Here is a 55778-nt window from a genome sequence, read left to right as displayed (position 1 = left end):
CCACCGGTGGGGTCCAGGGTGGCAGCCGGCGCCGAGCTACCGCTACGACGCCGCCGACCACGCGATGCTGCCGGCCGCGGGATCGGTCGTGGACGCGGACCGGGAGCTGCGGCCGCGGGTGATGCCCGTCCTCGACGAGGTGCTCGCCCTGGTACCCGACGAGTGGCTGGTCGCCGAACCGACGCCCGGCTCCGCGGCGGACACCCGTGCCGCGTACACGGCCTACTTCGCCAGCCGGATCGAACGCGCCGACCAGTGGGTGCCCGCGTTGGAGGAGACCCGTGCCGCACGTGTTTGAGTACGCGCTGGTCCGGGCGGTGCCCCGGCAGGAGCGCGCGGAGTTCATGAACGTCGGCGTGATCGTCCACTGCGCGCCGCTGCGCTTCCTGCGCTGCCGTACCCACCTCGACCCGGAGCGCCTCCGGGCGTTGGACCCGGCCCTGGACCTCGAGGTGCTCGCCGACGCGCTGCACTCGTGGTGCCAGGCCGGCGACGGTGCCGGGCCGATGGCGGTGAGCACGCCGAGCCAGCGGTTCCGCTGGCTCACCGCGCCGCGCAGCACGATCCTGCAGGCCTCTCCGGCCCACACCGGTCTCACCGACGACCCGGCGGGTGAGCTGGAGCGGCTGATGCGCACCCACGTCCTGGTCGAGCGGCCCTGAATGGCGGCCTCTAGTCTGCTCCGGGTGGCGAAGTACTTCGACGTGCATCCGGAGAACCCGCAGCGGCGGGCCATCGCGCAGGTGGTCTCGATCCTCCGCGACGGTGGACTGATCGCCTACCCGACCGACTCGTGCTTCGCCCTGGGCTGCCTGACCGGCAACAGGGAGGGCGTCGACCGGATCAGGGCGATCCGCCAGCTCGACGACCGACACCACTTCACGCTCGTCTGCCACGACTTCGCCCAGCTCGGCCAGCTGGTCTACCTGTCCAACGCGGTGTTCCGCCAGATCAAGGCGGCGACCCCGGGCAGCTACACCTTCATCCTCCCGGGTACCAAGGAGGTGCCCCGCCGGCTGCTGAACGCGCGGAAGAAGACGGTCGGCGTGCGGATTCCGGACCACGTGGTCACCCAGGCGCTGCTCGCCGAGCTGGGCGAGCCGCTGCTGTCGAGCAGCCTGCTGCTGCCGGGCGAGGAGGAGCCGATGACCCAGGGCTGGGAGATCAAGGAGCGGCTGGACCACGTGGTGGACGCGGTCATCGACTCCGGCGACTGCGGCGTCGAGCCGACGACCGTGATCGACTTCTCCAACGACGAGCTGGAGGTCGTCCGCGTCGGCGCGGGCGACCTCGCTCGCTTCGAGTAGCCGTTTCGGGTGGGAGGGCGCCGGGTGGGAGGACTCAGTCGGGGAGCACGCGCACGATCACGCGCTGCTCCTCGGCCTTGCGGAAGGGGTAGCTGTCGGCGTCGAGGTACTTCTTCGCGAGCTTGTCGATGTGCGCGTCGGCGCCCTCGTCGATGAACTCGGCGGTGCCGCGCACCACGACCAGCCGGTAGGGGTCGTTCTTGTCGACGACCGAGACCGCGACCCTCGGGTCGCGGAGCAGGTTGCGGTGCTTGACCCGCCCCTTGGCGGTGTTGAACAGCACGGCCTCGCCGTCGGTGTCCACCCAGACCGGGGTCACCTGCGGGGAGCCGTCGTCCATGACCGTCGCCACGTTCGCGATCTGGGGCTCGTTCAACAGGGCAATGTCCTGCTCGCTCAGCTTCTTCGCCATGCCGAGATCAACTGCGCACCCGCGGTGACTATTCCCTCGGGTGGAACAACTCGCTCGCGCCGGTCGTTAGGCTCGGTGACGCGATGACTGTGCCTTCCACCCCTCTGGTGACTCCCCGTGACCTCCGCGCGCGCCTCTCGGAGGTGACGCTGCGCGATGAGCGCCGCCTGCGCAGGCGGCTGGACGGCCTCGGCAAGCTCCGCGACGACGCCCGGCAGGCCAGGCTGGACGAGATCGCGACCGAGGTCGACCGGGCCGTCCGGCGTGTCGAGCGGCGGCGCGCCGCCCTGCCCACGGTCACCTACCCCGACGAGCTGCCGATCAGCCAGCGACGCGAGGACATCAAGAAGGCGATCGCCGGGAACCAGGTCGTGATCGTGGCCGGGGAGACCGGGTCGGGCAAGACGACCCAGCTGCCCAAGATCTGCCTGGAGCTCGGCCGAGGCGTACGGGGGCTGATCGGCCACACCCAGCCCCGCCGGATCGCGGCCAGGACGGTCGCCGAGCGCATCAGCGAGGAGCTCGGCGTCCGGCTCGGCGACGCGGTCGGGTGGAAGATCCGGTTCACCGACCAGGTGGGCGAGGACACCCTGGTCAAGCTGATGACCGACGGCATCCTGCTCGCCGAGCTGCAGTCCGACCGGCAGCTCCGCCAGTACGACACGCTGATCATCGACGAGGCGCACGAGCGCAGCCTCAACGTCGACTTCATCCTCGGCTACCTCAGGCAGCTGCTGCCGCGCCGGCCCGACCTGAAGGTGATCATCACCTCGGCGACGATCGACCCGGAGCGGTTCTCCCGGCACTTCGACGACGCGCCGATCATCGAGGTGTCCGGCCGCACCTACCCGGTCGAGGTCCGGTACCGGCCGCTCGTCGACCCGGACGACCCCGACGCCGACCCGGACCGCGACCAGACCCAGGCCATCCTGGACGCGGTCGACGAGCTGTCCGCCGAGGGCCCCGGCGACGTCCTCGTGTTCCTGTCCGGCGAGCGGGAGATCCGCGACACCGCCGACGCGCTCACCGCCCTGAACCGGCCGGGCACCGAGATCCTGCCGCTCTACGCCCGGCTCTCGGCCGGCGAGCAGCGGCGGGTGTTCCAGCCGCACCGCGGGCGGCGCGTGGTGCTGGCGACCAACGTCGCCGAGACCTCGCTGACCGTGCCCGGAATCAAGTACGTCGTGGACCCGGGCTTCGCCCGCATCTCCCGCTACAGCAACCGGCTCAAGGTCCAGCGCCTGCCGATCGAGCCGATCTCGCAGGCCTCGGCGAACCAGCGCAAGGGCCGCTGTGGACGTACCTCCGAGGGAATCTGCATCCGGCTCTACTCCGAGGAGGACTTCGCGGCCCGGCCGGAGTTCACCGACCCGGAGATCCTGCGTACCAACCTCGCGTCGGTCATCCTGCAGATGGCCGCCGCGGACCTGGGTGACATCGCGGCCTTCCCGTTCGTCGAGCCGCCCGACCGGCGGCACATCACCGACGGCATGAACCTGCTCAACGAGCTGGGCGCGCTGGAGAGCTCGACCAGTGACTCCGAACCGCGGCTGACCCCGCTCGGGCGCAAGCTCGCCCGGCTCCCGGTGGACCCCCGGCTGGCCAGGATGGTGTTGGCGGCGGACCGCAACGGGTGCGTCAGCGAGGTCGTGGTGATCGCCGCCGCGCTGTCCATCCAGGACCCGCGGGAGCGGCCGGCGGACAAGCAGACCCAGGCCGACCAGCAGCACGCGCGCTTCGCCGACCCCGACTCCGACTTCCTGTCCTACCTGAACCTGTGGCGGTACCTGACCGAGCAGAAGCGGGAGCTGTCGGCGAACCGGTTCCGCAGGCTGTGCCGGGCCGAGTTCCTGAACTACCTGCGGGTGCGGGAGTGGCAGGACGTCGCCGGTCAGCTGCGGCAGATGGTGAAGAGCCTCGACGTCACGCCCAACGAGACGCCGGCCGAGCCGGGGCCGATCCACATGTCGCTGCTCACCGGCCTGCTCTCGCACATCGGGCTCAAGGACCCCGCCGGCAAGGAGTACCTCGGCGCCCGCAACGCGAAGTTCGCGATCTTCCCGGGCTCGACGCTGTTCCGCAAGCAGCCCCGCTGGGTGATGGCCGCCGAGCTGGTGGAGACCTCTCGCCTGTGGGGCCGGATCGTCGCCCGGATCGACCCGGACTGGATCGAGCCGCTGGCCCAGCACCTGGTTCGGCGCACCTACAGCGAGCCGCGCTGGGAGAAGAAGCGCGCCGCCGTGATGGCCTCGGAGCGCGTGACGCTGCTCGGCCTGCCGATCGTGGTGGACCGGGCGGTGAACTACGGGCGGATCGACCCGGGCCTGGCCAGGGAGTTGTTCATCCGGCACGCGCTCGTCCAGGGGGAGTGGCACACCAACCACGCGTTCCTGCGCCGCAACGCCGAGCTGCTCGCGGAGGCCGAGGAGCTCGAGCACAAGGCGCGCCGCCGCGACATCGTCGTGGACGAGGAGACGCTGTTCGACTTCTACGACCGGCGGATCGGCCAGGAGGTCGTGTCCGGCCGGCACTTCGACACCTGGTGGAAGAAGACCCGCCGTGACCAGCCCGAGCTGCTCACGTTCGACCCGGCGATGCTGGTCAACCCGGACGCCGGCGACGTCAGCCCGGACGCCTACCCCGACGCGATGTCGCACAACGACCTGCGCCTGGGGCTGCGCTACCGGTTCGAGCCGGGCGAGACGAGCGACGGCGTGACCGTGCAGGTGCCGCTCGCGCTGCTGAACCGGGTCAGCGCCGACGGCCTGCCCTGGCAGGTTCCCGGGCTGCGCGAGGAGCTGCTCACCGCGTTGATCCGCTCGCTGCCCAAGCCGTTGCGCCGCAACTTCGTCCCGGTCCCCGACTTCGCCGCCGCCCTGCGCGAGCGGCTGGCCGGCGTGCCCGAGCCGTCGCTTGCCCAGGTGGCCGCCGAGCTGCGCGAGCTGACCGGCATGGTCGTCCCGCCCGACGCCTGGCAGCTCGACCAGGTGCCCCAGCACCTCAGGACGACCTTCCAGGTGGTTGACGAGGGTCGCCCGGTCCTCGAGGGGAAGGATCTCGGCGGGCTGAAGCGGGAGCTGGCCTCCCGCGTGCGCGAGTCGCTGGAGCAGGGCGCGGAGGGCCTCACCCGGGAGGGGCTGACGTCCTGGTCGTTCGGCACGCTGGAGCGCGCGGTGTCGCTGCGGCGTGCCGGGCAGCAGGTGACCGCCTACCCGGCGTTGGTCGACACCGGCACGTCGGTGGCCATCCGGCTGTTCGACAGCGAGGACGAGCGGACCAGGGCGATGTGGCGGGGGACCCGGCGGCTGGTGCTGCTGACCGTGGCCTCCCCGGTCAAGCAGGTCGTGCGGCGGCTGCCCAACCAGGCCAAGCTCGCCCTGTCGGCCAACCCCCACGGCAGCGTGCCCGGCCTGCTCGAGGACTGCCTCAACGCCGCGACCGACGCGGTGGTGAGCGATCTGGGCGGTCCGGTGTGGACGACGGAGGAGTTCCAGGCGCTGTGCGCGGGCGTGCGGGCCCGGCTCGCCGACACCCTGTACTCGGTTCTGGAGCGCGTGCGCGGCGTGCTCGCCGTGCACGCGGAGGTGGACGCCGCGTTGGCCAGGATGACCGGGCGGGTGTTCGCCGAGTCGGTCGCCGACATGCGCACGCAGGTCGCCGCCCTCGTGTTCGACGGGTTCGTGACCGCGACCGGGCCGGCCCGGCTCCCGGACGTCGAGCGCTACCTGCGCGGGGTGCTGCGCCGCCTCGAGAAGCTGCCGGAGCGCCCGGACCGCGATCTCGAGTGGACCCACGTCGTGCAGGACGCGCAACGGGCGTATGCCGAGGTTCGCGGCCGTCCCGGCGACGACGGCCGGGTGCGGTGGATGATCGAGGAGCTGCGGATCAGCTTCTTCGCCCAGACCCTCGGCACGGCGTACCCGATCTCGGAGAAGCGCGTGTATCGTGCGATCGACGAGCTGGGATAGCTCTCGAGAATTCCCTCACCCAGCGGCAGAGGCCGTGCGCATCACGCGAATGCGCTATTTCTTGCTTTTCCCTTGTTTCCCGTTCGATGGGGTGAACTGCTGGGACAGCTGTTCTGTCACCGGCGTCGTCGCAGCATGATGCAGTGGGGGATACCTTCTGCGGGGAGAGGGACGTTCTTCCGACGAGTCATTTATCGACAACCTGGAAACGTCGGGATGTGAATCCAATGCGAATGCGAAGAGTGGCCACTGTTCTTGCCCTTGCGGCGACCCTGCTCAGCCTCGTCACGGTTCCCGCCAGCGCGGCGGAGGGCGAGTCGAGGGCTGTGGGTTTCCCGATCCGCAGCGTGATGAACGGCAAGTGCGTGGACGTGCTGGGGTTCAACAACGCCAACGGCGCCCTGGTCGGGATGTGGGACTGTTGGGGTGGCGCCAACCAGCGCTGGTACTACACCAACGGCCAACTCCGCAGCGCGATGAACGGCAAGTGCCTGGACGTGCTGGGGTTCAACAACGCCAACGGAGCCCGAGTGGGGATGTGGGACTGCTGGGGCGGCCCCAACCAACGGTGGTACTGATCACCGTGGTTTAGCCGAACGCGACCGTGCCCGGGGTGACCCGGGCGCGGCCGCCCGTCCCGGGGAAAAAAGGCTGGACCTGGAGCGCGCTCCAGGTACCACGATACGAGGGCATGACCAACACATGGACTGGCCGGCGCGCGCTGGGCGCGGGCACCGTCAGCGCGCTGGGTTTCGGCTGCTGGGCGATCGGCGGCCCGTACACCGACAACCGGGGCAACCCGGTCGGCTGGGGACAGGTGGACGACGACGAGACGGTCCGGGCCGTCCACGCAGGACTCGACCTCGGCGTCACGTTCTTCGACACCGCCGACTCCTACGGCGCCGGCCACAGCGAGACCGTGCTCGGCCGGGCGCTGCGCGGTCGCCGGGACCGCGTGGCGATCGCCAGCAAGTGGGGCAACACGTTCGACCCGGCCACCAGGACGATGACCGGCACCGACAGCTCACCGGAGTACGTGCGCCGCGCGCTGCGCGCCACGCTCGACCGGCTGGGCACCGACTACCTCGACCTCTACCAGCTGCACCTCCAGCCGTCGGCCGCCGAGGCCGAGCCGCTGTTCGCGGTGTGCGAGGAGCTCGTGGACGAGGGGTTGGTCCGGGGGTACGCCTGGAGCATCGACGACCCCGAGCGCGTGGCCGCGGTGGCCGGCGCGCCGCACTGCACCGCGGTGCAGCACGAGCTGAGCGTGCTGCACGACGCGCCCGAGATGCTCGAGCTGTGCGACCGGTTCGAGCTCGCCTCGGTCAACCGCACGCCGCTGGCGATGGGCCTGCTCGGCCGGCGCACCGCGCAGCGGCCGACCTCGGCGACCGACATCCGCTCGGTGCCCCCCGACTGGCTGCGGTTCTTCCGCGACGGCGTACCCACGCCCGAGTGGCAGGCGCGGGTCGCCGCGGTCCGCGACATCCTCACCAGCGACGGCCGCACCCTCGCCCAGGGCGCGTTGGCCTGGGTCTGGGCGCGCGGCGATCGCACGATCCCCATCCCGGGCTTCCGCACGGTCGCCCAGGCCGAGGAGAACGCGGCGGCCCTGGCGCTGGGCCCGCTGCGCTCCGAGCAGCTCGCCGAGATCAGGGCGGTACTCAGCGCCGTGTAGCTAGGACGCCTAGGGCGCCCTACTGCACCGGGGCGTCCGGCGGCGGCAGCTGGATCTCGTACTGGCGCTCCACGTCGGACACCCCGGGCACCGCGGACAGCGACGCGAGTGCGTCGCGCTCCACGGTGCCGGTGACCACACCCAGGGTCTCCAGCGGCTCGGCCACCGTGAAACCCGCCCGGCGCAGCGCCTCGACCACCGTCGAGAAGTCCGCGCCGTCCTCGATCGTGACCGTCACCCGTTCCACTGGCACGTCGTCAGGGTGCCTGAACCAGTCCCGCCCCGACGTCGGTCGAGGGCAGGGGGAGCCGGCGTGCGGTCTGGGACAGCCGGGCCCACAGCTCGTAGCCGCTCGCCCCGCTGGCGTGGTGGATCAGCGCCGCGACCCCCGACACGTGCGGGGTGGCCATGCTGGTGCCGCTGATCCGCTTGTAGCGCAGGGGCATCGGCCAGCTCGAGTGGACGTCGACGCCCGGTCCGGCGATGTCGACCGAGCCGACCGAGTCGACGGTCCCGCAGGAGAAGTCGGCGATCCTGCCGTTCACGTCCAGCGCTCCGACGGCCATGATCGACGGGCAGTTCGCCGGGTGACCGACGGGTGCGACATGTCCGTTATCCCGGTCACTGGAGTTGCCGGCGGCGGCGATGATCAACGTGCCGCGGGCGAGCGCCCGCCGGGCCACCCGCTCGTAGGTCCTGGAGTAGGCCTGGCCAGGCTGGGTGGGGGCGCCGAGCGACATCGAGACCACAGCGCAGCCGTTGCCGACCGCCCACGCGATGCCGGACAGGATGCCGCCGTCGGCGCCCGAGCCCTGGTCGCTGAGCACCTTGCCGACGTGGATGTCCGCCTCGTGGGCCACGCCGTAGCCTGGCCGCTTGGCCGGCTCACGCGGGCCGCAGGCGGTGCCGACGCAGTGCGTGCCGTGCCCGTGGCCGTCCTGCACCTGCTGTCCCTCTACGAAGGACTTCGACTCGATCGTCCGGCCGGCGAGGTCGGGGTGGGTGAGGTCGAGACCGGTGTCCAGGACCGCGACCCGCACGCCCTTGCCGGTCGCCGTGCTGTTCGGCGCCGCGACGGCCTGCAGTCCCCAGGTGAACGTCGTCTCGTCGAGCTGGGTCCCGGCCCCGGCGGCGACCGGGGCGCTCAGCGCGTGCACGACGCGCTCGGGCTCGACGAGGGCGATCGGACCGGGCGCGGCGGCGGCCTCGGTGAGCGCGGTCAGCTGGTCGGGGTCCGCCGACACCAGCGCGACACCGAGGTCGCGCATCACCAGCCCGTCAGCCGCCCAGAGCGGATCCGCCAGGCCCGCCTCGGCCGAGTCGACCGCGTCGATGCCGGCCACCCTGCTCAGCTCGTGCGTCGCCTGGGTCCAGTCGTCCTCGAGCAGGACCAGGTACCTACCGGTGGTTCCTTCCGCAGCCGAAGTCATGGCCGCCCCTCTTCCTCTCTCGCTGGTTGCCTCGCTCGCGCGAGTTGCTCCGCAGGAGGTGAATCGCATTCGGGGTGTGCAATGTAAGGCCCGTCACAGGTCGTCCCAGGGTTCGGTGGCGTTCGGCCCGATTTTCGGGCGCCGTCTAGTGTCGAAGGCATGCAGACCTGGTCATCTCCCCCGGTGCCCCGCGTTCCCGGCCCGCCGCGCCCCCTGCGGCTGTACGACACCGCGACCGGCGAGGTGCGTCCGACCGCACCCGGCCCGACGGCGACCATGTACGTCTGCGGCATCACCCCCTACGACGCGACCCACCTCGGCCACGCCGCCACCTACCTCGCCTTCGACCTGGTGCACCGGGTGTGGCTGGACAACGGGCACGAGGTCCACTACGTCCAGAACGTCACCGACGTCGACGACCCCCTGCTGGAACGGGCGCAGCGCGACCAGGACGACTGGGTGGTCCTCGGGATGCGGGAGACCGCGCTGTTCCGCGAGGACATGGTGGCCCTGCGGGTGCTGCCACCCCGGGAGTACCTCGGCGCCGTCGAGTCCATCCCCGAGATCGCCGAGGCGGTGGCCAAGCTGCTGGCCGACGGCGTGGCCTACCGCGCCGCCGACGACGACTACCCGGACGTCTACTTCGACCACGGCAGCACCGGCCACTTCGGCTCGGTGTCCAACTACGACACCTCGACGATGACCGCGTACTTCGCCGAACGCGGGGGCGACCCGGACCGCCCCGGCAAGCGCCACCCGCTCGACGCGCTGCTGTGGCGGACCGCCCGGCCGGGGGAGCCGAGCTGGGACAGCGAGCTGGGGCCGGGCCGGCCCGGGTGGCACGTCGAGTGCAGCGTGATCGCGCTGAACCAGCTCGGCATGGGCTTCGACCTCCAGGGCGGGGGGTCGGACCTGATCTTCCCGCACCACGAGTTCAGCGCCGCGCACGCGGAGGCCCTGACCGGTCAGCGACCCTTCGCACGTCACTACGCGCACGCCGGCATGATCGGCCTCGACGGCGAGAAGATGTCCAAGTCGCGCGGCAACCTCGTGTTCGTCTCCCGGCTGCGGGCCGACCGGGTCGACATGATGGCGGTCCGGCTCGGGCTGCTCTCCGGTCACTACCGGTCCGACCGCCCGTGGACCGACGACGTGCTCACGACGGCCGAGGACCGGCTGGCGCGCTGGCGCGCCGCGGTCGACGGCCCGGGCGGTCCCGACGCGACCGCCGCCGTCGCCCGCCTGCGCGACCACCTCTCCGACGACCTGGACACGCCCAAGGCCCTGCTCGCCGTGGACGCCTGGGCCGACCAGGCCCTCGCCGGCGACACCCGCGACCAGGCCGCGCCGGAGCTGGTCCGCTCAGCCGTGGACGCCCTGCTCGGGGTCGCCCTCTGACCCCGGCCGGAGCCGGGTCACCGCGAGCGGCGTGACCAGGGCCAGCAGGAGTCCGGGGACGAGAAAGCCGAGCACCGCGGAGGCGTGGTAGACGGGCGTGAGCGCGATCGGGGAGAGCGAGGCCCCGACGAAGCGGAACGCCTGCACCACCGACACCGCTCCGGCCGGGTTCGCCTCGTCCCCGGTCAGCACCAGAGTGTTCACGCCGACCTGCACGAACTGCGCGAGCACCCCGGCCAGCGCCCACAGCGCGACCAGCACCGGCAGCCACGGCACGACCCCCATCAACGCCACCGGCACCGCCGCGCCCACCGTCCCCACCAGGACCGCGGCCCGCCCGCCGATCCGCTCGATCAGCCGTCCCACCGAGCGCGCGCTCAGGATCCCCAGCACACCGAACACGGTCAGCAGCAACCCCCGGGCCCCCGCGCCAAGGCCGAACGCGTCACCCGCCCGGAAGGCGACGAGGAACGTCAGCCCCCCGAGGCACCCCCAGCCCACGAGCGCCACCGCGGAGGCCCGCAGGGCCGGCCCCGACCACGCCGCCCGCAGCCGCGGCGGCTCGACCGGAGCTCCTGGCCCGGAGGGCAGCCCGACCGCCGCGAGCCCGACCGCGACAGCCGCCACCCCGACGAACGCCCACCGCCAGTTCGCCTCCGCGGCCAGCCCGCCGATGAGCGGTGCGCTGGTCTGCCCGGCCGCCTGCATCGAGGCGAACAGCCCCAGCGTCCGGCCCAGCCGCTCCCGTGGCGTGCTGTCGGCGATGCTCGCCAGCAGCAGCGGCGTGGTGAACGCGTTGGCCACGCCCTGCACCCCGCGCCCGACGAGCAGCAGCGGGAACCCCGACGCCAGCACGCAGACGACCGACCCGGCGACCGAGACGCCGTAGGCCCCGAGCACGCTGCGCCGCAGCCCCCACCGCGCGCCGAGCGTCCCGGAGAACAACATCAGCGCCGCGAACGGCACCAGGTAGGCGGTGATCGTGGCCGAGGCCGTCGCCGCCGAGACACCGAAGTCGGCGCCGAGCTCGGGCAGCATCGCCGCGGTGACCCCGCCCCCGAACGGGCCGAGGAAGCCGCCGGCGTGCACACCCGCCACGGCGAGCCGGCGGCGGTCCACGCCGGTCCCGGGTCAGGACGGGCCGGCGCCGCCCCGGCCGGGTCGCCGCCGGCGCAGGTAACGCTCGAACTCGGCGGCGATCGCGTCGCCGCTGGTCTCGTTGAGCGCGGTCTCCGAGTCGCCCCGCTCCTCGAGGGCACGTACGTAGTTGCGCACGTCCTCGTCCTCGGCGGCCATCTCGGTGACCGTGCGCTCCCACTCCTCGGCCTGCTCGGGCAGCTCGCCGAGCGGCACCTCCATGTCGAGGACCTCCTCGAGGCGGTGCAGCAGGGCCAGGGTCGCCTTCGGGGACGGGGGCTGGGACACGTAGTGCGGCACCGCGGCCCAGATCGAGATCGCCGGCACGCCGGCCTGCACACACGCGTCCTGCAGCACCCCGACGATCCCCGTCGGGCCCTCGTAGCGGGATCGCTCGAGGCCGAAGCGGGCGGCGGAGGCCGCGTCGTAGGCGGTGCCGGTCACCGGGACCGGCCGGGTGTGCGGGGTGTCGGCGAGCAGCGCCCCGAGGGTCACCACCGTGGTCACGCCCAGCTCGTCGATGTGCTCGAGCAGCTCGGCGCAGAACCGGCGCCACCGCATGTTCGGCTCGATGCCGTGCATGAGCACCACGTCCCGGGTCGCCCCGGGCGGCCGGCACACCGACAGCCGCGTCGTCGGCCACTCGACCCGACGGGTCACCCCGTCGAGCAGGCGCACGGTCGGCCGCGTGACCTGGAAGTCGTAGTAGTCGTCCGGGTCGATCTCCGCCAGCTCGGTCGCCTCCCAGGTGAGCTGGAGGTGCTCGATCGCCGCACTCGCCGCGTCACCGGCGTCGTTCCAGCCCTCGAAGGCCGCGACGAGGACGGGGTCGACGAGAGGACCCGCCCGCTCGGCCGGGGACGGGTCGGGAGTGTGCTGGTCGGGAACGGTCACCGGGCAAGCCTACGACCCACCCCCAGGGCCCGGGGATCGTAGGCTGCTCGCATGGGACGGGTGAGTCGATGACCGAGCTCCGCACGGCATGCCACGGGTGTCGCCAGGTGACCCAGTACCGGGACGACGACGGGCGCATCCATCCCATGATCCTGCCCGGCAACGGGACGTCCTGGGCCGAGCGGCTGCCCGGAGGGATGGTCGAGCAGCCGTGCCTCTCCTGCGGGGAGTGCCTGGACCCCGGCTGGCTGCCGGGTCTCGTTCCCCCGGCGTAGCGCCTCACCGCTGCTCAGGGAGAAGATCGTCACACCGCTCGCCCCGGAACGGGTGGTTGTGAAACGCTCGGAGGAGCTCCAGCCGCACCCGGAAGCCACTACTCCAACACATGACTGATGCGATACACGCGGGTCCCGCCGCGGTCCTGTGGGACCTGGACGGCACCCTGCTCGACTCAGAGAAGCTGTGGGACATCCCGCTCTACGAGCTCACCGAGAAGTTGGGCGGCCGGCTCTCGACGGCCACCCGACAGGCCATGGTCGGCACGAACGTGATGGTGACCGTGCGTCTGCTCTACGCCGAGGCCGGCGTGAACGACCCCAGCCCGGAGCAGTTGGCCGACGGTGCGGCGTGGATCGACCGCCGGATGGTCGAGGTGTTCCGCCAGGGGCTGCCGTGGCGGCCCGGCGCGGAGCGCGCCCTGCGGACCGTGCGCGCCGCCGGTCTGCCGATGGCGCTGGTCACCTCGACCGAGCGGGACCTCGCCGAGATCGCCCTGGACACGGTCGGTCGGGACCTGTTCGACGTGACCGTGTGCGGTGACGAGGTCGGCGGGCTCAACAAGCCGCACCCGGAGCCGTACCTGATGGCCTGCCGCCTGCTGGGGGTCGACCCCGCCGCCTGCGTGGCCATCGAGGACTCGCCGACCGGGACCGCGTCCGCTGTCGCCGCGGGCTGCCAGGTCCTCGTCGTGCCGTGCGAGGTCGAGGTGGAGCCGGGGGAGCGGCGCACGTTCCGCGCGTCGTTGGCCGGCCTCACCGTCTCCGACCTGGCCGCCCTGTTCTCCTGATCGCCCTGGTCACTCGCCCCGACGGCCGGGATGGAAGGATCCTCGCTCGTGAAGACGTTCGACGAGCTGTTCGCCGAACTCCGCGACCGGGCCGCCAACCGGCCCGAGGGCTCCGGCACCGTCGCCGCGCTCGACGCGGGGGTGCACGCGCAGGGGAAGAAGGTCCTCGAGGAGGCCGGCGAGGTGTGGATCGCCGCCGAGCACGAGTCGGACGAGCGGCTCGCCGAGGAGGTATCCCAGTTGCTGTACCGGGTGCAGGTGCTCATGATCGGGCGCGGCATCACCCTCGACGACGTGTACCGCCACCTCTGAGCCACCGGGAGTTCCTGACCATGCTGCGGGTTGCCGTGCCCAACAAGGGCGCGCTGGCCGGACCGGCCGCCGAGATGCTCGGCGAGGCCGGGTACCGCCGCCGGTACGAGACGCGTGACCTCACCGTGCTCGACCCCACCAACGACGTGGAGTTCTTCTTCCTGCGTCCGAAGGACATCCCGATCTACGTCGGCTCCGGCGAGCTCGACCTCGGCATCACCGGCCGCGACCTGGCCCTGGACTCCGGCGCGCCGGTGGCCGAGCGGCTGGCGCTGGGGTTCGGCACGTCGACGTTCCGCTACGCCGCGCCGGCCGGCCGGCCCTGGCAGGTCGAGGACCTCGCGGGCCGGCGGCTGGCCACCTCCTACCCGCGGCTGGTCACCAGCGACCTCGCCAAGCGCGGCATCACCGCCGAGGTCATCCAGCTCGACGGCGCGGTGGAGATCTCGGTGGCGCTGGGCGTGGCCGACGCCGTCGCCGACGTGGTCGGGTCGGGGCGGACGCTGCGCCAGCACAACCTGGTGGCCTTCGGCGAACCGATCTGTGAGTCGGAGGCGGTGCTGCTACAGGGCACCAACGCCGACACCTCGCCCGGCAAGGACCAGCTCGCCGCGCGACTGCAGGGCGTCGTGTTCGCCCAGCAGTACATGATGCTCGACTACGACTGCCCGAAGGCCCTGCTCGACGAGGCGGTCACGGTGACCCCCGGCCTCGAGTCGCCGACGGTGGCGCCGCTGGCGGACCCGGCGTGGGTGGCCGTGCGGGCGATGGTGCCCCGCAAGGAGGCGAACCTGGTGATGGACCGCCTGGCCGCGCTGGGCGCCAAGGCCGTACTCGCCTCCGACATCCGCTCCTGCCGTCTCTGAGCTGCCGCGCTTGCTCGCGGTGGTGGGCGGCTCGGTGCGGCTTGCTTGCCGCGACAAGCGGCTCGGCGAGGAGAGCAGCTCGTAGGGCGGTACCCCAGTCGCGTCAGGTCTGGGGGCGGACCAGCAGGGCCTGGGCGCCGCGTCCTACCGGGCCCTGCTCGTCGTGCAGGACGGTGTGGGCGGTGCCGGTGCCGGTGGGGCCGATGGCCGTCGTGGCGTCGAGGGCCAGCCAGTCGCCGGTGGGTTCGCGGTGGAGGTGGACGGTGAGCTCGGAGTTGATGAACAGCCACTCGCGGGGGTCCATGCGGCTCGACACCCCGTTGCCCGAGTCGGCCACCACCAGCAGGCGTTGCAGGCCGCTCGGGCGCTCGCCGGCGACCAGGTCGACGCCCTGTCGTACCCAGACCGTCGCCGGGCCAGGGGTGGCCAGGTCGCCCGCCAGCGCCCGCCACTCCATCGCGTCCAGGTAGCCGGCACCCCATCCCTCGGGGCGGTGGGTCTGCCTGCCCTCGGCGGGCGGGGGCAGGTGGCGGTCGTCCGCGACCGCCACCGCCGCGGTGTCGCCGCGGACGTGGCGCCAGGCGCGGCACCGCGCCACCACCCGGCCGTCCGCGTGCAGCTCGGCGCCCAGCAGCTCGACCGACCGGCCGGGCCGCTCCACACCGGCGGACACCTCGAGCTCGGCAACCGGCACCGGGCCGAGGATCTCCACGGTGACCCGGGCGACCTGCATGGGCGCCGCCGCGGGCAGTGCCTCCGTCGCCCGGACCATCAGCGCGCTGGGCGGCCCCAGGTGCTGGGTGTGCGCCGACCACGGGCCCGCGGTGTGCCTGGTCGCGGCGAACCGCCCGTCGCCGAGCGGGTGGTAGAAGGCATCGCTCACCCCTCAGTCCGCCCGGTCCAGCGGGGTCTCCTCGCCGGCGTCGGGCTCGGGCCAGCCCGGGTACTCCGGCGGCGTGCCCCCGAAGGCGGGGCACAGCGCCTGGTGGGCGCACCAGTCGCACAGGCGGCTGCGGTTGGGCCGGAAGTCGCCCGTCCGGCCGGCGCGCAGGATGGCCTGCCAGACCGCGTCCAGCGTGCGCTCGAACCTGGTCAGCTCGGCCTCGTCCGGGGTGTAGGTGAGCGACTGCCGGTCGGCCAGGTACATCAGCCTCAGCTGTCGCGGTACGACACCCCGCAGCCGCCACAACACCAGCGCGTAGAACTTCATCTGGAACAGCGCCTTCGCCTCGCCGATCTCCCTCGGCGCGGTGCCGGTCTTGTAGTCGACAACGCGGATCTCACCGGTCGGCGCGACGTCGATCCGGTCGACGTAGCCCCGCAGCAGCACACCCGAGCTCAGCTCGGTCTCCACGAGCAGCTCCCGCGCCTCCGGGTCCAGCCGGCGCGGGTCCTCGAGAGTGAAGTAGCCGTCGATCAGCCGGGCGGCCGTCGCGAGCCACGCGTCCTCGGCGTCCGCGCCCGCGGGAAACAGCGAGGCCAGCTCCTCGCGCTCGGCCCGCAGCCGCGCCCAGACCGGCGCCAGCAGCGCGTGCGCCCGCGCCGGCACCCGCTCGGCCGAGGGCAGGCCGAACAGCTCCTCCAGCACGGCATGCACGACGATCCCCCGCACCTGCGCCGTGCTCGGCTGCTCGGGCAGGCGGTCGACCGCGCGGAACCGGTACAGCAGCGGGCACTGCTTGAAGTCGCCGGCACGGGAGGGCGACAGCGCCGGACGCCGGGGCGCCGGCACGACGGGACCCTGGTCGGCGCCCGCTTCCTCGGACAGGGCGGCGGTGTCGGTCATGAGGAAACCCTAGGCGAGGCCACCGACAGTTCCGCCGGGCGTGCCCAGCGTGGCGCCCCGGCTGGTCCGGGCGGGTGCTCATCACGGCGTTCCAACACCCGGACCCCTACGCTCGCAGGCGTGACGGACGGCACCACCTGGACCCGGGACCGCGACGGCGGCCTGCTGCTGTTCCGGTTCCGCGGCGTGCCGGTCCTGCTCTCCCCGTCCTGGTGGCTGGGTTCGGTCGCGGTGATCGTGCTCTATGCCCCGCTGGTCGTACGGTTCCTCCCGGACGCGTCGGCGCTGGTGTCGATCCTGCTGGCCGCGGCGTTCGCGGTGCTGCTCGGCGCCTCGGTGCTGGCCCACGAGCTCGGGCACTGCGTGGTGGCGCTGCGCCTGGGAATCCCCGTGCGGCGGCTGCGGCTGTTCCTGCTCGGCGGCCTCGCCGAGATCAGCCGCACCCCCCGTCGCCCCGGCCACGAGGGGTTGATCGCCGTCGCCGGGCCGGCGGTGTCGGCGCTGCTGGCCGCCGGCTGCGGGATCGTCCTGCTGTTCATGCCGGCCGAGGGCCCGGTCTGGCTGCTCGTGCTCGAGTGCGCGGTCGCCAACGTGGCCGTCGCGGTGTTCAACCTGCTGCCCGGGCTGCCGCTGGACGGCGGGCGGATGCTGCGGGCGGGGGTCTGGGCCCTCGTCGGCGACCGCGGCGTCGCCACCAAGGCCGCGGTGGTCGGCGGCTGGCTGGTCGCCGGGCTGCTGATGCTGTGGGCGATGTGGGGTGTGGCGACCGCCAGCCCCGACCGCTGGCTGCGGCTCGGCGTGTGTGCCCTCACGGCCTGGTTCGTGGCCTCGGGCGCGCGGAGCGAGCTGTCCGCCGGGCAGCGCCGCGCCTGGCCGGAAGGGCTGACGCTGGCCGACCTGACCAGGCCCGTCCTTCAGCTGCCCGCCGAGAGCCCGGTGGCGAACGCCCTGGGTGCCGCCGCCGGCCGCGGGGTCGTGCTGGTGCGGGCCGACGGGGTGGCGGCCGGACTGCTCGACCCGTACGCGGCCGAGCAGCTCGCCGTCCGGTCGCCGATGGCGCCCGCCGAGCAGGCAGCCGAGCCCATCCGGCCGGAGTCCGTGCTGCTGGACACCGAGTCGGGGGAGGACATCGTCGAACGCGTGCAGGAGACCCCGGCCTGGCAGTTCCTGGTCGTGGACCAGGAGGGCCGACCGGCCGGCGTGCTGCGCCGCGAGGACCTTCGGGCCGGCCTGGCCCGGCACGCGACCTGACGCCGCGCGGTCAGCGGGTCGGGATCGGGTTCGGCACCGCGCCGCTCGACGGGGCGCCGTCGGGGTTCTCCACCACCTGCGTGGCCGTGACGGTGATGGTCTCGTCCGTGTCGGGGTCCGCGGGGTCGGCGGGCTCCGCGGGCGGGCTGGACGGCGAGGACGGCCGGTCGAACAGCCCGCAGACCGTCCACCTGCCGTTCTCCTTGGCCATGGTCATCTTGTGGTTCTGCCCCTTCACGTCCAGGTCCGAGGACTGGGTGAGGGTGAACGACGCGGTGTCCCCGGTGGTCTGGAAGTCCTTCATGCCGATCTCGACCCGCGGCTGGGACGGTTCGCTCTCGCCCTGGGGGGCGTCTTCCTTGAGGTCGGCGATCTCCCGCTCCATCTGCGTGAAGTCCCCGTCGCAGGTGACCGGCTCGAGCGCGGCGATGTCGATGTCCGCGATCGGGGTGTTGACCGTCCGCTCGATGTCCCGCACGTAGCGCTCGGCCACCGAGCGTGCGTCGGATTCGCCGCTGCCGGCCCCCTGGGACTCGCGGGACATCAGCAGCCACACCCCGAACCCGCCGCCGGCGAGCACCAGCAGCCCCACGATGACCAGGGCGGCGGCCCGACCCCTCCGCGGCGTGCGCGGGTCCGGCTCGAAGGACGGAAAGCCGTCGTCGGTCAGCCACGGCGGGGTCTGCGGCGGGAGCGGGGTCTGGGGCTGCTGCCCCCACGGCCCCTGCTGACCGTACGGGCCGGGCTGCTGCGGCGGATAGGTCATGGTCTTCCCCCTGGTCCCACTCTGTCGTGCACGCTCTGTCGTGGCTGCGCGCCGACAGGGTAGTGGCGGTACCCCCATTCGGCCCCGGCCGGGTGTCTGCGACGATCACCCAACCGACACGGCGGCCGAGGTGAGGAGCAGGGTGGGCGAGGTCAGGGCGAGTGGACCGTTCCGCGAGGGGGACCGGGTCCAGCTCACCGATCCCAAGGGCAGGCACTACACGCTGGTGCTGACCCCGGGCGCGCAGTACCACACCCACCGCGGCGCCGTCGCCCACGACGACGTCATCGGGCAGCCGGAGGGCTCGCTGGTCACGTCGGTCGGCGGCACCGCCTACCTGGCCCTGCGACCGCTGCTCGCCGACTACGTCCTGTCGATGCCGCGCGGCGCCCAGGTGATCTACCCCAAGGACGCCGGCCAGATCATCATGTGGGGTGACGTCTTCCCCGGCGCCCGCGTGCTCGAGGCCGGTGCCGGGTCCGGCGCCCTCACCTGCTCGCTGCTGCGCGCGGTCGGTCCCGAGGGCACGGTCACCTCCTACGAGGTGCGTGCCGACCACGCCGAGCACGCCGAGCGCAACGTGACCGCGTTCTTCGGCGACCGGCCGTCCAACTGGGATCTGCGGGTCCAGGACCTCGCCGAGCACGAGGGCGAGGTGGACCGCGCGGTGCTGGACATGCTCTCGCCGTGGGAGGTGCTCCCGGTGGTGGCGGCCAGCGTCATCCCCGGTGGCGTCCTCGTGGTGTACGTGGCCACCACGACCCAGCTCTCCCGGGTCACCGAGGCGTTGCGGGAGCAGCAGTGCTGGACCGAGCCGCAGGCCTGGGAGACCCTCATGCGGCCGTGGCACGTCGTGGGCCTCGCGGTGCGGCCGGAGCACCGGATGGTGGCGCACACGGCGTTCGTGCTGACCACCCGCCGGCTCGCCGAAGGGGTCACCCCGCCTCGGTTGCAGCGCCGCGCCCAGCGCGGCTGACCACCCGCTCGGCCTCGGCGTGGGCCTCCTCGAGCGACGCGCCGGCCAGTCGGGCGGCGATCCCGGCCTCGAACGTGGGGCAGTCGTGGACGTCCTCGTGCGGGCAGGCCAGGCCGTGCGCGATGGCGGTCCGCGCGGCCTGGGCCCTGGCGATCCGCTGGTCCAGCTCGGCGAGCTTGCGCCGGTGCAGCTCCCGCCACCCGTCGGCGGCCGAGGTTCGCGCGGTGACGAGCACCTTGAGCTCGCGCAACGTGAAGCCGACATCACGCAGAACCAGGATCTCGCCGACCAGCCGGACCGCGGAGGGCGGGTAACGCCGCTGGCCGGACACCCGGTCCGGCGGCGGCAACAGGCCGAGCTCCTCCCAGTAGCGCAGGGCCGACGTGGCGACGCCGCAGCGGCGCGCCAGCTCCCCGATCGTCAACAGCTCGTCGGACATCTTGACTTCAAGGGTACGTGAAGTCGTTGGCTGGTGATCATGACGAGATCAGCGAAGACACTCCGGCGGCGAGCGCTCGCCGCGGCCGTGGGTCAGTTCGGCCACCCGCGTGGCCTCCCCGGGCGGCTGGCCGGCTGGGTGATGGCCCACCGCGGCTCCAACCGGCGGCGCAACGCGTGGGTGGTGGACCTGCTCGACGTGCGACCCACCGACCACGTGCTCGAGGTGGGGTTCGGTCCCGGCCTCGCCGTCGCCGAGGTCGCCCGGCGGGCCACCTCCGGGCACGTGGTCGGCGTCGACCACTCCGAGGTCATGGTGCGCCGCGCCCTGCGGCGCAACCGGGCGGCCGCGCGAGCCGGTCGGGTGGAGCTCGTGCACACCCCGGTGGAGCGCCTGCCGGGCGTCGACCGGCCCCTCGACGCGGTCTTCGCGGTCAACTCGGTGGGGTTCTGGCCCGAACCGGTCGCCCGGCTGCGTGAGCTGCGGGCGCTGCTGCGGCCGGGGGGCCGAGTCGCGCTGGCCAGCCAGCCGCGCTGTCCGGGAGCGACCAGGGACACCACGAGCCGCGCCGCCCAGGAGCTCGTCGACCTGCTGACCAGCGCCGGGTTCACCGGCCCCAGGGTCGAGACCCTCGAGCTCGACCCGCCGGTCGCCTGCGTGCTGGCCGTCGCTCCCGATGACCGAAGGCCCTGATCAGGGCACGCACCACGTCCCGTCGGCGCGCTTCTCCAGGGGGATCGGCACGACGGTGGTGGTCGCGCCGTCGATGCTCAGCCGCACCTGGGCGGTGGCCGTGTCCCCGCTGATCTCGGGGTTGCCGGCCAGGACGGCGGTGACGCCGGGCAGCAGGTCCTCCGGCTGGCCGGTCGTCTCCGGGTCGCAGGCGATCCGGGCCATGGCGCCGATGTCCTGGCTGTTGATGGCCGCGATCGCGTCGTCGACCACCGTCCGGACCTGCGCCTGCTCGGGGTTCGCCGGCGGCGGCGGGGGCGGCGGGACGGACACCGCGACCGTGTCGGAGGACACCGGAGCCGACGGCGGCGCCTTTCTGGACACGGACTGGGCGGGCGCCTCGCCGGAGATCGTGGGCACCCCCGGGTCAGCGGACTCCTCCTCAGCGTCCGGCCTGACCAGCAGGAACACCACCAATCCGACCACGGCAAGCGCCACGACCGACCCGACCACCACCATCAGGGTCCGCTTCCGCTCGCCACCGGCCTCCGCCGGCGACTCCTCGCGGGGCTCCTCGTCGCTCACCGGTCCTCCCTCAGATCGACACGCACCAGCGGTTCTCCTGGTTCTCCAGCAGCAGCGCCGTCTCCTCGTCGCCGACCCGGACCGTGGCGCTCGCCACAGTGTCCTCGATGACCTCTACCTCGCGCAGCGCGACCTCCCGGTCACCAGCCAGCGGGAACAGCGTTCCCGCGTCGGCGCGGGCGCAGGTCAGGTCGGTCGCCGCCGGCTCGTCGCGGGCGTTGACGGCGCGCACGTAGTCCCGGGCCACGTCGCGGGGGTCGCCTGGGGCACGGCCGGCCGTCTCACCGCCGCCCGTCTCGGGCTCGGTGGTGCTCGGGAGCGGGACGGCCGACGTGCTCGACGCCGGCGGGGCCGTGGTGGACGAGGTGGATGGGGTGGACGAGCTGGCGGACGGGCTGGGGGAGGGACCCTCGTCCGCCGGCGGTCTCGGGGCGGGCACGCCCTGGACGGGCGGGTCGGGACGTACCAGCAGGTAGATCCCGAACCCGAGGCCGCCCAGGACGAGCACCACGGTCAGCAGCAGTACCACGATCATCCCGGCCCGACGTACCAGCGGCCGGTCGGTGATCAGGCCTGCCCCTCACCACAGAACCGCCACTCACCGTCCTCTTCGACGATCTTGATGAAGATGCTCGGCTTCTCGGTGGTCCCGCCCTTCGACAGCTCGAGGTCGATGTTGGCGGTCGCCGTGTTGCCGTTGACCTCGGGTTCGCCGTCCGCGGTCGCGGTGATCTCGAACGGGGCCAGCTGCTGCTCGAGCTCGGTGGTGTCGGTCCCGTACTCGCTCTTGTAGGCGGCGCACGCGCTGTTCACCACGTCGCTGAACTGCTTGTTCTCGTACGCGGTCATGTAGGCCTGGCGCACGTCCTCGGGCGTGTTTCCCGAGTCGCCGCCGTCGGTCGGATCTTCCTCGTCGGTGGCGTCGTCGCTCGGTGTCTGCTCGTCCTCGCTCGGTGTCTGCTCGTCCTCGGAGGGTGACTGGCTCTCGCTGGGGCCGGTGTTCCCCTCGCTCGCGGTCTGCTTGTCGTCGTCCTTGGTGAGGAGATACAGGGCGACGCCACCGCCGCCCAGCACGAGCAGCGCGATCAGCACGATCGCGACGATCATGCCCGTGTTGCGCTTCTTGGGCGGCTCGGGCGGCTGCCCGCCGCCGTAGCCGAGACCCTGGTAGGAGGTCTGGCCGCCGTACTGGGGCACCTGCGGCTGGCCGTAGGGGGGCGAGGGCTGGCCGCCGTAGGGGGGCTGCTGCTGGGGCTGGCCGTAGGGCGGGGACTGCGGCTGCTGGCCGTACGGGTCGGACCCGTACGGACCCGGCTGCTGTGGTGGATAGGTCATCTGGGGCCGAACTCCTTCATCGTATGGCCATCACAAAGCTAGACGGAGCCGGTGAACGACCCGTTCCCCCCACGCGGTAGCACGACCATCGTATGGCGCCGAGACGCGAGATCGCCGCCGGCCTCGCGGCCCGCGGCGACCTCGTCCTGTATGTCCGGTTCTGGTCAGAGCCCTTCCGGGACGAAATCGCTGAGGCACCAGCCGCCGCCCTCGTTGCGGAGCTTCAGCACGGCCTTCAGCTCGCCGGCACCCTCCGGCAGTTCGACGCCCTCGGGCAGCTCGACGTCGGGCGCCTCGATGTTCGACTTGGCGGTGACCTGCGCGGAGGCGTTGTCGCCGTCCTCGGTGACCTCACCGAGGGTCCAGGTGATCTGGATGTCCCCGGTGCCGGAGAGGCCCTCCGCGCTGGCGTTACCCGAGTCCACCCCCTCGCAGAGGAGGTCGCGGAGCGCGTCGGCGTCCTCGTTGTTGAGCGCCTCGACGGCCGCCGTGGCGGCGTCCTGCGGGCTGCCGGCCCCACCGCCGCCGCCCAGGGTGAAGACCAGCACGAGCACGACGCCGATCACCAGCACGCCGCCGCCGGCGAGGATCCAGGGCAGCTTGCTCTTCTTCTGCGGGCCCTGCGGGGCGTGGCCGAACTGGCCCTGCTGGCCGAACTGACCTGGTTGACCTGGTTGTCCGAACTGTCCCGGTTGTCCGGACTGTCCGAAACCGCCGGAGTGCTGCTGCTGGGGGCCGGTCTGTGGGTAGCCACCCGGTTGGGGGTAACCCGGCTGCGGCGGGTAGCCGCCCTGCTGTGGGAACCCACCCGACTGCGGGCCGGGTCCGGGCTGCTGGCCGTAGCCCGGCTGGCCACCCCACTGGCCCGGGTGCTGCGGCGGTTGCGACATCGGGTACTTCTCCTTCGTCACGGCGATCGGATCGCCAGGTCTGGTGTGGACGGCGGCGTCGAACAGGTGGACGGGCAGCCGGTCCGGCATGACGCACGGTAGCGGGTAGGCGGTTCCACCCCTCACCGAGATGGCGCAATCTACTCCGGACAGCGACCGTGCACTGCCGTTTCGGCGGAGTGACACGACGGTTCCGAGATGTGGATCCTCTTCTCTTGTCGGTATGCACCGGTACCGTGGTGGTAAGACAGTTGACGGGAGGAGGTGCCGACATGCAGCACGATCGTCCCGGTGGTCGGCCAGAGGAGGCCGACGAGCACGGCGCTGGACCTGGACCGGCATCTGGGCACGAGCCGTCCGAGGCCGCCCAGATCCGGTTTCTCGAGGAGGAAGTAGCGCTGCTGCGCCGGAAGCTGACGGACTCGCCACGGCACGCGAGGCTGCTCGAGCAGCGGTTGGCCGAGGCGTCCGAGCGGGTCAGCCAGCTGACAGAGCGTAACGCCAAGCTGGTGGAGACGTTGCGCGAGGCGCGGAGCCAGCTGCTGGCGCTGCGCGAGGAGGTCGACCGCCTGGCCCAGCCGCCGAGCGGTTACGGCGTGTTCCTCGGCGGTCACGAGGACGGGACGGTCGACGTGTTCACCGCCGGCCGCAAGATGCGGGTCGCCGCCTCTCCCGCGGTCGAGGTGGACCAGCTGCGGCGTGGTCAGTCGGTGCGCCTCAACGAGGCGCTGACGATCGTCGAGGCCGGCGAGTACGAGCGGATCGGCGAGGTGTCGACCCTGCGCGAGCTGCTGGCCGCCGACGAGGAGGGCATGCCCCCCGTGCGTGCCCTGGTCGTCGGCCACGCCGACGAGGAGCGCGTGGTCTGGCTGGCCGAGCCGCTCCGGGACGCCACCCTCAAGGCGGGTGACTCGCTGCTGGTCGACTCGAAGTCGGGGTACGCCTACGAGCGCGTGCCCAAGGCCGAGGTCGAGGACCTGGTGCTCGAGGAGGTGCCCGACGTCGACTACGAGTCGATCGGGGGCCTGTTCCGGCAGATCGAGCAGATCCGTGACGCGGTCGAGCTGCCCTTCCTGCACGCCGAGCTGTTCCGGGAGTACGAGCTGCGCCCGCCCAAGGGCGTCCTGCTCTACGGCCCGCCCGGCTGCGGGAAGACGCTCATCGCGAAGGCGGTGGCGAACTCGCTGGCCAAGCAGGTCGCGGCCATCCGGGGCGACGGCAACGCCTCGGAGGCCAAGTCCTACTTCCTCAACATCAAGGGCCCGGAGCTGCTCAACAAGTTCGTCGGCGAGACCGAGCGGCACATCCGGCTGATCTTCCAGCGGGCGCGGGAGAAGGCCTCGGAGGGCACGCCGGTGATCGTGTTCTTCGACGAGATGGACTCGATCTTCCGCACCCGTGGCAGCGGCGTCTCCTCGGACGTGGAGACGACGATCGTGCCCCAGCTGCTCAGCGAGATCGACGGTGTCGAGGGCCTGGAGAACGTGATCGTGATCGGTGCCTCCAACCGGGAGGACATGATCGACCCCGCGATCCTTCGTCCGGGCCGGCTGGACGTCAAGATCAAGATCGAGCGGCCGGACGCGGAGGCGGCCAAGGACATCTTCTCCAAGTACCTCACCCGCAACCTGCCGATCCACGCCGAGGACCTCGCGGAGTTCGGCGGCGACCCGCAGGCGACGATCGACGCGATGATCCAGCACACGGTCGAGCGGATGTACGAGGAGACCGAGGACAACCGCTTCCTCGAGGTGACCTACGCCAACGGCGACAAGGAGGTGCTCTACTTCCGCGACTTCAACTCCGGCGCCATGATCCAGAACATCGTGGACCGGGCGAAGAAGGCGGCGATCAAGTCGGTGCTGGAGACCAAGCAGCCCGGCCTGCGCGTGCAGCACCTGCTGGACGCGATCGTCGACGAGTTCGCGGAGAACGAGGACCTGCCCAACACCACCAACCCGGACGACTGGGCGCGGATCTCCGGCAAGAAGGGCGAGCGGATCGTCTACATCCGCACGCTGGTCACCGGGAAGAACCAGGAGTCCGGCCGGGCGATCGACACGGCCACGAACACCGGCCAGTACCTGTAGTTTCGCCGCGTGAGCGGGAGCGACACGGCAGGTCCGAGGGCGGCGGGCATCGAGCGGTTGGGGCTCGGGCTCGCCGCCCTCGGGCGTCCGGCATACATCAACCTCGGCCGCGACGAGCTGCCGGCGGACCGGTCGGTGGAGAACATGCGCGCGGCCTGCTGGGCGGTGCTCGACCAGGCCTATGCCGCGGGCGTGCGCCGGGTGGACGTCGCGCGCTCCTACGGGCTGGCCGAGGAGTTCCTGGCCGGGTGGCTGGAGTCGCGGGCGCCGGCGGGCGTGACCGTGTCCAGCAAGTGGGGCTACGCCTACGTCGGCGGCTGGCGGCTGGACGCACCCGTGCACGAGGTCAAGGAGCACTCCGCGGAACGGTTCCGCGCCCAGTGGGCGGAGAGCGAGGCCCTGCTCGGCCGCTGGCTCGACCTCTACCAGGTGCACTCGCTGACCCCGGAGAGCCCGCTGTTCGACGACCTGGCCCTGCAGGACGCCCTCGCGGCGCTCCCGGTCCGGGCGGGCTTCTCGACCTCGGGTCCGCGCCAGGCCGAGACGGTCCGTCGGGCCCTGGCGCTGGAGCGCGAGGGGCGGCGGGTGTTCACCGCCGTCCAGTCGACCTGGAACCTCCTCGAGCCCTCGGTCGCCCCAGCACTGGTCGAGGCGCACTCGAGCGGTGCTCTCGTGCTGGTCAAGGAGGTGCTCGCGAACGGGCGGCTCGCGGTCGAGCCGCCGGCTCCGGTCGCGGAGCTGGCGTCCTCACTCACCGTGACGCCCGACGCCGTCGCGCTCGCGGCCGCGTTGGGCCAACCGTGGGCCGACACCGTCCTGCTCGGTCCCGCCGGTCCCGGGCAGCTGCGCGCGAACCTCGCCGCCGCGGGCCTGCCGGCGCCCCGGCTCGCTGACCTCGCGGTCGACCCGGAGGTCTACTGGGCGGATCGAGGCGCCCTTGCCTGGGCCTGAGAGCGGGCACCCGTAGGCTGGTGACATGCGTCGGATCATGGGCACCGAGGTCGAGTACGGCATCGCCGTCCCCGGAGACGCCACCGCCAACCCGGTACTGACCTCCACCCAGGTCGTACTGGCCTATGCCGCAGCCGCGGACATCCCGCGCGCGCGGCGGGCGCGGTGGGACTACGAGGTCGAGTCACCACTGCGCGACGCGCGCGGCTTCGACCTGGGGGCGCCGGGTGTCCCACCCTCCGACCCCGAGGTCGAGGACCTCGGCGCGGCCAACGTCATCCTCACCAACGGGGCCCGCCTCTACGTCGACCACGCCCATCCCGAGTACTCCGCACCCGAGGTCACCAACGCGCGCGACGCGGTGATCTGGGACAAGGCGGGGGAGCGGGTGATGGAGGAGGCCGCGATGCGCGCGGCCACGGTGCCCGGCCAGCCGCGCCTGCAGCTCTACAAGAACAACGTGGACGGCAAGGGCGCGAGCTACGGCACGCACGAGAACTACCTGATGTCCCGCAGCACGCCGTTCACCGCGGTGATCGCCGGGCTGACCCCGTTCTTCGCCTCACGGCAGGTCGTGGTCGGGTCCGGGCGGGTCGGCCTCGGCGCGGCCGGCGAGGAGGCCGGGTTCCAGCTGTCCCAGCGGGCCGACTACATCGAGGTCGAGGTCGGGCTGGAGACGACGCTCAAGCGCGGGATCATCAACACCCGGGACGAGCCGCACGCCGACGCCGACAAGTACCGCCGCCTGCACGTGATCATCGGCGACGCCAACCTGGCCGAGACGTCGACCTACCTCAAGGTGGGCACGACGGCGCTGGTCCTCGACATGATCGAGAGCGGGCTGCGGTTCGACCACCTCAAGCTGGCCGACCCGGTGCGCGCCGTGCACGCGCTGTCGCACGACCCCACGCTCAAGACGACCGTCGAGCTGGCCAACGGGCGGCGGTACACCGGGCTGGACCTCCAGCACGCCTACCGCGAGCTGATCTCGGACAACATCGACCGCACCGAGCAGGACGAGGTCTCCACGCACGTGCTGCAGACCTGGGGGGACGTGCTGGACGCGTTGTCCCGCGACCCCATGGAGTGCGCCGACCGGCTCGACTGGCCGGCGAAGCTCCGGCTGCTGGAGGGCTTCCGCGCCCGGGACGGTCTCGGCTGGTCCTCCCCGCGTCTGCACCTGGTCGACCTGCAGTACTCCGACGTGCGGCTGGCCAAGGGGCTCTACAACCGCCTGGTCACCCGGGGCTCGATGAAGCGCCTGGTCACCGAGGAGGAGGTGACCGCGGCGATCACCACCCCGCCCCAGGACACCCGTGCCTACTTCCGGGGCCGGTGCCTGGAGAAGTACCCCACGGCGATTGCCGCGGCCTCCTGGGACTCGGTGATCTTCGACCTCGGTCGCGAGTCGCTGGTCCGGATCCCCACCCTGGAGCCGCTGCGCGGCACGAAGACCCACGTCGGCGAGCTGCTGGAGGCCTCGGCGACGGCGGAGGAGCTGGTCGACGCGCTCACCGGGAACGCGCGCCGGTGAGGGCCGGCCAGCCCGGTCGCCGCCGCGTTCGCCGTGGGCGAATCGACGATCATCCGACGATGGTTCGCGACGTCGTCGGTCTTCGCCGGTAATCTTGAGACAGACAATCCCGATCCGGGAGGCGACATGGCCCAGGAGCAGACGCAGCGGCAAGGCGGCGGTGACGGCGACGACGGTGTCGACGGCGGCGCGCCGGCCGGGCAGGAACGCAGGGAGAAGCTCGGCGAGGACGTCGACACGATCCTCGACGAGATCGACGACGTGCTCGAGGAGAACGCCGAGGACTTCGTGCGTGCGTACGTCCAGAAGGGCGGCGAGTAAGTAGTCACCCTTCTCCCCACACCCGGGTCCGCATCCACCAGCGACACCAGCCAGGCGTAACCAGGAACGAAAGCAGGCATGGAACACACCCCGTCGAGCGCCGTGCCCGGCGCACCGCTACCGGCTGCCTACCTGACGGCCGGCACGTCCTCGTTCACCGACTTCCTTCGGACGCAGGCTCCACATCTGCTGCCCGGCGGGTTCGGGAGCGCCGGGCTGGACGAGGCTGTCCGGGCCCGTCAGGTGGCCCAGCTCAGCCCGGAGCCGCCGCACGGGACCACGATCGTCGCGTTGACCTTCGACGGCGGCGTCCTCATCGCGGGTGACCGCCGGGCCACCTCCGGCAACCTCATCGCGCAGCGGGACATGGAGAAGGTCCTGGTCACCGACGACTACTCGGCGGTGGGCATCGCCGGTACCGCCGGTATCGCGCTCGACCTGGTCCGGCTGTTCATCCTCGAGCTGTCCCACTACGAGAAGATCGAGGGCGTCCCGCTGTCGTTGGACGGCAAGACGAACAAGCTCGCCACGCTCGTACGCGGCAACCTCGACACGGCCATGGCGGGCCTGGCCGTGCTGCCGCTGTTCGTCGGGTTCGACACGGCCGCGGAGGACCCGTCGCGGGCCGGTCGGATCATCTCCTACGACGTGGTCGGCGGCCGGTACGAGGAGCGGGCCGGGTTCCACTCGGTGGGGTCCGGGTCGCTCTTCGCCCGCTCGGCGCTCAAGAAGCTCTACGACCCGGGCAGCGATGTGGGGACGGCCGTCCGGCACGCCGTGGAGGCGCTCTACGACGCGGCCGACGACGACACCGCCACCGGCGGGCCCGACCTGGTCCGGCGGATCTACCCGAGCGTTGTGACGATCACCGCCGCCGAGGGCTCGGTCCACATGTCCGAGGAGGAGGCCGCGGCGGTCGCCGAGATCGTGGTGACCGAGCGCGCCGAGCGGCCCCGCGGCTGAGGCCGCGAAGCAGAACATCCGATCCGACCGACACCGAACGAGGAGCCACCGCCGTGACCATGCCGTTGTACGCCTCGCCCGAGCAGTTGATGCGGGACCGCTCGGAGTACGCCCGCAAGGGCATCGCGAGGGGCCGCAGCGTCGTGGCGCTCAAGTACTCCGGCGGCGTGCTGTTCGTCGCCGAGAACCCCTCCGTGATGCTCCACAAGGTCTCCGAGATCTACCACCGCATCGGGTTCGCCGCGGCCGGGCGCTACAGCGAGTACGAGGGCCTGCGCCGCGGCGGGATCCGGCACGTCGACCTGTGGGGGTACGCGAACGACCCCAAGGACGTCTCGGCGCGGCAGCTGGCCAACGTCTACGCCCAGACCCTCGCGTCGATGTTCACCGACCAGCTCAAGCCGTTCGAGGTGGAGATCTGCGTCGCCGAGGTCGGCGCCACCCCCGCCCATGACCAGCTCTACCGCCTCACCTACGACGGCTCGATCGTGGACGAGCCGCAGTACCTGGTGATGGGCGGGCAGACCGAGCCGATCGCGAACACGATGAAGGAGTCCTACCGCGGGGGCGCGTCCCTCGAGGAGGCGCTCGGGCTCGCGGTGCGTGCCCTGTCCTCCGGCTCCTCGACCAGCAACGGCGACAACGGAACGGTCGGAAAGCTCGAGGTCGCGGTGCTCGAGCGATCCAGGCCGCGGCGTGCCTTCCGCCGCATCGAGGGCGCGGCGCTGACCGCGCTCCTGCCGGCCGAGGCCGGCGCGCAGGAGGACAAGCCGGAGGGCGGCCCGGTCGACCCGGCCACCGATCCCAAGACCGGCAACGGTGACGAGAACGGGGGCGGGAAGGGCGCCGACGGCGCCTGAGGCATGCATCGGGAGGTGTTCACGGCACTGACATGTGAATGACGCGTTCATCTCACCTCGGAGCGGCCGGAACACCTTCCGGCCCGGAGAGCCTAGGCTAAGGGAATGCAGCGGCGGATCTTCGGCATCGAAACCGAGTTCGGGGTGACCTGTACCTTTCACGGACAGCGCAGGTTGAGCCCGGACGAGGTCGCGCGCTACCTGTTCCGGCGAGTGGTGTCGTGGGGGCGTTCGTCGAACGTCTTCCTGCGCAACGGCTCGCGCCTCTACCTGGATGTCGGCTCGCACCCCGAGTACGCGACTGCCGAGTGCGACGACCTGGTACAGCTGGTCACGCACGACAAGGCCGGTGAGCGGATCCTCGAGGACCTGCTCGTCGACGCCGAGCGCAGGCTCGCCGACGAGGGCATCGGCGGGGACATCTTCCTGTTCAAGAACAACACGGACTCGGCCGGCAACTCCTACGGCTGCCACGAGAACTACCTCGTCACCCGGGCCGGCGAGTTCTCCCGCATCGCGGACGTGCTGTTGCCGTTCCTGGTGACCCGCCAGCTGGTGTGCGGGGCCGGAAAGGTGCTGCAGACCCCGCGCGGCGCGGTGTACTGCCTGTCGCAGCGGGCCGAGCACATCTGGGAGGGCGTCTCGTCGGCGACCACCCGCTCCCGCCCGATCATCAACACCCGCGACGAGCCGCACGCCGACGCCGAGCGGTACCGCCGCCTGCACGTGATCGTCGGCGACTCGAACATGGCCGAAGCCACGACGCTGCTGAAGGTCGGCAGCGCGCACCTCGTGCTGGAGATGATCGAGGACGGCGTCCAGTTCCGCGATTTCAGCCTGGACAACCCGATCCGCGCGATCCGCGAGATCAGCCACGACCTCACCGGCCGACGGCTCGTACGCCTGGCCGGCGGCCGGGAGGCCTCCGCGCTGGACATCCAGCGCGAGTACTTCTCCCGTGCGGTCGAGCACGTGGCCAAGCGCGCCCCGGACCCGGTGGCCGAGCGCGTGATCGAGCTGTGGGGCCGCACCCTCGACGCCGTCGAGCAGCAGGACCTCACCAGGATCGACCGCGAGATCGACTGGGCGATCAAGCACCGCCTGGTCGAGCGCTACCGCGCCAAGCACGGCCTGGAGCTGTCCAGCCCCCGGATCGCCCAGCTGGACCTGGCCTACCACGACATCCGGCGCGGTCGGGGCATCTTCGACCTCCTGCAGCGCAAGGACCTGGTCGCCAGGGTCACCGAGGACGGCGAGATCGAGGCCGCCAAGGACACCCCGCCCCAGACCACCCGAGCCAAGCTCCGCGGCGACTTCATCGCCGCCGCCCAGCAGGCAGGCCGCGACTTCACCGTCGACTGGGTCCACCTCAAGCTGAACGACCAGGCCCAGCGAACCGTCCTCTGCAAGGACCCCTTCCGCGCGGTCGACGAGCGAGTGGAACGCCTGATCGCCTCCCTCTGACCACAGCACGGGGAAACCGACTCCCCGGCACGGCCCAGGACGAGCGGCAGGGCCCCCAGCGGCCCGGTGCGGTCGACAGCCGCGCCAAACCGGTGGAGGCCCGCCTCACCCACCCCCTGGACCAGTGGACCTAGACCTAGACCGGGGCCGGGGTGCGGTCGGTCTCGGTCGGCTCCTCCTCCCGGAGGCCGACCCGCCCGTGCACCCGGCGCAACCAGTGCGGCGCCCACCACGCGGCCCGGCCCAGGACGGCGATGCCCGCCGGCACCAGCACGCCCCTGATCAGCGTCGCGTCCACGAGGATGGCGAGGCCGGCGCCGATGCCGAGCATCTGGATGAAGCTCACCCCGCTCGTGCCGAAGGCGAGCAGGTTCACCGCCAGCAGCACGGCCGCCATCGTGATCAGGCGCCCGGTCCGGGACAGCCCGTGCGTGACGGCGGTCCGCGCGTCCGCGCCCTGGTCGTGCGTCTCCTTGATCCGCCCCAGGACGAACACCTCGTAGTCCATCGACAGGCCGAACACCAGGCAGAACAGCAGCACCAGCATGCTCGTGTCCAGCGGCAGCGGGGTGAAGCCCAGCCACCCCGACAGCCATCCCTCCTGGAACACCAGCACCATCAGCCCGAGGATCGCCGACAGGCCGAGCACGTTGAACAGCAGCGCGCGCAGCGGTTGGAGCACGCTCCCGGTGAACAGGAACAGCAGCACGAACGTCGTCAGCGCGATCAGGCCCCCGGCCAGCCACAGTCGGCCGCCGATGGCCTCCTTGCTGTCCACCAGCTGCGCGGCCGGGCCGCCCAGCAGCGCCTCCGGGCCGGGCACCGCCCGCACCGACGCCACCAGCGCCTGCCCCTCGGCAGAGTGGCCGTCGTACCCGGTCAGCAGCGTGATCCGCTGGTATCCGGACGGCGCCGCCAGCCGGGGGTCGCCCTCGCCGCTCGTCCGGCCCTGTACGAACGTGCCGGTGGCGGTGGTGGCCGCCTCGACGCCCGGCAGGTCGGAGAGCCGCTCGGCGTAGGCCGTCACCTCCGGCTCACGGGTGATCAGGTACATCGTCCGGGAGTCGTCGCTGGGGAACTCCGCGCGCAGCGTGTCCCCGACGACGCGGACGTCGGTCGTCGGCGGCAGCACCCGCTCGTCGGGCGTGCCGAACTCGACCCGCAGCAGCGGGACCGCCGCGAGCAGCAGCAGGACCACCACCGGAGCGCCGCTCAGGACCGGGCGGCGCATCACCGCGCCGGCGATCCGCGCCCACCGCTGCGACACCGCGCTCGGCGTCCGCCGCACCCAGGGCAGCCGCAGCGAGTTGACCCGGTGGCCGAGCACCGCGAGCAGCGCCGGGAGCACCACGAGCGCGCTGACCATGGCGATCAGGACAACGCCCATACCCGCGTAGGCGAACGACCGCAGGAAGTACAGCGGGAACACCAGCAGCGTCGCCAGCGCCGTCGCGACGGTGACCGCGCCGAACAGGATCGTGCGCCCGGCGGTCTCGACGGTGCGCACCACCGCCGCCCGGGTGTCCAGGCCGTTCGCGAGCTCCTCGCGGAACCGGTTGACCATCAGCAGCGCGTAGTCGATGGCGAGCCCCAGGCCGAGCGCGGTGGTCAGGTTGATCGCGTAGACGGACACGTCGGTCACCGAGCCGAGGATCGCGAGCTCGGCGAACGTGCCGACGACCGCGACCAGACCGACGACCAGCGGCAGCAGGGCGGCGACCAGGCTGCCGAACACGATGACCAGCAGCACCAGGATGATCGGCACCGCGATCGTCTCGGCCAGCGCGAGGTCGCTGCCGACCTGCCCCCCGATGTCGGTGCCGATCGCCTCCGGGCCGCCCACCGTGACCTGGAGCGGCCCGCTGTCGGAGTCGTAGCGCTCACGCAGCTCGACGACCGCGTCCTCGCCCGCCCCGTCGGCCAGCCGGGCGACCGCTATCGCGTGCCGGCCGTCGTCGGACCGCATGGCGGGGACCCCGGTGGTGAAGTAGGAGGCGACCTCGGTGAGCGAACCCTCGGCGGCGAGCCGGTCGGTGAGCGCGGCGCCCGCGGTCCGGTTCGCCGCGTCGTCGACCGTTCCGTCGGTCGCGGTGACCAGGAAGACGAGGTCGGTGCGGCCGTCGAACTCGCGGTCGAGCAGCTCCTGCGCCTGGCTGGACTCCGCGTTCGGGTCGGCGAACCCACCGTCGGTCCGCAGCTTCCCGAACGCGGTGAACCCGAGGGCCGCGGCAGCCACCACCACCAGGGCGGTCACCACCAGCACCGCCCTGGCTCGTGCGGCCGCGAACCGGCCGATCCGAGCGAACATGACGCCTCCCCTGAATGTGTACGACCGTAAACTTGTCGCCTGTTAACTTGCCATGGGATGTTGGCCGGTGTCAACATCGAGGCATGGGATCGCCCGGAACGTCCAAGCGGACCTACCACCACGGCGACCTGCGCAACGCGCTGATCTCCGCCGCGGCGGAGCTGGCCGCTCGGGGCGGCCCGGCCTCGGTGACGATCCGGGCGGCGGCGCGCCTGGTCGGGGTGACGCCCACGGCGGCCTACCGGCACTTCGCCGGGCACGAGGAGCTGCTCTGGGCGGCCAAGGACCGCGCGGTGGAGGAGCTGACCGCCGCGATGGACAAGGAGCTCGCCGCGCGGCCGCGGTCCGAGGACCCCGTCCAGTACGCGCTGGGCAGCCTCGCCGCGCTCGGCCGCGGCTACCTCGCCTTCGCCCGCGCCCAACCCGGGCTGTTCGCCACCGTGTTCTCGGCCGAGTACTCCGAGAAGGGGACGCTGTTCGCCGGCGGCGAGGAGCAGGCCATCGACGGGCCCTACACGTTGCTGCTGTCCGCGCTGGACGAGCTGGTCGAGGTGGGCTACCTGAGCCCCGCGCGCCGTCCGCTCGCGGAGTTCGCGGCGTGGTCGATGGTGCACGGCATGGCGGTCCTGCTCGATGGGCCGCTGCGCGACGTCGACGACGAGGTGCGCGAGCAGGCGGTCGTGCGGTCGATGCTGATCCTCGGGCACGGCCTGTCCGGCAACGGCCTGACCCCCGAGCAGGAGCAGGTCATGGTCGGCGAGATGACCGCAGCGGTCAGCGGCTGACCCCTGGGGCCTCCCGGGCGTGCAGGGCGCGCACGGTGGGGGAGGAGTCGACCCGGGCGGGGTCGGGACAGGTGCCGAGCACCCGGTCCGCGGTGCCGGAGGTGGTCACCGTGAACCAGTAGTGCTCGTTCTTGTAGTGGTGCAGCCGGTGGTTGCGCCAGATCGCGCGGTACGGCGCCGAGCGGGGCCGGTAGTCGCTGTGGATCAGGTAGTGGGTCCACTCGTAGGTCAGCCCGAGGGCGGCGAGCACGGTGAGGAAGGTCAGGCCGAGCTCCAGGCGGGGGAAGGCCAGCAGACCGGTCGCCGTCGCCGCCGGCAGCAGCCACAGCAGGACCTGCCACGGGATGAACACCAGCGGCAGGTCACGGGGGTTCGCGTGGTGCTCGCGGTGCTTGCGGGCCAGCAGCGGGTCGACGGTCAGCCCGACCAGCCGGCGCGGCCGCCAGTGCAGTACGCACACGTGCACGACCCACTCGAAGAACGGGAACGCCGCGAGCATGACGAGCGGGGTGAGCGCGTCGCTCCACCGCCAGTCACCGGCCAGGACACGCGCGCCGAACGCGGCCAGGAGCAGTGTGGTGAGCAGCCACGGCGACGGGTGCCGCCAGAACGCGGCGGCCACCTGGCGCAGGCCGACCGACCGGCGCCGCGAGCCGGTCATCGCCTCGTCGGCCCGCACCCTGGCCAGCGCCCGCCGCTCCACGTCGTCCGTCCGGTCAGTCATCGGGCTGCTCCTCCAGTGCGCGGATCACCGCCAACAGTTCCCTGGTGCCCGTCCCCAGCAGGTCGTCGGCGAGCCGGCGCGCCTCGGGTGCGTCGCCGGCGACGATCGCCGCGGCCAGCTCCCGGTAGGCCTCGACCCGGCCGACCTCGGCCTCCATCACCGTGCCCAGCACGGCCAACGCCGGCTCGTAGGCGGCGCGGAGGCTGTTGAACATCAGCTGGAACGCGATCGAGTCGGCCCCCTCGACGACGTGCTCCCAGAACCCGAGCGCGACGCGCTGGCGCTGGACCGGGTCCGCGGCGGCCTCCAGGTCGGCGACCGCGGCGCGCAGCGGTTCGGCCAGCGCGTTCCCCGCCCGCTCCGCCGCGAGCCCCGCGACCTCGGGGCCGATGTGCAGCCGGGCCTCCAGCACGCTGCGCGCGACCGAGAGGTCGAGCTCCCCCCGCGGCACCAGCAGCCGGGGGAGCAGGTCGAGGCCGGCGTGCCGGCGGTAGTCCCGCACCGTCGTGGGGTCGCCCTGCCGGACCTCGACCAGCCCGGCGGCGGCGACGCGCTGCAACGCCTCGCGCACGGCCGGGCGGGAGACGCCGAGCAGCTCGGCGAGGTGGCGTTCGCTCGGCAGGGTGTCGCCGGGGGCGAGCTGACCGCTCACCACCTCGGCCACGATCTGGTCGAACACCGCCTCGGGGACCGAGCGGCGGGTGACCGGCTGCAGTGCCATGACCACGTACTGTTGCGCGTAGCCCGCCCTTGGTCAAGTGGTCAGACCAGTCGGGTGTCGGATCCGAGGTTCTCCCCGCGGCCGTTGGCGAGTTGGCGAACGCTGCCGCGAGCAGTCGGGCTAGAGTTCGAAACGTGTCCGTCGCCCGCGCCGAACGACTCGTGAACCTGGTGCTGTGCCTGCTGTCCACGCGCCAGTACCTGCCGGCCGAGCGCATCCGTGCCATCGTCGCCGGCTACACCGACGCGCCAACCGACGAGGCCTTCTACCGGATGTTCGAGCGGGACAAGAACGAGCTGCGCGACCTCGGCATCCCGCTGGAGTTCGGCCGCACCCGCGCGGTGGACGCCGAGGACGGCTACCGGATCGCCCGGCGGGACTACGAGCTCGGCGACATCGACCTCGAGCCGGACGAGGCCGCCGCGGTGGCGCTCGCGGTGCGGCTGTGGGACTCCCCGGAGCTGACCGGCGCGGCGGCCGGCGCGCTGCTCAAGCTGCGGGCCGCGGGTGTCGACGTCGACCAGGGCGTGCCCGCCGTCGTGGAGCCCAAGGTGCGGACCACCGAGCCCGCCTTCGCTCCGCTGCTCGCCGCGGTCCAGGCCGGCCGCGCCGTGCGGTTCGACTACCGGCGGCCGAGCCCGGCCGAACTGCGCACCCGCACGCTCGAACCGTGGGGGGTGGTCTCCTGGCGGGGTCGCTGGTACGTCGTTGGCCACGACCGCGACCGGGACGCGCCCCGCTGCTTCCGGCTGTCCAGGATCGTCGGCGAGGTCACCGCGTTCGGGCCGACCGGAGTGGTGGCCCGTCCGCCGGAGGTGGACCTGCTGGAGTTCGTCTCGGCCAGCACCGGCGAGCCCCCGGACACCACCACGGCCCGCCTCTGGGTGGCCCGCCAGCGTGCCGCCGGCCTGCGCCGCCGGGCTCGGGTCGTCGGTGAGCGGACCCTGGACGACGTGCCAGGCGACGTCATCGAGCTGGACCTGTTCCACCCCGACTCGGCGGCGAGCTGGATCGCCGGCTACGGCGAGGACGCGGTCGTGCTGGAGCCCGAGGTGCTGCGCAAGTCCGTGCAGGAGCGCCTGCTCGCGGCGGTCGGCGGTGTGGAGGCCAGGAGATGAGCTCGTCCCAGGAGCGGCTGCCCCGCCTGCTGGCCCTCGTGCCGTACCTGATCGCCCGCCCCGGCATCCGCATCGACGAGGCGGCCGCGGACTTCGGGGTCACCGCGCGGCAGCTGCGCAAGGACCTCGAGCTGCTCTGGATGTGCGGGCTGCCCGGGTACGGCCCGGGAGACCTCATCGACCTCTCGTTCGAGGGCGACACGATCACGGTCACCTTCGACGCGGGGATGAGCCGTCCACTGCGGCTGACCGGAGCCGAGGCGACGGCGCTGCTCGTGGCCCTGCGCACGCTCCTGGACGCTCCCGGCGTCGCCGACGCCGACGCGGTCCGGCGGGCGGTCGCCAAGATCGAGGCCGCCGCCGGACAGGCCCAGCCGGCGGGGGTCGCGGTGGCGCTCGGCGTGCGCGAGGGCGCGCGGACGGCCCGTTCCCGCCAGGTCGTGCAGGCCGCGCTCACGGCCGGCCGGGCTCTGCGGATGACCTACTACACCGCGTCCAGGGACCAGGTCGCCGAGCGCACCGTCGACCCCATGCGCATGCTGATCGTCGAGGGCCGCAGCTACCTGGAGGCCTGGTGCCGCCGGGCCGAGGCGGTCCGGCTGTTCCGGCTGGACCGGATCGACGAGGTCACCGAGCTCGACGAGCCGGCGGTCCCGCCGCCCTACGCCGAGCGCACCGACACCACGGCGGGGCTGTTCCGGGAGCGGCCAGACCACGAGGTCGCCCAGCTGGTGCTCGAGCCGGACGCGCGCTGGGTCTCGGAGTACTACCCGGTCGAGCGGTTGACCGAGCTGGACGGGGGCCGGCTGCGGATCCGGATGCGCTACGCCGACCAGTCCTGGATGGTGCGCCTGCTGCTCGGTCTCGGCGGCGACGTGACGGTCGAGGAGCCGGCCGTGCTGGCGGAGAGCCTGCGGGAGCGGGCACGCCGGGCGCTCGCCAGGGCCGGGCAACTCACGGTGGCGCCATGACAAACGGTCGGTATCGTCCTCCCCACGGCCGCCACACGCCCACTACGGTAGGAACGTGATGTCGTACCTGCCGACCTGGATCGTGCTCGCCGTGGGACTCGTACTGCTCGTCGCGGTGCTGGTTCGTGTGGCACGCACCGTGCGCCGGTTCGGTACGACCGCGGCCTCGGTCAACGCGCGCATCGGCGACGAGACCGGCCACCTGCGGGCGCGGTCCGCCGCACTGCGGGTGGCGATGAAAGAGACCCGCGTACGGGTGAAGCACACTCCGGTTGACGTACCATCAGGGCACCGGGGGAGACAGGAGGATGACCGTGGGTAACTTGGGTGTGCCCGAGCTCTTGATCATCGCCGGGGTGATCATCCTGCTCTTCGGAGCACGGAAGCTGCCGGAGATGGCGCGTTCGCTCGGAAAGTCCGCGAAGGCGTTCAAGGAGGAGACCAAGGGCATGCGCGGCGGTGACGACGCCGACAAGCAGACCTCGGTCGAGCAGCCGGTCCAGCAGCCCGTGCAGCAGCAGCTGCCGCAGGCCCAGCCGGCGACGCCGAACGCCACGCCGAACGCCACGACACAGCCCGTGTCGAACGCCGCGCAGCCGGTCAACGGCTCGCAACCGGCTGAGCAGGCCCAGCAGAACAACAACGCCAGCTGAGAGAACAGGTCACGACGGTGGCGCGTATCCCGCACCGCCGGGACGAGAGTCGGCGCGAGAAGAAACGTCTGCGGAGCCGCCGGCACAATCCCGACGGCACGATGACCCTTCGGGATCATCTCTACGAGCTGAAACACCGGCTCGGTATGGCGCTGTTGGCGCTGCTGGTCGGCTGTGTGGCGGGCTTCCTCTGGTTCAACTGGTCGGTCGGCCCGATCCCGTCGCTCGGCAAGCTGCTCACCGACCCGTACTGTGCGCTGCCGGCCGGGAGGCACGGTCGCGCCGAGTTCGTGCCCGGCGTCTGCCAGCTGATCCAGACCAAGCCGTTCGAGGCGTTCCTCATCCAGTTCAAGGTGGGTCTGGCCGCCGGCGCCGTGCTGACCAGCCCGTTCTGGCTCTACCAGATCTGGGCGTTCATCACTCCGGGGCTCTACGACAACGAGCGGAAGTTCACCCGGATCTTCGTGATGCTCGCGTCGGTGCTGTTCACGGCGGGCGCGGTGCTCGCCTACTTCGTGGTGCCCAAGGGCCTCGAGGTGCTGATCAGCTTCGGTGGCGAGACCTTCATCACCGCGCTCTCGGCGAACGACTACATCTCGTTCGTCCTCGTGATGCTGTTGATCTTCGGTGTCAGCTTCGAGCTGCCGCTGCTGATCACCATGCTCAACCGGATCGGCATCCTGCCCTACCGCAACCTCAAGGCCTGGCGGCGCGGGATCATCTTCGCGCTGGTCGTCTTCGCCGCGGTCGCCACGCCCGGCACCGACCCCATCGGGATGGTCGCGCTGGCCGCGTCGATGACCGTGCTGTTCGAGATCTCCGTCCAGATCGCCCGGGTGCACGACCGCAAGGCCGCGCGCAAGGCGGTGGCCGAGGGCTGGGGTGACCCGGAGGACTACGACCTCGACCCGGACGAGGTCGACGAGGGGAAGGCCGGGAAGAAGAAGGCCGACACCAGCGCGGCCGGCCTCGACGACGTGACCTGAGGCGGCGCGTGGGACACCGAGCGGCATGAGGGCCGCGCTGGTGGTGCACCCGGCCTCCGGTCTGGGGCGGGCGGGCCGGATCGCGGACGCGGTCGCCACCCGGTTACGCGGTGCCGTCGACGACCTCGCGGTGATCCGGGTCGGCTCGGTCGAGGAGTCCAGGTCGCTCATGGCCAGGGCCCGGGACAGCGGACTCGACCTGGTCGTGGTGGTCGGCGGTGACGGCTCGGTCCACCAGGGCGTGCAGTTCTGCGCCGAGCACGACGTGGCGCTGGCCGTCGTCCCCGCCGGCACCGGCAACGACCTGGCCCGCACGCTCGGCGCGCCCACCGATCCGCTTGCCGCCGCCGACGCCCTGGTGGCGGACCTGGCGGCCGACCGCCGGACCCGGATCGACCTCGGTCGCGTCGAGGGCGGCGGGCCGGCAGCCTCCCGGTGGTTCGCCGGCGTGCTGTGTGCCGGGTTCGACTCGGCGGTCAACGAGCGGGCCAACCGGATGCGCTGGCCGTCCGGCCCGCGCCGCTACGACCTGGCGATCCTCGCCGAACTGGCGCGGCTGCGGGCCGGTCGGCTCTCGCTGGTCGAGGACGGCGGCCGCACCGAGGTCGAGGCCACCCAGGTCGCCGTGGGCAACATCCCCCACTACGGCGGCGGCATCCCGATCTGCCCGACCGCCGACCCGACCGACGGCCTGTTCGACATCACGCTCGTCGGCCGGGCGAGCCGGCTGGACCTGGTGCGGATGCTCCCCGGCCTGCGTTCCGGCCGGCACGTCGACAACCCCGTCGTCACGACCTCCCGGGCCCGTGAGGTCCGGCTCGGCGAGGCCAACGGCTGGGTCGCCTACGCTGACGGCGAGCGGATCGGCCCGCTTCCGGTCCAGGTCAGCTGTGTGCCGGGCGCGTTGACGATCGTCGGCCGGGTCGTGTCCGGTTAGCCGGAGCGGCCTCGACGTCTCCGGCGAAGGACACCACCGCGGTGTCCGGCGGAGAGGAAAAACCATGAAGTACATGATCCTGACCTACGGTTCGCAGCTCGACTACGACGGCATGTCCGGCAAGCCCGGATCGGCCTGGACCGCCGAGGACTTCGCCGCCATGGGCACGTTCATGGCCGAGTTCAACGCCGAGCTGGCCGAGTCCGGCGAGCTGGTCGAGACCCGGGGCCTCGCCGCGCCGGTGCACACCCGGCGGCTCCAGCTGCGGGACGGCGTTCCCGTGGTGACCGACGGGCCGTACGCCGAGACCCAGGAGGTGCTGGCCGGGTACTGGGTCGTCGAGTGCGCGAGCTACGACCGGGCGACCGAGATCGCCGCGAAGCTCGCGAACTGCCCCGGCCCGGCCGACGCCAGGGAGAGCTACGTCGCCGACGTGCGCCCGATCGTCGAGTCCGCGGAAGACATGGCGGTCTGAGACGTGCCGCGAACCGAGGACCTGCTGCGCGAGCTGGCGCCGCAGGTCCTCGGCGCGGTCGTGCGGCGATACGGCCACTTCGACACCGCCGAGGACGCGACGCAGGAGGCGCTGCTGGCGGCGGCGACCCAGTGGCCGCGCGACGGGGTGCCGGACAACCCCCGGGGCTGGCTGGTCACGGTGGCCTCGCGGCGGCTCACCGACCTGCTGCGGGCCGAACAGGCCCGGCGGCGGCGCGAGGACACCGTCGCCCGGTGGGAGCTCCCCGCGGAGCGCCTCGCGCCACCGGCGGACCGGGAGAGCGCCCCCGCGGACGCCGACGACACCCTGATCCTGTTGTTCCTGTGCTGCCACCCGTCGCTCTCGCCGGCGTCCCAGATCGCGCTCACCCTGCGCGCGGTCGCCGGCCTGACCACGGCCGAGATCGCCCGCGCGTTCCTGGTGCCCGAGGCCACGATGACCCGCCGCGTCACCAGGGCGAAGCAGGCCATCCGCGACAGCGGCAGCGCCTTCGCGATGCCGGCGGACCGCGCGTCCCGGCTGGGCGCCGTGCTGCACGTGCTGTACCTCGTGTTCAACGAGGGCTACGCGGCGACCTCGGGGCCCGACCTGCACCGCGTCGAGCTGTCGGCCGAGGCGATCCGGCTGACCCGGCTGGTGCACCGCGCGCTGCCCGAGGACGACCCGCTGGCGGGTGAGGTGGCCGGCCTGCTGGCGCTGATGCTGCTCACCGACGCCCGCCGCCCGGCCCGCACGGGACCCGGCGGCGAGCTGGTCCCGATGGCCGAGCAGGACCGGGGGCGCTGGGACGCCGGCGCGATCGCCGAGGGGATCGCGTTGATCACGGCGGCCCTGCCGAGGGGCACGACGGGTCCCTACCAGCTGCAGGCCGCGATCGCCGCGGTGCACGACGAGGCGCCGTCGGCCGAGGAGACCGACTGGCGCCAGATCGTGGCGCTCTACGAGCTGCTCATGCGCCTGACCGACAGCCCGGTCGTGGCGCTCAACCACGCCGTCGCCGTGGCCATGGCGCGCGGACCGGAGGAGGGCCTCGCCCTGCTGGACCGTGTGGACGAGGACGGCGGGCTGGCCGCCGACCACCGCCCGCTCGCGGTCCGCGCCCACCTGCTTGAGCGGTCCGGGGACCTGGAGGGGGCCCACCGGGCCTACCTCGTTGCCGCGGAGCGGGCGATGAGCCTGCCCCAGCGGCGTTATCTCAACGGCCGCGCGACCCGTCTGACCACCGAAAAGGGCTCCGCGCGCCCCGACAGCGCCGGCGTGTGAAAGTCTTGGGTGTGGCCACCAGCCCTTCTCCGTCCCCGGCCGAGGCCTACGCAGCGGCGCGGCGGCGGTCGGCCTACCCGCGCCTGACCGAGTTCGAGGGGCAGCTGCCCTTCGAGCTCGACCCCTTCCAGTCCGAGGGCTGTGCCGCGCTCGAGGACGGGCACGGCGTGCTCGTCTGCGCGCCGACCGGTGCCGGCAAGACGGTGGTCGGTGAGTTCGCCGTGCACCTGGCGCTGGCCGAGGGCCGCAAGTGCTTCTACACCACCCCGATCAAGGCGCTGTCGAACCAGAAGTTCGCCGACCTGGTCGATCGCTACGGCCCCGGGAAGGTCGGCCTGCTCACCGGCGACAGCTCGGTCAACGGCAGCGCGCCGATCGTGGTGATGACCACCGAGGTCCTGCGCAACATGCTCTACGCCGGCTCGTCGACCCTCGACGGGCTGGGCTACGTGGTCATGGACGAGGTGCACTACCTCGCAGACCGGTTCCGCGGCGCGGTCTGGGAGGAGGTCATCCTCCACCTGCCCGACTCGGTGCGCCTGATCAGCCTCTCGGCGACGGTGAGCAACGCCGAGGAGTTCGCCGACTGGCTCGTCGAGGTCCGGGGCGACACCACCGTCGTCGTCGACGAGCACCGCCCGGTCCCGCTCTGGCAGCACATGATGGTCAACGGCCGGCTGCTCGACCTGTTCGCCGGCGAGGACGCGGACGGCCAGCCCCGGCTCAACCCGAACCTGCTGCGCCGCGCCGAGGACGTCGCCAGCCAGTCCGCCAGCCAGTCCGCCTGGCAGGGCCCCCGCGGGCGCAACAAGCGCCCTGGCCCGGCCCGCGTGCCCCGGTTCCGGCCGCCCTCGCGGGTCGACGTGGTCTCCCGCCTTGACGCGGCAGGGCTGCTCCCGGCGATCGTGTTCGTGTTCAGCCGGGTCGGCTGCGACGCCGCCGTCACGCAGTGCACCCGCTCGGGCCTGCGGATGAACACCGAGGCCGAGGTCGCCGAGATCCGCCGCATCGTGGACATCCGGACCAGGGACCTCAACGAGGCCGACCTGCGGGTGCTGGGCTTCTGGGAGTGGCGCGAGGCGCTCGAGCGCGGCTTCGCCAGCCACCACGCCGGCCTGCTCCCGGCGTTCAAGGAGACGGTCGAGGAGCTGTTCGTGCGCGGCCTGGTGAAGGTCGTGTTCGCCACCGAGACCCTCGCGCTGGGCATCAACATGCCCGCCCGGACGGTCGTCCTCGAGCGGCTGGTCAAGTACAACGGCGAGGCCCACGTCGACCTGACGCCGGGGGAGTACACCCAGCTCACCGGGCGTGCCGGTCGGCGGGGGATCGACATCGAGGGACACGCCGTCGTCATCTGGCAGCCGGGCGTGGACCCCAAGCACGTGGCCGGGCTGGCCTCCACCCGCACCTATCCGCTGCGCTCCTCGTTCCGGCCGGCGTACAACATGGCCGTCAACCTGGTCGACCGCCTCGGCGCCCAGCAGGCCCGGGAGCTGCTCGAGCAGTCGTTCGCCCAGTTCCAGGCGGACCGTTCGGTGGTCGGGATGGCCAGGCGGATCGAGCGCAACCACGAGGCGCTGGAGGGCTACCGGGAGTCGATGACCTGCCACCTCGGCGACTTCGCCGAGTACGCCGACCTGCGGGCGCGGTTGTCCGAGCGGGAGAAGGCGCTGTCCCGCCGCAACGCCACGGCCCGCCGCGCGGAGGCGGCCCGCTCGCTCGAGGCGCTGCGCAAGGGCGACGTCATCGCGGTGCCGTCAGGTCGCCGGTCGGGCCTGGCCATCGTCGTGGACCCCGGTCTGGATCCGATGGGGGAGCCGCGGCCGTTGGTGCTCACCGAGGACCGCTGGGCGGGCCGGCTCTCGCTGTCGGACTTCCCGTCGCCGGTCGAGGCACTCGGTCGGGTCCGGCTGCCCAAGCAGGTGGACCTGCGCTCGCCGCGCTCGCGCCGGGACCTCGCGTCGACACTGCGCAACACCGGGATCGTGCCGCCGGGTCGTGGTCGTCGCACCCGCGGCGCGGATGACGACGGCGAGCTGGCGGCGCTGCGCCGCGCCCTGCGTGCCCACCCCTGCCACGGCTGCGACGACCGGGAGGCGCACGCCCGGTGGGCGGAGCGGCACCGCCGGCTGGCCGCGGAGACCCAGCAGCTGGAGCAGAAGGTCGCCGCGACCACCCACTCGCTCGCCCGTGCCTTCGACCGGATCCGGGCGCTGCTCACCGAGCGCGGCTACCTTGCCGGGGAGGACGACGTGACCGGGCACGGGCGGTGGCTGGCCCGGCTCTACAGCGAGTCCGACCTGCTCGCCGCGGAGTGCCTGCGCACCGGCGTCTGGGACTCCCTCGACGCACCCGAGCTCGCGGCGGTGGTGTCCGCGCTGGTCTACGAGTCACGCCGGGACAGCCCCAGCGAGCCGAGGGTGCCGGCGGGAGCGGTGACCGACGCGCTCGGCGAGACCATGCGGCTGTGGACGTCGCTGGAGCACGACGAGCGGCGGCACAAGCTCGAGCGCACCCGCCAGCCCGACGCCGGCTTCGCCTGGACGGCCTACCGCTGGGCGCGCGGCGAGTCCCTGGAGCGGGTGCTCACCGCCGCCGAGTCGGCCGGCAGCGAGATCTCGGCAGGCGACTTCGTCCGCTGGTGTCGACAGGTGATCGACCTGCTCGACCAGCTCCGCGACGTGATGGGCACCGGGCATCCGGTCGGCGTGGCGGCGGATCGCGCGGTGCGCGGGATGCGGCGGGGCGTGGTCGCGCTGGGCGTGAGCTGAGGCACTGGTCCGGACGGTTGGAATCGCGTGGCGCGGCACACGGGGGATCCACCTGCCGCTATGGTTTGACCGCGCGGTTTGATCCAGTGCACCGGCCACGCAGCACCGACGAGCGACCTCGATTTCGCGGAGGCGAATCATGACCAGCCCCTACGGGCCTTCCGGTGGGAACGACCCGCAGCAGCAGTGGGGACAGCAACCCTACGGTGGCGGTTCGACGCCGGGCACGCCCTCGGGCGGGTTCCCGGCGCAGGGCCCCGGGCCGGCCCCCGGGCAGGGTGGTTATGGCCAGCAGCAGCCCTACGGCCAGCCGCAACAGCAGCAGCCGTACGGGGGGTACGGCCAGCAGCCGACCCAGCAGTACCCCGGGGGCTACGGCCAGCAGCAGCAACAGCAGCCCTACGGCGGCTACGGCCAGCAGCAGCCCGGCGGGTTCCCGGGGCAGTCGCCCTACGGCCAGCCGCCGGCGAAGAAGGGCGGCGCCTGGATCTGGATCGTGGTGGTCGTCGTCGTGCTCGCCGCGGGTGCCTTCGGCGTGCTCGGCTTCGTCACGCCCGGCTTCCTGAACAAGAAGGTCTTCGACCAGGCCGCGCTCGAGGGCGACAACGGCGTGAAGAAGATCCTGATCGAGAACTACAACGAACCCGCGGACGACATCGGCGACGTCCGCTGTCCCGCGGAGCAGGAGGTCAAGCAGGGCAACACGTTCACCTGCACCGTCGTCATCCGCGACGAGGAGATGAACGTGAAGATCACCGTGCGCAACGACGACGGCCAGTACGAGGTCGGCACTCCCGAGGCCAAGTAGCGCGGTACCCTGGAACCGGACATAACCGGCTCCGAAGGGTTGAGTGTGCGACGTCGACTTGTTGGTCTGCTCGTGGTTCCCGTGTTCGTGCTCGCCGGCTGCGGCGCGGAGGACGCGGTCAACCTGCCGGACGTGCCGGACGTGCCGGACATCGAGATGCCCAACCTCGACGTGCTCAACGAGGACCTGCTCGAGGGCGCGAACGGGGTCCGGAACTTCCTCGCCCAGGAGTACCAGCTCTCCGACGTCGGCAACGTCGACTGCCCGGGTGATCTCGCGCTCCAGTTCGACTGCACGGTGACCGTCGCCGGCCAGGAGAAGACGGTCACCGTCACCGTGCTCAACGAGAACGGCGAGTTCGAGGTCAGCGAGCCCAAGTAATGCGGTGGCCGGTGCCACGACCGGCAGGCATGATCGGGCGGTGACCCAGACCCTGTCGCCCGCGCGGGCAACCGAGTTCGACGTCCGCGTGCTCGAGGACGCCGAGCTGCGTACGGCCAACACGATCTTCAACGAGGCCGTGCACGAGCAGCCGCCCAACGACGAGAAGTGGGCGACCACCAGGAAGTTCTACGAGCCTGGTCGCACCTTCGGCGCCTTCGCCGGCGACACGATGATCGGCACGACGACCTCGCTGACCTCCGCCCTCACCGTGCCGGGCGGCGCGGTGCTGCCCATGGCGGCGGTCACCGGTGTCGCGGTGCGCACCGACCACCGCAGGCGGGGCGCGCTCACCGGCCTGATGCGCGAGCAGCTCGCCGCGGTCGCGCGCGGCGGCGAGGTCTTCGCGGCGCTGCACGCGAGCGAGGCCACGATCTACGGCCGCTTCGGCTACGGAATCGGCACGCTCGCCCACATCGTGCGGGCGCGTCCCGCCCGCGCCAGGATGCGGCCGGAGGTGCCGACCACCGGCACCATGCGGCTGCTGACCCAGGACGAGGCGCTCACGCTTCTGCCGGAGGCCTACTCCCGGATGCTGGGGGCATGGCCGGGGATGATGGGTCGCGGTCCCAGCTGGTGGGCGCTCTGCTACGAGCGCCGGCTCAGGCACGAGTACTTCCGCGTCGCCGCGCACCACGGCGCGGACGGGGCGATCGACGGGTTCCTCCAGTACCGCCCGTCCGAGCAGGCACCCGCCGACCCGCGCGACGGCGTCGGTCTCGTCGTGTACGACTTCGTCGCGGCCGACCAGGCGGTGGCGAACGACCTGTGGCGGTTCCTGCTCGACATCGACCTGGTCGACCACCTCACCGCCTACCAGCGCCCGACCGACGAGCCCCTCGCCGCGGCGCTGGTGGACTCCACCGCGGTGCGCTCCGAGCTGGACGACGACCTGTGGCTGCGGCTGGTGGACGTCCCGGCCGCGTTGTCCGCACGCGCCTACGGCCCGGCCGACCCCGTGGTGGTCGAGGTCGTCGATCCCCTGCTGCCGGCCAACACCGGTACCTACGTCGTCGGCGCGGCCGGCGCCGAGCGCACCGAGGCGCCGGCCGCGCTGACCGTGGACCCCGAGGCACTCGCCATGCTGTACCTGGGTGCCTGGCGTCCCTCGCAGCTGGCCGGGATCGGCCGGGTCACCGTGCACGACCCGGCGGCGCTGCCGGCGGCGGACCGGCTGTTCGGGACCGAGCGCGCGGCCTGGTGCGGTAGCTTGTTCTGATGCCGCCCCGCCTGCTGGTCGCCGCTCTGGTGACGGCGCTCGCCCTGCTGACGGCGTCCTGCGGCCCCGACGAGCCGGCCGGTCCCGACCTGTCCCGCTTCGCCGCCCCCGCGACCCGCTGAATCATGACCATGGTCACGATCGGGCTCCGCCCGGCTTGACGCATGCCTATATAGGCATACCATTTCGCCATGGCACGAGCAGCGACGACGTCGGACGTCTTCAACGCGATCGCCGAGCCGCAGCGCCGAGAGATCCTGGTGCTGCTGCGGGCCGGTGAACGGCCCGTCACCGAGCTGGCCGGGGAGCTGGGGATGACCCAGCCGCAGGCGTCCAAACACCTGCGGGTGCTCCGCGAGGTCGGGTTGGTGCGGGACCGGAAGGCGGGCAGGCAACGCCTGTACGGCCTCGACGCACGCGGGCTGCGGCCGGTTCACGAGTGGACCGGCGGGTTCGAGCGGTTCTGGAACGAGAGCCTCGGCCGACTGGACGCGTACGTGCAGGACCTGAAGCAGACGAGGCGGGAGACGTAGCCCAATGAGCATGACAGGACCAGGAGCGCCGGCGCCGACCGCGACCTCCGACCGCGAGATCGTGGTCTCCCGGGTCATCGACGCCCCCCGGGAGCTGGTGTTCGAGGCGTTCACCGAGGTCCGGCACCTGTCCAGGTGGTGGGGACCGGAGGGCTTCACCACCACCACGCGGTCGTTCGAGTTCCGCGTCGGCGGGGTGTGGGACTTCGTGATGCACGGACCGGACGGGACCGACTACGCCGAGTGGATCACCTGGACCGAGATCGCCCCGCCGGAGCGGATCGCGCTGCTCCACGGCGAGTCCCGCGACGACCCGAACGCGTTCGAGTCGGTCCTCAGGTTCGAGCAGGACGGTGCGGCGACCCGGATCGAGATGCGGACGGTGTTCCCGAGCGCGGAACTGCGCGACGAGGCGGTCGAGAAGTACCACGCGATCGAGGGCGGCCGGCAGACCCTGGGCAACCTGGCCGCCTACGTCGCCGAGCTCGCCCGGCCGGAGGTGGAGCGCTGATGGCGGGCAGGGTGTTCTTCAGCGTGTCGATGTCGCTGGACGGGTTCATCGCACCCGAGTCGACGGCGGACCTGATGGGGCGGCAGTGGGTGGAACTGCAGCGGTGGGTCTTCCCGCAGCGGTTCTTCCGGGAGAACCTGAAGCTCGGCGGCGGCGGCGAGGAGGGGCGCGACAACGACATCCTGCGGGAGACGTTCGAGCGCACCGGCGCGAGCGTGATGGGCAGGCGCATGTTCGACGCGGGCGAGGTCGCGTGGCCGGAGGAGGCGCCGTTCCACACCCCGGTCTTCGTCGTGACGCACGAGAAGCGCGACCCCTGGGAGCGGCCGGGTGGGACCACGTTCCACTTCGTCGACGACGGCGTCGAGTCCGCGCTCGACCAGGCCCGCGCGGCCGCCGGTGACCGGGACGTCCGCATCGCCGGCGGCGGCGCGACGATCCTGAGCTACGTGAACGCCGGCCTGGTCGACGAGTTCTCGATCGCGCTGTCGCCCGTGCTGTTCGGCACCGGAGTCCGCCTGTTCGAGGGGGTGGACGCGGACCGCGTCACCCTGGAGCAGGTCCGCGCGGAGCACTCCCCGAGGGTGGCGCACCTGACCTACGCCGTCGGGCGGCGGTAGGCGAGCGGCGAGGCGAACTCCTGGCTCGTCAGCCGGTCGCCGACCCGGGCAGGGCGGCCAGCAGCCGGTCGACCGAGGCGCCGAGGTCCCACTTCTCCTGCAGCAGCCGGACCCGGTCGAGGTCGCGTGCCCGCTCCGGCACGGTGTCCTCGCGGTCCACGGTGACCTCGGCGTCCAGGGCGACCCGCACCACGCGCGGCGCGGCGGCGACGTAGTCGGCCGCGTCGCGCAGGGCGGTCCGCACCCGCAGCGGCACCAGCTTGTCCTCGGCGTCGGCGGCGGCCAGCAGGCCCTCGAGCGAGCCGAACCGGGTGATCAGCTTGGCCGCGGTCTTCTCGCCGACGCCGGCCACGCCGGGCAGGCCGTCGGAGGGGTCGCCGCGGAGCAGGGCCATGTCGGCGTAGGCGCGGCCGCTGTTCTCCGGCGGCAGGTCGTAGCGCGCCGCCAGCTCGCGCGGCCCCAGTACCTCGGCCCGCGCCCAGCCCCGGCCGACGTAGACCACGCTGACCGGGGTGGGCTCGTCCCGCACGACCTGGAACAGGTCGCGGTCGCCGGAGATCACCTCCACCGGGTCGGTGGCCTCCCGGGCGACCAGGGTGCCGATCACGTCGTCCGCCTCGTACCCGGGCGCCTCCGCGACGGCCAGGCCGACCGCGTCCAGCAGGTCGAGGATGATCGGCACCTGGGGGGTCAGCGTGTCGGGCACCTCCTCGACGTTGTTGACCGGGTCGGCGACCCGGTGCGCCTTGTAGGAGGGCAGCGCCTCGACCCGGAAGGCCGGGCGCCAGTCGGCGTCCATGCAGGCCACCAGCCGCCCGGGGCGACGTTCGGTCAGGATCCGGGCGATCGTGTCGGCGAACCCGCGCACCGCGTTGACGACGGTGCCGTCGGGAGCGGTCATCGAGTCCGGCAGCGCGTAGTACGCGCGGAAGTACAGGCTGGCCGCGTCCAGCAACGCGAGAGGGCGACTCACGGGCGCCAGCCTGCCACGTCGACCGGGGAGGGCAGAATCGACTCGTGCGGATCTCGATGCTCGGCCCGCTCGAGGTGCGGGCCGACGACGGCGCGCCGGTGGAGATCACCGGCGCGCGGTTGCGCACGCTGCTGATCCTGCTCGCCCTGGCACCCGGCCGGGTGGTCACCACCGACCGGCTGATCGACGGGGTGTGGGGCGAGCACCCACCGGCGGAGGCGACGAACGCGTTGCAGGCCCTGGTCTCCCGGTTGCGCCGGGCGCTGCCCGAGCCGGCCGTGGAGTCCCATCCCGCCGGCTACCGGCTCGCCGTCTCCCCGCAGGACGTGGACGTCCAGCGCTTCGAGGAGTTGGCCACCAGCGGGAACGGGGACCGGGGGGATCTGCTCCGCACGGCGCTGGAGCTGTGGCGGGGCGAGGCGCTCGCCGACGTCGCGGGTGCCGCGTTCGCCCAGGCTCCGCGCGCCCGGCTGGTGGAGCTGCGGCTCGCCGCGCTGGCCGACCGGATCGAGGACGACCTGCTCGCCGACCGCGGGGACCCGGTGGCGGAGCTCGAGTCCCTGGTCGCCGAACACCCGCTGCACGAGCGGTTCGCCGGGCTGCTCATGCGCGCCCTCGCCCGGGTCGGGCGCTCCGGTGACGCGCTGGCCGTCTACGCCCGGACCCGGGACGCGCTCGCCGAGCAGCTGGGCGCCGACCCGTCGCCCGAGCTGGCCGAGCTGCATCTGGCCCTGTTGCGGGGCGAGCGCTCCGAGCGTCCGTCCCGGCTCACGAACCTGCGGGCCTCGCTGACCAGCTTCGTCGGCCGCGACCGGGACCTGGCCCGGGTGAGCACGATGATGGGGGAGTCCCGGCTGGTGACGCTGACCGGTCCGGGCGGGTCGGGGAAGACGAGGCTCGCGACCGAGGTCGCCCGCGCGCTGCTCGAGGACGTCTCCGAGGTGTGGTTGGTCGAGTTCGCGCCGGTCGGGGACGGGGCGGAGCTGCCGCAGGCCGTGCTTTCCGCGCTCGGCCTCCGGGTCGACGCCCTGCTCGGCACCGGCGGTCCGGTCGTCGGCGAGCCGGTCGAGCGGCTCGCGGCCGCGCTCTCCACCCGGTCGCTGCTGTTGGTGCTGGACAACTGCGAGCATGTGGTGGCCGCGGCGGCCGAGCTGGTCGACCGGCTGCTCGGCGAGTGCCCGGGGCTGCGGGTGCTCGCCACGAGCCGCGAGCCGCTCGGCATCACCGGCGAGACCCTCTGGCCGGTCGACCCGTTGCCGCTGCCCCCGGCCGGCGCCACCGGGGACGAGGCGCTGGGCTACCCGTCGATGCGGCTGCTCGCCGACCGCGCCCGGTCGGCGCGACCCGACCTCGCCACCGACGAGCCGACCATCGCGTCGATGGTGCACATCTGCCGGGCGCTGGACGGCATGCCGCTGGCCATCGAGCTGGCCGCGGCCCGGCTGCGGACGATGTCGCCCGGTCAGCTCGCGACCCGGCTGCACGACCGGTTCCGGCTGCTCACCGGGGGCAGCCGGATGGCCCTGCCGCGCCACCAGACCCTGCGCGCGGTCGTCGACTGGAGCTGGGAGCTGCTCGACGACCAGGAGCGCGTGCTGCTGCGCCGGCTGGCGGTGTTCTCCGGCGGCGCCACCCTCGAGGCGGCGGAGCAGGTGTGCGGCGATGTCGAGCACCCGGTCGGTCTCGAGCCCGACCGGGTGTTCGACGTGCTGTCCGCGCTTGTCGACAAGTCGCTGGTGGTCCTCGTCGACGACCGCTACCGGCTGCTGGAGACGATCAAGGCCTACAGCCTGGAGCGCCTGGCGGAGGCCGGTGAGCGGGAGCGGACCCGTCGCGCGCACACGGCGTTCTTCGGACGGCTGGTCGAGGCCGCCGAGCCGCACCTGTGGCGTGCCGAGCAGCTGGTCTGGATCGCCCGGCTGACCGCCGACCACGACAACCTGAACGCGGCACTGCGGGCGGCGGTCGCCGCCGGCGACAGCGAGACGGCGCTGCGGTTCCTCGGTCACGTCGCCGGGTACTGGTGGCTGGCCGGGCACAAGGTCGAGGGCGGTGAGCTGGCCGGTGAGGTGCTGGCGATGCCCGCGGACGACGTGCCGCACGACGTGCGCGCGGTGGCCTTCGGGATCTCCGCGTTGATCGCGATGGACGGCCTGCGTGACCAGTCGACGGCGGAGGCCTGGTTCGCCGAGGGGGTCCGCAACGCCGAGCGCGCGGATCGCGGGCACCCGCTGGTGCGGCTGATCCTGGCGCTGCAGGACGTGTGGCACCTCTACGGGCGGCCGGGAGAACGGCCCGACCTCGACCGGGTGAGCGAGCTGGTCGACGACGAGGACCCGTGGGTACGCGGCACCGGCCGCGTGATGCGTGCCCATGCCGCGCTGAACGCCGGTCAGAGCCACGCTCAGGCCGAGGCCGACTTCCGCCGGGCACTGGCGGCGTTCCGCGAGGCGGGGGAGCGATGGGGGATGGCGTTCACCCTGGGCTCGCTCGCCGACCTGATGGCCTGGCGCGGTGAGTTGAGCGCGGCCGCCGATCAGTACCGGGAGGCGATCGAGCTGGTCGCCGCGCTGGACGCCAGCGACGACATGGTGACCTTTCGGCTGCGGCTGGCCGCTCTGCTGCTCCAGCTGGATCGGCCGGCGGAGTCGGCGGCCGTGCTGGAGCAGGCGCAGCACGACGCCGATCGGGTCGGGCTGCCCGAGTCGCTGGCCGGTGTCGCCCAGGCCAGGGCGGAGTTCGCGCGGTGGCGCGGAGACCTCGAGACGGCGAGCGTCGAAATGGCCAGGGCGGCGGTCGTCGTGACGCATCCGACGGTTCCGCCCCAGTTCCGGGCCATCGTCTGCGCCGGCAGGGGGTTCCAGGCGGCCGCTCTCGGACGGGCCGAGGAGGCCGCGGCACACCACGCGGAGGCGCTGGACTGGGCGGTGCGCTCCAACGACGCGCCGGTGATCGCCCACACCCTGGTCGGGATCGCCGAGACCAGCCTGAACCGGGGCGAGGCTCGGCACGCCGCGCGGCTGCTCGGCGCGAGCGTCGCCATCCGCGGCGTCCCCGACTTGTCCTTCGTTGACGGTGTGCGGGTGGAGGCGGCCACGCGCGCCGCACTCGGCGAGGAGGAGTTCGCCGAGTGGGTCGCGCGCGGCCGTTCCGCCACGATCGAGACCGTGCTGGAGCTGGCGGGGGTCACACCCGCCGTTTGAACGCGCGCACGGCGAGCGGCGCGACGACCACGGTGATGGCAGCGGACCAGAGCACGACACCGCCCACCGGGCCGGCGACCGATCCGCCGCCGAGCAGGCCTCGCATCGCGTCGGCGAGCAGCGTGACCGGGTTGACCTCCACCCAGCCCTGCAACCAGCTCGGCATCGTGTCGGCGGGGACGAAGGCGTTGGAGACGAAGGTCAGCGGGAACATCACGGTGAACCCGAAGATCATCACCTTCTCCGGCTCGCTGACGATCATCCCGACCAGCACCGCGATCCAGGAGAAGGCGAACACCACCACCAGGAGCAGCCCGGCGGCGCCGAGCAGCCCGAGTGGGGAGCCGCCCACCCGGAAGCCCATGATCGCGCCGATGCCCAGCAGCAGGACGAGCGCCCACACCTGCTTGACCATGTCCGCGGCGATCCGCCCGGCCAGCGGCGCCCAGCGGGCGATCGGCAGCGTCCGCAGCCGGTCGAACACCCCCTTGGTGAGGTCGGTGTTCAGGCCGACGCCGGTGTTCAGGCTGGCGAACAGCGCGTTCTGCACGATGATCCCGGGCAGGGCGAAGGCCAGGTAGTCACCGGTCGAGCCGACGATCGCGCCGCCGAACACGTAGGTGAACAGCAGCAGGAACATGACCGGCTGGATGCTGAAGTCGATCAGCTCCATCGGGTTGTGCTTGATCTGCACCAGCGTCCGCCAGGACAGCGAGGCGCTCTGGCGCAGGCCCTCGGCGGGGCGCACCCGCGCGGCGGGGACGGCGATCGAGGCGGTCATGCCGGGACTCCTTCCGGGAGGGCGGGGGCGGCGGTCCGCTGCCCGGTCAGCGCGAGGAACACCTCGTCCAGGCTCACGTCGCGCAGCGCGAGCTCGGCCACCAGCACGTTCGCGTCGTCGAGCCGGCGCACCACGGCCGGCAGGACCGCCGGATCGGCCACGGTCGCGGTGACGACCGTGCCCTCGACGGCGGGCGCGGTGTCGGACAGGTCCCCGACGATGCGCAGCACGGTCGGCAGGTCGGCGGGGTCCGCCGGCCGCACGACCAGCGGCTGGGCGCCGGTGCGGGCCTTCAGCTCGGCCGGCGTGCCCTCGGCGATGACCCGACCGTGGTCCACGACCGCGATGCGGCTGGCCAGCTGGTCGGCCTCGTCGAGGTACTGGGTGGTCAGCAGTACGGTCACCCCGTCGGCGACCAGGTCGCGGATGATCTGCCAGAGGTCCAACCGGCTGCGCGGGTCCAGGCCGGTTGTCGGCTCGTCGAGGAACAGCACACGCGGGCTGGCGACGAGGCTCGCGGCCAGGTCCAGGCGCCGTCGCATGCCGCCGGAGTAGGTCTTCGCCGCGCGTCCGGCGGCGTCGGCCAGGCCGAACCGCTCGAGCAGCTCCCGGGCCCGGCGCTTGGCCAGCGGCCGGGTCAGCCCCAGCAGGCGCCCGATCAGCAGCAGGTTCTCGGTACCGGTGAGCATCTCGTCGACCGAGGCGTACTGCCCGGTCAGCCCGATCAGCTGGCGGACCTGGTGTGCCTCGCGCACCACGTCGTACCCGCACACCTCGGCCCGGCCGGCATCGGGCCGCAGCAGCGTGGTCAGGATGCGGACGGCGGTGGTCTTCCCGGCGCCGTTGGGCCCGAGCAGCCCCAGGACGGTGCCGCTGGGCACGGCGAGGTCGACACCGTCGAGCGCTCTCGTCTCCCCGAACCGCATGGCCAGCCCCTCGGCCAGCACGGCGTTCTGCATGGTGGATCCCCTCGTCTGAGTGGTAGGTGAGCCCACCGTGCGCGCCCCCGCTGACACGCCGCCGAGCGATCACTGAGACGGCCCTGAGACGGCGCTGACACGGGTTCTCGGGCCGTCTCAGGATGGGACCCCGCCCGGCCCGGAGGTCGTGTGCGGGCCGGGCGGGGCTGATCGGACGCACGCCCGCCGTCGGGGCAGGTCGGCAAGAAGCGTGCGGCCGAGGTCAATCAACTGTTTCTGGTGTGGATTTCCGTTGTTAGATGGCTCTTCCGAATCCACGCAGTGGCGAGCCGTTGAAGGTCCGGCCGGGGGTCGGTCCTGTCGCCCAGGAACGGGACGGTGTCGACTATCTCGGCCGAATCCCTGGTGCGAAGGAAGGCGACGACGTCATCTCCTTTGACCAGCCGGAAGAAATACCCGCCGAGCGTGTAGCCGAACCAGGTCTCGGCTCCGACCGGGTGGGTCAGACTGTTGCTTTTCCGACCTGTCCCTGGTGGACTCGGGTGATGCCGCGACGATTGACCCGCCATGAATCAAGCATCTGTGGTCAACGTGAGCAGAGATAGTGTTGACCTGTTGGCCGCGTCAGGAGGCAACAACCGGTGTCGTTCGGGACCAAAGCGCAAGACTTGATGAAGGCCAGGGG

59 protein-coding genes (2 of these 59 cut by a window edge) are annotated in these 55778 nt (G+C 72.5%); 40 read left to right on the top strand and 19 right to left on the bottom strand.

Annotation, left to right across the window (positions count from 1 at the left end):
* The 3 genes in view from BU204_RS08205 to BU204_RS08195 are tightly spaced (at most 24 nt apart) and all read left to right on the top strand, a layout consistent with a single transcriptional unit that may run on beyond the window.
* Window positions 1–298, top strand: the end of a protein-coding gene (locus tag BU204_RS08205) for a HipA family kinase (protein ID WP_198942804.1). It extends 494 nt beyond the left edge of the window; only the last 298 of its 792 coding nucleotides appear in the window; the start codon falls outside the window, past its left edge; its stop codon occupies window positions 296–298.
* Window positions 282–662, top strand: a complete 381-nt coding sequence (locus BU204_RS08200) for a DUF3037 domain-containing protein (protein WP_075124968.1) — start codon at window positions 282–284, stop codon at window positions 660–662. The genes BU204_RS08205 and BU204_RS08200 overlap by 17 nt, the downstream gene beginning before the upstream one ends.
* A gap of 24 nt (window positions 663–686) precedes the next feature.
* Entirely contained in the window at window positions 687–1307 is a 621-nt protein-coding gene (locus BU204_RS08195) for an L-threonylcarbamoyladenylate synthase (RefSeq protein WP_075124967.1), read from the top strand.
* Window positions 1308–1341: 34 nt separating this feature from the next.
* Here BU204_RS08195 and BU204_RS08190 read toward each other — a convergent pair whose 3' ends face one another.
* The gene (locus tag BU204_RS08190) at window positions 1342–1719 is read right to left on the bottom strand and encodes a PPOX class F420-dependent oxidoreductase (protein WP_075124966.1); all 378 of its coding nucleotides are present in this window, start codon (window positions 1717–1719) and stop codon (window positions 1342–1344) included.
* Between the two features lie 83 nt (window positions 1720–1802).
* On the opposite strand from BU204_RS08190, the gene hrpA reads away from it, so the two are divergent.
* The 3 genes from hrpA (at window position 1803) to BU204_RS08175 (ending at window position 7365) form a co-directional block, all read left to right on the top strand.
* On the top strand, window positions 1803–5687 hold the full coding sequence (gene hrpA, locus BU204_RS08185) for an ATP-dependent RNA helicase HrpA (RefSeq protein WP_075124965.1): 3885 nt from the start codon (window positions 1803–1805) through the stop codon (window positions 5685–5687).
* Between the two features lie 227 nt (window positions 5688–5914).
* Window positions 5915–6265 (top strand): RICIN domain-containing protein, encoded by a 351-nt coding sequence (locus BU204_RS08180; RefSeq protein ID WP_083661102.1) that lies wholly within the window; start codon window positions 5915–5917, stop codon window positions 6263–6265.
* Between the two features lie 113 nt (window positions 6266–6378).
* The gene (locus BU204_RS08175) at window positions 6379–7365 is read left to right on the top strand and encodes an aldo/keto reductase (protein WP_075124963.1); all 987 of its coding nucleotides are present in this window, start codon (window positions 6379–6381) and stop codon (window positions 7363–7365) included.
* Between the two features lie 19 nt (window positions 7366–7384).
* Here the strand turns inward: BU204_RS08175 and BU204_RS08170 are convergent, their stop codons facing one another.
* Together BU204_RS08170 and BU204_RS08165 are read right to left on the bottom strand one after the other, a co-directional pair.
* Complete coding sequence (locus BU204_RS08170; protein ID WP_083661101.1) at window positions 7385–7618, bottom strand: hypothetical protein; 234 nt, start codon at window positions 7616–7618, stop codon at window positions 7385–7387.
* Window positions 7619–7622: 4 nt separating this feature from the next.
* Window positions 7623–8795, bottom strand: coding sequence for a S8 family peptidase (locus BU204_RS08165; protein ID WP_075124961.1), 1173 nt, complete (start codon window positions 8793–8795; stop codon window positions 7623–7625).
* Between the two features lie 159 nt (window positions 8796–8954).
* On the opposite strand from BU204_RS08165, the gene mshC reads away from it, so the two are divergent.
* The gene (gene mshC, locus BU204_RS08160) at window positions 8955–10193 is read left to right on the top strand and encodes a cysteine--1-D-myo-inosityl 2-amino-2-deoxy-alpha-D-glucopyranoside ligase (RefSeq protein ID WP_075124960.1); all 1239 of its coding nucleotides are present in this window, start codon (window positions 8955–8957) and stop codon (window positions 10191–10193) included.
* Here mshC and BU204_RS08155 read toward each other — a convergent pair.
* Both BU204_RS08155 and BU204_RS08150 read right to left on the bottom strand, forming a co-directional pair.
* A complete protein-coding gene (locus BU204_RS08155) occupies window positions 10158–11312 on the bottom strand; it encodes an MFS transporter (RefSeq protein WP_075124959.1) in 1155 nt (384 codons plus the stop codon). The two genes, mshC and BU204_RS08155, sit on opposite strands and share 36 nt — an antisense overlap.
* A 12-nt stretch (window positions 11313–11324) precedes the next feature.
* Window positions 11325–12224 (bottom strand): PAC2 family protein, encoded by a 900-nt coding sequence (locus BU204_RS08150; RefSeq protein WP_075124958.1) that lies wholly within the window; start codon window positions 12222–12224, stop codon window positions 11325–11327.
* Window positions 12225–12292: 68 nt separating this feature from the next.
* Between BU204_RS08150 and BU204_RS08145 the strand changes: the two genes are divergently transcribed.
* The 4 genes from BU204_RS08145 (at window position 12293) to hisG (ending at window position 14468) form a co-directional block, all read left to right on the top strand.
* Complete coding sequence (locus BU204_RS08145) at window positions 12293–12499, top strand: hypothetical protein (RefSeq protein ID WP_075124957.1); 207 nt, start codon at window positions 12293–12295, stop codon at window positions 12497–12499.
* Window positions 12500–12609: 110 nt separating this feature from the next.
* The gene (locus tag BU204_RS08140; protein ID WP_075124956.1) at window positions 12610–13290 is read left to right on the top strand and encodes an HAD family hydrolase; all 681 of its coding nucleotides are present in this window, start codon (window positions 12610–12612) and stop codon (window positions 13288–13290) included.
* Window positions 13291–13338: 48 nt separating this feature from the next.
* Window positions 13339–13602 (top strand): phosphoribosyl-ATP diphosphatase, encoded by a 264-nt coding sequence (locus BU204_RS08135; protein ID WP_075124955.1) that lies wholly within the window; start codon window positions 13339–13341, stop codon window positions 13600–13602.
* 20 nt (window positions 13603–13622) lie between these two features.
* Entirely contained in the window at window positions 13623–14468 is an 846-nt protein-coding gene (hisG, locus tag BU204_RS08130; protein ID WP_075124954.1) for an ATP phosphoribosyltransferase, read from the top strand.
* A 103-nt stretch (window positions 14469–14571) separates the two neighbouring features.
* On the opposite strand, the gene BU204_RS08125 is transcribed toward hisG, so the two are convergent.
* Window positions 14572–15351, bottom strand: coding sequence for a thioesterase family protein (locus BU204_RS08125; RefSeq protein WP_075124953.1), 780 nt, complete (start codon window positions 15349–15351; stop codon window positions 14572–14574).
* Between the two features lie 3 nt (window positions 15352–15354).
* A complete protein-coding gene (locus BU204_RS08120) occupies window positions 15355–16254 on the bottom strand; it encodes a RecB family exonuclease (RefSeq protein WP_083661100.1) in 900 nt (299 codons plus the stop codon).
* Between the two features lie 120 nt (window positions 16255–16374).
* Between BU204_RS08120 and BU204_RS08115 the strand changes: the two genes are divergently transcribed.
* The gene (locus tag BU204_RS08115; protein WP_143229360.1) at window positions 16375–17505 is read left to right on the top strand and encodes a site-2 protease family protein; all 1131 of its coding nucleotides are present in this window, start codon (window positions 16375–16377) and stop codon (window positions 17503–17505) included.
* Between the two features lie 10 nt (window positions 17506–17515).
* Here BU204_RS08115 and BU204_RS08110 read toward each other — a convergent pair whose 3' ends face one another.
* Complete coding sequence (locus BU204_RS08110; RefSeq protein ID WP_075124952.1) at window positions 17516–18271, bottom strand: Rv0361 family membrane protein; 756 nt, start codon at window positions 18269–18271, stop codon at window positions 17516–17518.
* 142 nt (window positions 18272–18413) lie between these two features.
* Between BU204_RS08110 and BU204_RS08105 the strand changes: the two genes are divergently transcribed.
* The gene (locus tag BU204_RS08105) at window positions 18414–19247 is read left to right on the top strand and encodes a tRNA (adenine-N1)-methyltransferase (protein WP_075124951.1); all 834 of its coding nucleotides are present in this window, start codon (window positions 18414–18416) and stop codon (window positions 19245–19247) included.
* Here BU204_RS08105 and BU204_RS08100 read toward each other — a convergent pair.
* Entirely contained in the window at window positions 19207–19686 is a 480-nt protein-coding gene (locus BU204_RS08100; RefSeq protein ID WP_075124950.1) for a MerR family transcriptional regulator, read from the bottom strand. The genes BU204_RS08105 and BU204_RS08100 overlap by 41 nt on opposite strands.
* 39 nt (window positions 19687–19725) lie before the next feature.
* On the opposite strand from BU204_RS08100, the gene BU204_RS08095 reads away from it, so the two are divergent.
* Window positions 19726–20379, top strand: coding sequence for a class I SAM-dependent methyltransferase (locus BU204_RS08095; protein WP_075125023.1), 654 nt, complete (start codon window positions 19726–19728; stop codon window positions 20377–20379).
* Here the strand turns inward: BU204_RS08095 and BU204_RS08090 are convergent, their stop codons facing one another.
* The 4 genes from BU204_RS08090 to BU204_RS40640 all read right to left on the bottom strand — a co-directional run bounded on the left by BU204_RS08090 (window position 20380) and on the right by BU204_RS40640 (window position 23258).
* Window positions 20380–20943 (bottom strand): hypothetical protein, encoded by a 564-nt coding sequence (locus tag BU204_RS08090; RefSeq protein ID WP_075124949.1) that lies wholly within the window; start codon window positions 20941–20943, stop codon window positions 20380–20382.
* 10 nt (window positions 20944–20953) lie between these two features.
* Window positions 20954–21478 (bottom strand): hypothetical protein, encoded by a 525-nt coding sequence (locus tag BU204_RS38960; RefSeq protein WP_075124948.1) that lies wholly within the window; start codon window positions 21476–21478, stop codon window positions 20954–20956.
* Between the two features lie 32 nt (window positions 21479–21510).
* A complete protein-coding gene (locus BU204_RS08080) occupies window positions 21511–22278 on the bottom strand; it encodes a flagellar basal body-associated FliL family protein (RefSeq protein ID WP_075124947.1) in 768 nt (255 codons plus the stop codon).
* Window positions 22279–22442: 164 nt separating this feature from the next.
* A complete protein-coding gene (locus BU204_RS40640; protein ID WP_075124946.1) occupies window positions 22443–23258 on the bottom strand; it encodes an Rv0361 family membrane protein in 816 nt (271 codons plus the stop codon).
* Window positions 23259–23440: 182 nt separating this feature from the next.
* Here BU204_RS40640 and arc point away from each other — a divergent pair, with 182 nt between their 5' ends.
* The 7 genes from arc to pafA all read left to right on the top strand — a co-directional run bounded on the left by arc (window position 23441) and on the right by pafA (window position 31351).
* Complete coding sequence (arc, locus tag BU204_RS08070) at window positions 23441–25258, top strand: proteasome ATPase (protein WP_075124945.1); 1818 nt, start codon at window positions 23441–23443, stop codon at window positions 25256–25258.
* 9 nt (window positions 25259–25267) lie between these two features.
* A complete protein-coding gene (locus BU204_RS08065; protein WP_233159754.1) occupies window positions 25268–26209 on the top strand; it encodes an aldo/keto reductase in 942 nt (313 codons plus the stop codon).
* 25 nt (window positions 26210–26234) lie between these two features.
* Window positions 26235–27743, top strand: coding sequence for a depupylase/deamidase Dop (dop, locus tag BU204_RS08060; protein ID WP_075124944.1), 1509 nt, complete (start codon window positions 26235–26237; stop codon window positions 27741–27743).
* Window positions 27744–27869: 126 nt separating this feature from the next.
* Entirely contained in the window at window positions 27870–28064 is a 195-nt protein-coding gene (locus BU204_RS08055) for a ubiquitin-like protein Pup (RefSeq protein ID WP_075124943.1), read from the top strand.
* A gap of 78 nt (window positions 28065–28142) precedes the next feature.
* Window positions 28143–29027, top strand: a complete 885-nt coding sequence (gene prcB / locus BU204_RS08050; protein ID WP_075124942.1) for a proteasome subunit beta — start codon at window positions 28143–28145, stop codon at window positions 29025–29027.
* Between the two features lie 53 nt (window positions 29028–29080).
* A complete protein-coding gene (gene prcA / locus BU204_RS08045) occupies window positions 29081–29887 on the top strand; it encodes a proteasome subunit alpha (RefSeq protein WP_075124941.1) in 807 nt (268 codons plus the stop codon).
* Window positions 29888–29992: 105 nt separating this feature from the next.
* Complete coding sequence (gene pafA, locus BU204_RS08040) at window positions 29993–31351, top strand: Pup--protein ligase (RefSeq protein WP_075124940.1); 1359 nt, start codon at window positions 29993–29995, stop codon at window positions 31349–31351.
* A gap of 136 nt (window positions 31352–31487) precedes the next feature.
* Here the strand turns inward: pafA and BU204_RS08035 are convergent, their stop codons facing one another.
* The gene (locus BU204_RS08035; RefSeq protein ID WP_075124939.1) at window positions 31488–33659 is read right to left on the bottom strand and encodes an MMPL family transporter; all 2172 of its coding nucleotides are present in this window, start codon (window positions 33657–33659) and stop codon (window positions 31488–31490) included.
* 83 nt (window positions 33660–33742) lie between these two features.
* Between BU204_RS08035 and BU204_RS08030 the strand changes: the two genes are divergently transcribed.
* Window positions 33743–34444 (top strand): TetR/AcrR family transcriptional regulator, encoded by a 702-nt coding sequence (locus BU204_RS08030; protein WP_075124938.1) that lies wholly within the window; start codon window positions 33743–33745, stop codon window positions 34442–34444.
* Here BU204_RS08030 and BU204_RS08025 read toward each other — a convergent pair.
* Window positions 34434–35168, bottom strand: a complete 735-nt coding sequence (locus tag BU204_RS08025; protein WP_198942803.1) for a sterol desaturase family protein — start codon at window positions 35166–35168, stop codon at window positions 34434–34436. The genes BU204_RS08030 and BU204_RS08025 overlap by 11 nt on opposite strands.
* On the bottom strand, window positions 35161–35889 hold the full coding sequence (locus tag BU204_RS08020; protein WP_075124937.1) for a FadR/GntR family transcriptional regulator: 729 nt from the start codon (window positions 35887–35889) through the stop codon (window positions 35161–35163). Before BU204_RS08020 ends, BU204_RS08025 begins: the two co-directional genes overlap by 8 nt.
* A gap of 134 nt (window positions 35890–36023) precedes the next feature.
* Here BU204_RS08020 and BU204_RS08015 point away from each other — a divergent pair, with 134 nt between their 5' ends.
* From BU204_RS08015 to BU204_RS07945, 16 genes are all read left to right on the top strand, one after another.
* On the top strand, window positions 36024–37007 hold the full coding sequence (locus BU204_RS08015; protein ID WP_075124936.1) for a helix-turn-helix transcriptional regulator: 984 nt from the start codon (window positions 36024–36026) through the stop codon (window positions 37005–37007).
* Window positions 37004–37978 carry a helix-turn-helix transcriptional regulator gene (locus BU204_RS08010; protein ID WP_075124935.1) on the top strand — a complete coding sequence of 325 codons (975 nt, stop codon included), beginning with the start codon at window positions 37004–37006 and terminating at the stop codon, window positions 37976–37978. The genes BU204_RS08015 and BU204_RS08010 overlap by 4 nt, the downstream gene beginning before the upstream one ends.
* A 58-nt stretch (window positions 37979–38036) precedes the next feature.
* Entirely contained in the window at window positions 38037–38300 is a 264-nt protein-coding gene (locus tag BU204_RS08005) for a bacteriophage holin (RefSeq protein ID WP_075124934.1), read from the top strand.
* Window positions 38287–38631, top strand: coding sequence for a Sec-independent protein translocase subunit TatA (gene tatA, locus BU204_RS08000; protein WP_233159731.1), 345 nt, complete (start codon window positions 38287–38289; stop codon window positions 38629–38631). The genes BU204_RS08005 and tatA overlap by 14 nt, the downstream gene beginning before the upstream one ends.
* A 101-nt stretch (window positions 38632–38732) precedes the next feature.
* Window positions 38733–39617, top strand: a complete 885-nt coding sequence (tatC, locus tag BU204_RS07995; protein ID WP_083661097.1) for a twin-arginine translocase subunit TatC — start codon at window positions 38733–38735, stop codon at window positions 39615–39617.
* 25 nt (window positions 39618–39642) lie between these two features.
* The gene (locus BU204_RS07990; RefSeq protein ID WP_075124931.1) at window positions 39643–40554 is read left to right on the top strand and encodes a diacylglycerol kinase family protein; all 912 of its coding nucleotides are present in this window, start codon (window positions 39643–39645) and stop codon (window positions 40552–40554) included.
* A 64-nt stretch (window positions 40555–40618) separates the two neighbouring features.
* Window positions 40619–41029: a YciI family protein gene (locus tag BU204_RS07985; protein ID WP_075124930.1), complete on the top strand. Its 411-nt coding sequence runs from the start codon at window positions 40619–40621 to the stop codon at window positions 41027–41029.
* A gap of 3 nt (window positions 41030–41032) precedes the next feature.
* Window positions 41033–42313 carry an RNA polymerase sigma factor gene (locus BU204_RS07980; protein WP_075124929.1) on the top strand — a complete coding sequence of 427 codons (1281 nt, stop codon included), beginning with the start codon at window positions 41033–41035 and terminating at the stop codon, window positions 42311–42313.
* Between the two features lie 11 nt (window positions 42314–42324).
* On the top strand, window positions 42325–45084 hold the full coding sequence (locus tag BU204_RS07975) for a DEAD/DEAH box helicase (RefSeq protein WP_075124928.1): 2760 nt from the start codon (window positions 42325–42327) through the stop codon (window positions 45082–45084).
* A 139-nt stretch (window positions 45085–45223) separates the two neighbouring features.
* The gene (locus BU204_RS07970) at window positions 45224–45892 is read left to right on the top strand and encodes a DUF4333 domain-containing protein (RefSeq protein ID WP_075124927.1); all 669 of its coding nucleotides are present in this window, start codon (window positions 45224–45226) and stop codon (window positions 45890–45892) included.
* Window positions 45893–45937: 45 nt separating this feature from the next.
* On the top strand, window positions 45938–46273 hold the full coding sequence (locus tag BU204_RS07965; RefSeq protein WP_143229359.1) for a DUF4333 domain-containing protein: 336 nt from the start codon (window positions 45938–45940) through the stop codon (window positions 46271–46273).
* Window positions 46274–46313: 40 nt separating this feature from the next.
* Window positions 46314–47552 carry a GNAT family N-acetyltransferase gene (locus tag BU204_RS07960; protein ID WP_233159729.1) on the top strand — a complete coding sequence of 413 codons (1239 nt, stop codon included), beginning with the start codon at window positions 46314–46316 and terminating at the stop codon, window positions 47550–47552.
* Entirely contained in the window at window positions 47552–47674 is a 123-nt protein-coding gene (locus tag BU204_RS41865) for a hypothetical protein (RefSeq protein WP_269844632.1), read from the top strand. The genes BU204_RS07960 and BU204_RS41865 overlap by 1 nt, the downstream gene beginning before the upstream one ends.
* 69 nt (window positions 47675–47743) lie before the next feature.
* A complete protein-coding gene (locus BU204_RS07955) occupies window positions 47744–48085 on the top strand; it encodes an ArsR/SmtB family transcription factor (RefSeq protein WP_075124925.1) in 342 nt (113 codons plus the stop codon).
* A 10-nt stretch (window positions 48086–48095) separates the two neighbouring features.
* Window positions 48096–48596, top strand: coding sequence for an SRPBCC family protein (locus BU204_RS07950; protein WP_198942802.1), 501 nt, complete (start codon window positions 48096–48098; stop codon window positions 48594–48596).
* Window positions 48596–49216 (top strand): dihydrofolate reductase family protein, encoded by a 621-nt coding sequence (locus BU204_RS07945; RefSeq protein WP_075124923.1) that lies wholly within the window; start codon window positions 48596–48598, stop codon window positions 49214–49216. Before BU204_RS07950 ends, BU204_RS07945 begins: the two co-directional genes overlap by 1 nt.
* 28 nt (window positions 49217–49244) lie before the next feature.
* Here BU204_RS07945 and BU204_RS07940 read toward each other — a convergent pair whose 3' ends face one another.
* Entirely contained in the window at window positions 49245–50189 is a 945-nt protein-coding gene (locus BU204_RS07940; protein WP_075124922.1) for a 5'-3' exonuclease, read from the bottom strand.
* A 44-nt stretch (window positions 50190–50233) separates the two neighbouring features.
* On the opposite strand from BU204_RS07940, the gene BU204_RS07935 reads away from it, so the two are divergent.
* Complete coding sequence (locus BU204_RS07935; protein WP_075124921.1) at window positions 50234–53392, top strand: BTAD domain-containing putative transcriptional regulator; 3159 nt, start codon at window positions 50234–50236, stop codon at window positions 53390–53392.
* Here BU204_RS07935 and BU204_RS07930 read toward each other — a convergent pair.
* Together BU204_RS07930 and BU204_RS07925 are read right to left on the bottom strand one after the other, a co-directional pair.
* Window positions 53376–54173, bottom strand: a complete 798-nt coding sequence (locus BU204_RS07930) for an ABC transporter permease (RefSeq protein ID WP_075124920.1) — start codon at window positions 54171–54173, stop codon at window positions 53376–53378. The genes BU204_RS07935 and BU204_RS07930 overlap by 17 nt on opposite strands.
* On the bottom strand, window positions 54170–55132 hold the full coding sequence (locus BU204_RS07925; RefSeq protein ID WP_075124919.1) for an ATP-binding cassette domain-containing protein: 963 nt from the start codon (window positions 55130–55132) through the stop codon (window positions 54170–54172). The genes BU204_RS07930 and BU204_RS07925 overlap by 4 nt, the downstream gene beginning before the upstream one ends.
* 602 nt (window positions 55133–55734) lie before the next feature.
* On the opposite strand from BU204_RS07925, the gene BU204_RS07920 reads away from it, so the two are divergent.
* Window positions 55735–55778, top strand: the 5' end (the start) of a protein-coding gene (locus BU204_RS07920; RefSeq protein ID WP_233159727.1) for a helix-turn-helix domain-containing protein. 889 nt of this gene lie beyond the right edge of the window; only the first 44 of its 933 coding nucleotides appear in the window; its start codon is at window positions 55735–55737; its stop codon lies off the right edge, out of view.

The sequence above is a fragment of the Actinophytocola xanthii genome (assembly GCF_001921205.1).
GTDB classification, from domain to species: Bacteria; Actinomycetota; Actinomycetes; order Mycobacteriales; family Pseudonocardiaceae; genus Actinophytocola; species Actinophytocola xanthii.
The sequence above is the reverse complement of the archived record's forward strand: the minus strand, read 5'-3'. Positions and strand labels throughout refer to the sequence as shown.

Bases quoted from the DNA above. Each gene is read 5' to 3' on its own strand.
- BU204_RS08190 (WP_075124966.1), bottom strand. From the start codon at position 1,719: ATGGCGAAGAAGCTGAGCGAGCAGGACATTGCCCTGTTGAACGAGCCC.
- hrpA (WP_075124965.1), top strand. From the start codon at position 1,803: ATGACTGTGCCTTCCACCCCTCTGGTGACTCCCCGTGACCTCCGCGCG.
- BU204_RS08180 (WP_083661102.1), top strand. From the start codon at position 5,915: ATGCGAATGCGAAGAGTGGCCACTGTTCTTGCCCTTGCGGCGACCCTG.
- BU204_RS08175 (WP_075124963.1), top strand. From the start codon at position 6,379: ATGACCAACACATGGACTGGCCGGCGCGCGCTGGGCGCGGGCACCGTC.
- BU204_RS08165 (WP_075124961.1), bottom strand. From the start codon at position 8,795: ATGACTTCGGCTGCGGAAGGAACCACCGGTAGGTACCTGGTCCTGCTC.
- mshC (WP_075124960.1), top strand. From the start codon at position 8,955: ATGCAGACCTGGTCATCTCCCCCGGTGCCCCGCGTTCCCGGCCCGCCG.
- BU204_RS08145 (WP_075124957.1), top strand. From the start codon at position 12,293: ATGACCGAGCTCCGCACGGCATGCCACGGGTGTCGCCAGGTGACCCAG.
- BU204_RS08140 (WP_075124956.1), top strand. From the start codon at position 12,610: ATGACTGATGCGATACACGCGGGTCCCGCCGCGGTCCTGTGGGACCTG.
- hisG (WP_075124954.1), top strand. From the start codon at position 13,623: ATGCTGCGGGTTGCCGTGCCCAACAAGGGCGCGCTGGCCGGACCGGCC.
- BU204_RS08120 (WP_083661100.1), bottom strand. From the start codon at position 16,254: ATGACCGACACCGCCGCCCTGTCCGAGGAAGCGGGCGCCGACCAGGGT.
- BU204_RS08110 (WP_075124952.1), bottom strand. From the start codon at position 18,271: ATGACCTATCCGCCGCAGCAGCCCGGCCCGTACGGTCAGCAGGGGCCG.
- BU204_RS08100 (WP_075124950.1), bottom strand. From the start codon at position 19,686: ATGTCCGACGAGCTGTTGACGATCGGGGAGCTGGCGCGCCGCTGCGGC.
- BU204_RS08095 (WP_075125023.1), top strand. From the start codon at position 19,726: ATGACGAGATCAGCGAAGACACTCCGGCGGCGAGCGCTCGCCGCGGCC.
- BU204_RS38960 (WP_075124948.1), bottom strand. From the start codon at position 21,478: ATGATCGTGGTACTGCTGCTGACCGTGGTGCTCGTCCTGGGCGGCCTC.
- BU204_RS08080 (WP_075124947.1), bottom strand. From the start codon at position 22,278: ATGACCTATCCACCACAGCAGCCGGGTCCGTACGGGTCCGACCCGTAC.
- BU204_RS40640 (WP_075124946.1), bottom strand. From the start codon at position 23,258: ATGCCGGACCGGCTGCCCGTCCACCTGTTCGACGCCGCCGTCCACACC.
- arc (WP_075124945.1), top strand. From the start codon at position 23,441: ATGCAGCACGATCGTCCCGGTGGTCGGCCAGAGGAGGCCGACGAGCAC.
- dop (WP_075124944.1), top strand. From the start codon at position 26,235: ATGCGTCGGATCATGGGCACCGAGGTCGAGTACGGCATCGCCGTCCCC.
- BU204_RS08055 (WP_075124943.1), top strand. From the start codon at position 27,870: ATGGCCCAGGAGCAGACGCAGCGGCAAGGCGGCGGTGACGGCGACGAC.
- prcB (WP_075124942.1), top strand. From the start codon at position 28,143: ATGGAACACACCCCGTCGAGCGCCGTGCCCGGCGCACCGCTACCGGCT.
- pafA (WP_075124940.1), top strand. From the start codon at position 29,993: ATGCAGCGGCGGATCTTCGGCATCGAAACCGAGTTCGGGGTGACCTGT.
- BU204_RS08035 (WP_075124939.1), bottom strand. From the start codon at position 33,659: ATGTTCGCTCGGATCGGCCGGTTCGCGGCCGCACGAGCCAGGGCGGTG.
- BU204_RS08030 (WP_075124938.1), top strand. From the start codon at position 33,743: ATGGGATCGCCCGGAACGTCCAAGCGGACCTACCACCACGGCGACCTG.
- BU204_RS08025 (WP_198942803.1), bottom strand. From the start codon at position 35,168: ATGACTGACCGGACGGACGACGTGGAGCGGCGGGCGCTGGCCAGGGTG.
- BU204_RS08020 (WP_075124937.1), bottom strand. From the start codon at position 35,889: ATGGCACTGCAGCCGGTCACCCGCCGCTCGGTCCCCGAGGCGGTGTTC.
- BU204_RS08010 (WP_075124935.1), top strand. From the start codon at position 37,004: ATGAGCTCGTCCCAGGAGCGGCTGCCCCGCCTGCTGGCCCTCGTGCCG.
- BU204_RS08005 (WP_075124934.1), top strand. From the start codon at position 38,037: ATGTCGTACCTGCCGACCTGGATCGTGCTCGCCGTGGGACTCGTACTG.
- tatA (WP_233159731.1), top strand. From the start codon at position 38,287: ATGACCGTGGGTAACTTGGGTGTGCCCGAGCTCTTGATCATCGCCGGG.
- tatC (WP_083661097.1), top strand. From the start codon at position 38,733: ATGACCCTTCGGGATCATCTCTACGAGCTGAAACACCGGCTCGGTATG.
- BU204_RS07990 (WP_075124931.1), top strand. From the start codon at position 39,643: ATGAGGGCCGCGCTGGTGGTGCACCCGGCCTCCGGTCTGGGGCGGGCG.
- BU204_RS07985 (WP_075124930.1), top strand. From the start codon at position 40,619: ATGAAGTACATGATCCTGACCTACGGTTCGCAGCTCGACTACGACGGC.
- BU204_RS07970 (WP_075124927.1), top strand. From the start codon at position 45,224: ATGACCAGCCCCTACGGGCCTTCCGGTGGGAACGACCCGCAGCAGCAG.
- BU204_RS41865 (WP_269844632.1), top strand. From the start codon at position 47,552: ATGCCGCCCCGCCTGCTGGTCGCCGCTCTGGTGACGGCGCTCGCCCTG.
- BU204_RS07955 (WP_075124925.1), top strand. From the start codon at position 47,744: ATGGCACGAGCAGCGACGACGTCGGACGTCTTCAACGCGATCGCCGAG.
- BU204_RS07950 (WP_198942802.1), top strand. From the start codon at position 48,096: ATGACAGGACCAGGAGCGCCGGCGCCGACCGCGACCTCCGACCGCGAG.
- BU204_RS07945 (WP_075124923.1), top strand. From the start codon at position 48,596: ATGGCGGGCAGGGTGTTCTTCAGCGTGTCGATGTCGCTGGACGGGTTC.
- BU204_RS07930 (WP_075124920.1), bottom strand. From the start codon at position 54,173: ATGACCGCCTCGATCGCCGTCCCCGCCGCGCGGGTGCGCCCCGCCGAG.
- BU204_RS07925 (WP_075124919.1), bottom strand. From the start codon at position 55,132: ATGCAGAACGCCGTGCTGGCCGAGGGGCTGGCCATGCGGTTCGGGGAG.